The following is a 57,671-nucleotide window of genomic DNA, read 5'->3' as shown; positions in this document are numbered from 1 at the left end:
AAACTGAGCTAGCAGCAATGAGCGTAGACAATTTTCGAAATACCATAATTGCAGCTAATAATAACAATACTAGCTATACAATTTCTGTATTACAAGGATTTGATAATGCAAAAAACCTTCAGATAGCTTATAATTGGTGGTTATCAATCAGTTGTTATAATGAGATTGCAGGACTTAATAATGCAAATTTAAATAACGCATTCTTCGATTTGAAAGATGATCAAAATAGGTCTATTGAAGTATTACGAGTTGTAAAAGCTGATGAACCGGATTATACCTATCTAGGTGTTTATCATGGCATGATAGGTTCCAATCACTTTAACCTTTATTTGGCTGGAAGTAATGATCTTCAGAATTGGACATATATAAAAACATTAGGAGACCGGGCTCACCAAGGGGATATTGAAAAGTGGGGTAATGGATACCTTTTAGTTAATGAACAAGATGTGATTGAGGGAGCCAATTATATTCAAGTCAGGTATTATACAAGTTATCAAAATTTGAAAAACAATATTCCATTATCAAATGTAACTTTGCCACATTTGTTTGCACCAAGTGCTGAGGGAACACCAGATATACGTCAAATTACAGGGTCAACTCCTGACAATTCTCGAATTTATCTAGGATTTCATTTTTATGATAATAACAATGTAGACTTACAAGCATTTGGTGTTTTAGATAATTTCGATGACTTTAGAGGATGGAAAGATGAAATAGCAAACTACAATGTAACTGCTATGGGATTTGCAGGTAATATTGGTGCTAGATCTAGTTTTTACTCAGGAGAAAATCAATATGTAATTCTAGAAGCTCAAACACAAAAATATACTTGGGAAGGATGGCGTTTATTATTAGGAGATGGAGGATTTTATACTCAATTAAATCTGCAAACGCCTAAAGGTTCTACATCTTTTGCAAACCCAGGTATTGCTGATTTTGGAAACGGAAACTTTGGTGTAACAAGTTATTTACCAACTGAAGGTAATCAGATAGGGGAAATTGGGCAAATGCTTTATACAGTAAACTTTAACTGATGTGAATCAATGCAAAGATTGCTAGAATTATGGCGCATGTGTTGTTGTCGTAAAGCATATTAAGATTTATTTGGAAATTAGTTTGAAATATCAATTAATTTCCAAATAAAGAAATTCTCGGCTCAATAATAGTCAAGCGGGAGTTTTCTATGCATCCAGATCAACTGGAAAGTATACTGATATCATCATCTGTATAGGTCAATTTATGAATCCTTTAGTTTTTCCACTGGGAATTGCATATCTGTGTTTATTTTCTTATTCGTAATGCAAGGAAAGGTTTGTTTGCGTTGTTTTGAAATTGGTGTGGCCAAGCATTTTACTAGACTTCTCAATAGGTACTCCCTTAGATTGTGTTACCATTGTCGCAAATGGAGACTTTAATAAGTCGGAAAATCTCCATTTATTTGAACGCATTTAGACAAGATGAAGTTGAACCATATATAAAACATTAGCTATCATGGTAGAGCGTTTATACCCAGGTAAAAAAGAATATGATTACAACAAACTATATGGAATTTTGTATGCTTGTCCTACTAATAACCGTATAGAGAACTGCCCCTTAAGTGAGGTGAGCCACCTTTCGTTTAAAGAGAAATTGATTTGGTTTGATGGGCTTGATACCGAAAAAAAGGACTGTATCTTAGTCCATCATGTCGAATGTTCCCAAAAAAAAAGGAAATGAATTTAATACATAGAAATTCATTAGTGTCCGGTAAAAATATTTAACCGGACACTAATGAATAGTAATATTAGGTCATCTAATAATTATATATCCTTTTTCTTGCCTTTCTGCTCCTTCACCCATGCAATATACCTATAAAAAGTAGCCCTGCTTACCTTAACAATTTTCAAAACTTCAGGGATTGTTCTGCTTTGATCCTCCCATAACTGGTAACATGCATAAGCTGCTCTTTTGGCTTCGGGCGACAATCCTTTTTTGCGGCCACCAATGTGGCCTCGTTCTCGAGCTGCTTGCAGACCCGCCATGGTACGCTCCCGGATCAGTTCGCGCTCAAATTCGGCAAAGCTGGCGAAGATATTGAAAGTTAACCGACCTGGTACGGTGGTGGTATCGATGCTATCGTTAAGACTGATGAATTCTATCCCCTTTTCCCGGAAACCGGTAACCAGATCGATGAGATGTTTGAGGGACCGGCCAAGTCTGTCGAGGTATCGTAATAGGTGGTAATATGTTTTCGCGACCTGGCAATGGTAAGGCTATCCAATATCTCAAAGAAATCGAAGTCCAGCATGTCCAACAGCTTATCTGTTGTCCTTTGTTCCGCATCGAACTTGGACCAGATATTAAAGGCTTGCTGCGCTTTCTTAAAAACAATGTCAATCCCTTTGCTGGTATCTAGCCTCTCGTCCATCTTGCCGGCAACACCTTCGTAAGCCAATGCCAATTGATTTTTAAGGTCGTTAAAGCGGTTGTTTACGGGCGTTGCCGAGAGCATCAAAACCTTGGTTTCAATTCCTTCCTGTATTACTTTTCTCAATAGTTTCTGGTAGCGGTTTTCTTTACCTACCGACGTATTGTTATTTCTGAAATTGTGCGATTCGTCGATAACGACCAGTCCGTAATTGCCCCAGTTTACGTTCTCGAGCTTTCTGCCGTTGCTCTGCCCCTTTTCCCTTGACAAGTCGGTATGGAAAAGCACATCGTAGCCAAAACGGTCCTTGGCCAGTATGTTGTTTTTATCGTTGTGGCGATAGGTGTTCCAGTTATCCTCCAATTTCTTTGGGCAGAGGACCAATACGTCTTTATTCCTTTTTTCGTAGTATTTTATGACCCCCAAGGCCGAAAAGGTTTTACCCAACCCAACACTGTCCGCAATGATGCACCCATTGTATTTTTCCAGTTTGTTGATGGCGCCGATTACGGCATCCTGCTGAAAATTGTAAAGCTTGTTCCATATAAGCGTGTGCTTGAATCCCGTTTCGTCGTCGGGCAAATTATCTCCCGAAATATCATCGAGGAAGTTATTGAAGATATTGTAAAGGGTGACAAAATAAATAAACTCCGGGCTATTCTCCTTAAAAGCGTTTTCGAAATAGCCCTGAACAAACTTTGTAATATCCTCTAAACTTTCTTTGTTGTCCCAAACCTGGTCGAACCACTCTAAATAAGCTTTGCTTTGGGGGTGCGCATTTTTTTGAATGAGCGTGGGGAATCCTTTTTTGTGGGTAATACCCAAGTCGGAAGTTGTAAAACCGTTTACATTGGTGTAGGCCACACCGGAGCCCTCGGCATTTTCGACGTGTATAATGCTGTTGAGCGGCTGGTTGCTATGTTTGTTCGATTTAAAAACTGCCTTTTCCTGCACCCATGCCGAACACTCTTTGGCGATGGCCCGTTGGTTTAATTCATTTTTAAGGCGCAATTCAAATTCGCCGCCGCACAGGTCTGCCTCTTTATAAATATGGGGGATATAAAACTCGCGCGATTGCTTTTTAAATTTCTCCTCCAAAAAAGTGGGGGAGGTAAAGATAAAACGCAGCTCATCAATTTTTGAAAGCTCTTTTTTTAAGGCTTCAAAAGCATAGATAGAAAAAGATGAAGCAGCAATGGCCAGCTTCCCGTTTTTCTTTATCTCTACCTTTAAATCATCTTTTAAGCGGTTGCTTACGTTGTCAATGAGCTTCATGAATAGGTATGGTTAATGGTTAGTTGATAATTTCCAGCAGCCTTTCGTAGCTGCTTACTTTTTCAAACTTCACTTCGTTTCCGCTTATTTCCTTAAAATGCTCGCCGGCACAATGGATCTTCAGCTTTTCTATTTCGCGCAAATCCATGTCCGAATCGGAGCCCTTGGTCTCGGCCACAAAATAGATGTGGCGTACTTTGTCCTTATCGAATACGATGGCCCAATCGGGGCTGTATCTTGCAACCGGGGTAGTAACATAAAAGCTTTTGGGCAGTTTGGCATAAACTACCACTTCGGTGCTGTTTTCCAAGGCTGTGGCAAAATCCGATTCTATTTGCGAATCGGAAATCAGGAAATCGTAGATATGCTTTTTAAGCATCTCGGCATTGTGCAAAGCCGATTTGTCGTTAGTAAACACCGTTTTTGCATCGTGCCTTTCCTCCGTTTTGTGATAAACGATATTGTTGATGATCAAGCTTGCTTTCACTTCGTTTATCAGCTTGCTGCACTTTGAAATAAACTCTTCGGGATTTTTTCTGAGCAAAGCGAATTTTTCCGGGTTCAGTTTCTTCAACACCCCTACAATGGTTTGCCTCGTAAGGTTGGTATGCACTTCAATCTCCCCAACAATATCGTAAACCGTGTTGGCATACAGGTCGTTCTTTAATTTCAGGTTCTCCCGTTTGGTCTCTTTTATCAAAACCCCATCCTTCATTTGCTCTTTTGAGCCGTCGCGCAGTTCGCCTGTTTTTATTTCGTATATCCTATCGGCGATATGCAGTTGTGCATTAATCAGGTTTTTGCTGTCCTCTATCAGCTTTGCCGTATCGAACCGGACTTCGTAAATGGTTTTCAAATTAATTTTTTCCCAAAGCTCCCGGAACTCTTTCCTGAAAAAGTTTTTATTGGTGCTTACAAGTATTTTATCGCGCTCGTTTTCGGGTTTAAACTCGCTGCCTGTGTAAACGGCCTGCAATAAACTGCATATCGCATTCCGGTAGGGTTCCAGGTTTTCGGGCAGGGGTATCTTTTTAGCTTCAATTATCTCCCTGCCTATTGAGGTAATTTTATCGTCCACGTCTATCACGTCATTCTTATACAGGAGCTTGTTTAGTCTTTTGGCATCTTCCTCCGTAATGCGGCACTCGTCCTGTTTTTCGTTACGAATTAACTTGCCCACAAAATATTCCACCTCTGCTTTCTGCGGCCTGTCCTTTAAGCTTGCCGCAATTTCGTGCTGCAGGCCTTTGGCAAAAGCTTCGTAGCTTTCGGAGGCGATAACCGTCAGGTTGTTTATTTCGTGTACGCGGTCGCCCACCGAATCAAAATCCAGACGGTTGCCGTTTTTGTTCACACAAAGGCGCATGCCCCGGCCCACCTCCTGCCGGCGCCTGGTTTGGCTGCCGCTGTCGGTGTTTTTTAAGGCACATATCTGAAACACGTTGGGGTTGTCCCAACCTTCTTTTAGTGCAGAGTGCGAAAAGATAAAACGCGTAGGCTCATCAAAGCTCAACAGGCGCTCCTTGTCCTTCATAATAAGTTCGTAGGCCGAAATATCGTCCGAGTCTTCCTTTCCCCGCTTTACCTTGGGATCTGTGAGCTTGTTCTTTTTATCAATGGAAAAATAGCCCTGGTGTACCGTTTCGGCCGGGTCGCGCTTTAAATACTCGTCGTATCTGCCGGGCAGGCCCGTCTGCCCATCGGGCAGGTATGCTTTGTGAACCTGGCCCGGGTCGGTGGCATACAAAAATTCGTTGTATTCCTGCTGAAACAAATCCAGGAAATCGCTTCTTACCTTATCGTATTCCTCCTCAAATATCCGGGCATATTCGCCCAGCAGTTCGTCCCCCGATTCATCGTACACCCGGTATTTTTCCACGGCATCTATAAAGAAAAGGGACAGCACCTTTATGCCCATGCCAAAATATTGCTTTTCCTTTTTTAGGTGCGACATAATGGTTTCGCGTATCTGCACCCTGCGGAAGTCATTTTCGTCCTTGTCGTTTAGTATATCGCCGGGGTAGAGCTCTTGCCCTCCGATGGCCACTTTATTGAGGTATGCGTTTATATCTGTTATTACCTGGTTTTTATATGCGGGCATGTTGCCCGATAGCTCGTACAGGTTGGCTCCCTGTGCCAGTTTTTTCCTCACTTTTTTAATGGCGCCGGCCTTGGTCCGCTGCTCAAACTCAAGCACCGCCAGGGGTGGCTTGCTTGCGCTCCTTTCTATGTGCTCCAAATATAAATAACCTGTGGTGCCGGTAGAACCCTTTAGGTTGATCCCCTTTACCTGTATCTTTTTTACCAGGCGCTTGTTGTAGGCGTCCAGGGCATCTAAACGATATATTTTGTTGTAATCGACTTTATGGGTAGCCGAATACCGGAGCGTGAGCAGGGGGTTGAAATCCTGCATGCTCTCCAGGGTTTTTGCCCCCTCAACCGATTGCGGTTCATCGATGATCAAGATAGGGTTGGTTTGTGCGATAATTTCAATGGGCCTGCGGGTGCCAAACTGGTCCAGCTCCTGATAGATTCTTCGGGCATCGGTTCCCCGGGCATTAAAAGCCTGCGTGTTGATAATCATCACGCTAATACGACTGTCCGAAGCATAGTTTTCAATATCCTGTGGCCGGCCCGAATTGTATATAAATGGATTTATTTTATGGCCATACAGCTCCTGAAAATGATCCTGCGTTACCTGAAAGGATTTAAAAACCCCTTCGCGGATGGCGATGCTGGGCACGATGACGATAAACTTGCTCCACCCGTAATGTTTGTGCAGCTCGTACATGGTGCGGATATAGGTATAGGTTTTGCCTGTGCCCGTTTCCATTTCGATGGTTAGGTTGTAGCCCAATTTTGTGCCTTTGGGCCGTTCAATCTGTTGGCTCTCGAACAGGTCGTTGAATTGCTGTACTTCGCGTATATTTTTAAGTATCTGCGCTTCGGTAATCTGGATGCCGCTGTTCCGGTACCCTATATCTTCCAGCACGTCTTGCTCAAATTCGATGGTAGAAGCACCCCGGGCGGCCAACCTGGCCTTTTCTATTAGCCTGCGGCTGCGTTCCAAGGTAAAGCGGTTGGTTTTTAAGGCTTGCCCCTTAAAACAATCCACCGCCGCTTTTACTGCATCTATCTGAAAACCTTGCTCTTTAAACTGAAGCTTCATTATTTGTTGAGTATTTTTAATAATTTCTTGCCCGACTCTGTTATTTTGTATTTCTGATTTCTGTCTCTCGGATTTTCGGGAATAGTGTAAGCCAACCAATCAATATCGAATAAAGGGTCTATATATTTTCTCTTGTTTTTTGTCTGCTTGCTTACTCCTATATGGGATAATAGTTCGCTCATTGATTTAGGTCCTTTTTCTAAAAAAGCTAATATGGATAGGACTTTATCATTAACATTTTGCTCAACAAGTGTTTTTACTTGCTTACTTACTTGGTTACTTACTTGGTTACTTACTTGGTTACCTGCTTGGTCACTTACTTGGTCACAAAAAACTATAACATCGTTTAAAGTATTGAATTTAGGCGCCTTTACATCGTCACTTACTCCGTCACCTGCTCCGTCACTTTCAGTACCTTTAAAACGATCATGAATAGGAATAACAACCATAACATAAGAAGCTTCATCCGTTTCAAAAGTTGGTGTAGGTGAGCCATTATCGGCCAATGCCTTATATATTGTAGGGAAACCGGTGCCCCGTCCTTCGGTAAGATGTAGTTCCTTTAAAAAATCCCCTATTCTACGATTGCGGTATTCTCTTGCAATAATTTGTTTTTGATTCGCCATTACATGAGCATTAACAGGAGGAACCGGGCCTGGATGACTAAGAATGGTTATTCGGTCCGGAAAAATCTGAATTTCTATAGGTGCTCCATGCTCATAGCTTTTATGATACACTGCATTGGCTAAAACTTCTTCTATGGCACCAAAAGGATAATTAAAAAAACGATCGGATTCTGCTTTGTCGGCATGTTTAATGACTTGTTCCGAAACAATATTATTCTTAATAAAATAAAGCGCTTCTCTTAGTTGCTTATGGAGTGGCCCTTTGTAGTATTTTTCTTCAAAGTCTTTTCCTGAATTGCCCTTGTGTATTACCAGCTCTATCCAAGCTCTGTCAAAAAATTGATGTGGCTCTTTCGAAAAGAATAATAAGCCCACATTTACGGGTCTGATATCTTCATTCGGTCCTTTTGCAATATGCATTGTCCTGCATAAATCGGCTAAAGGCAAATGGGCGCTATCTTCAAACAGACCGCTTTTAATTTCTTGTAGATATTCTCTGATTAAGCCTAAATCCAAATCATCAATCGAAGCTTGGTTATTGACTCTATCGTCAAAGGGGATGCGGGCTGCAAGTTCCATGAGCCGATTATATTCTGCAGAGTGCTGCGGAGCAATAACAGTATTAGAATTGAGCCTGATATAATAGTTTCTATGCGCTCCTTTCTCCAATGAAGCCGGAGCAGAAAAAGGGCGAAAATCCCCTGCAGGACACCAAATGACCAATATATGTTTCTGATCTAATATATAAGGTTCAACTATGGGGAAGTAGTTAGGTGTAATACGATGACTTAACTGTAATAGCTCCTTTTGAATACCATCTATTGTACTTTGTTCTATTCCTTCAGGTGGAAGTTTAGCTTGGCCATCAACTTCTTCAACTCCAACAATCAAATAGCCACCACCCCAATTATGAATGTCATTTGCAAAAGCACACATGGTATGCATTACTTTTTTTGCATTCCAACCTTTTTTCAGTTCAATACGAGCCCATTCAACTGTTTCTCCATGGATTAATTCTTCTATGTTTACCGGTAGTGCCATTTGCTTAAATTACTTTCATTTCGGTTTCGGGGCTCAGTTGTTTTAACAGTTGCTGCACGTTTACCTTGGCGGTATCGTTTTTAAAACCATTATCGCGGAATACGATGCGCAAGGGCGTTTCCTTTGCTATCTCCTTGGCAAAGTCCTCGTCTATCCCTTTATCGAAACAGGCATAAAGCGAGTTGCCGGCCACCTTAAACACTTGCTTGCCCACCACGTTTGCTTGCTCAATTTTTAAGGAGAGCGGCAGGCCCCAATCCAACATCACCTGCGCCAACAGATCGTCGGCCGATCGGCCGGGCTTTACGTTATCGGCAAACATATCCATCATGTCCTGTTTGTAATCCTGCGGTTTGTAATACACATCCTGCATATTGCTTTCGTCGAGACGATAGACGCGGAAACCGGTGTCCAGGTTATCAATGTTGAGCTGTAGTTGGTTGAGCTCTTGCAGCAGGTTTTGCGCTTTATCTTCGATTAGTGCATTATCGGGGAAACGCCATTCACCATTTTCTTTTATCAACTTTCCGTTTATCAACTTCTCCAATACGGTTTTTTTATCATTAACAACCGACAATTGATTATTTACAATTTGAGTTCCTGCACGGCGGATGCGTTCTTTGCCTATTTCGCAGATGTTTTTGTAACCTGCTTTGTAAGCTTCACTTTTTGAGTCGGTAGTTTCAGGAATTTGAACCATAATGTATTTACAACTTCTTTCACCTTCAGCGTTTAATTTTATTGCAGCATGAGCTGTTGTTGCCGAACCAGAAAAAAAATCTAAAACTATATCATCATTTCGTGTAGAAACCATTAACATTTGTTTAATCAAAGTAGATGGTTTTGGTGTATCAAATGGAGCCTTAGAGCTAAATAGTGCTTTCAGTTCTTTATTTGCTGCATCATTATGTCCTACTTCTTGGAATGTCCACCATGTATTTGGAACCCTACCTTGTTGTACTTCGTTTAAATATCTTTTTAATTGAGGTGCACCCTTCCCATCTTTTCCGAAAAAGATTCTATTTTCGCTTAACCAAACCCGCATCGTATCAGGGCTGGCACGCCAACAATTCCCTTCTGGTGGCAAATACTTTTTACCAGTATTTGGATTGACGATTGGATAAACACCTGAGTTAGAAAAGGATTTAACTAAAAGATTATCAGAACGCCATAGCCCTTTACCATCATTATCATCATTCTTATATGGTTTATTTTGCTCAACAGTTCGAGGAAGAAGATAGCGCTCAAACGCATTTGACTTTTGATAGACTATTATATGATCATGTAAGTTTGAAAAACCCTTTGCATCATTGGTTGCTGCATATTTTTTTTGCCACACGATATTTGCAAGGAAATTATTTTCTCCATAAATATCATCACATAACTTTCGTAGGTTATGCACCTCATTATCATCTATTGAGATGAAGATAACCCCATCATCGGTCAATAAATTACGGGCTAATTTCAACCTCGGATACATCATACTCAACCAATCCGAATGATAACGCCCTGCGGTTTCGGGGTTAACAGTTAAGCGTTGGTTGTATTCGTCTTTTTGTCCGCTCTCAAAAAGTTCCTGTTGTATATCTTTGCTAAAATTGTCTTTATACACAAAGTCCTTTCCCGTGTTGTATGGGGGGTCAATGTAAATCATCTTCACCTTGCCCAGATAGCTTTCTTGCAATAGCTTGAGCACCTCCAGGTTGTCGCCCTCAATATATAGGTTTTCGGTATTGTCAAAATCAACGGAATCGTTGCGCACGGGGCGCAAGGTTTTTGTTGTTGGCAAGTTGGCCGTAACAATGGCTTCGCGTTTTCCGGGCCACTCCAGGCGGTAACGCTCCTTGTTGCCTTCCACCACGGCATGGCTCAGCTCCTGTTTGAGCAAATCAAAATCAATACTCCGGCTAAGCTCGGTACCGGTGGCTGTTTCTATTTTACTTTCGGTAACACAATTGGGGAAAAGTGCGGCCAGTTTTTCTATGTTCTCACTCACCAGGTCGGGGCTTTTTAAATTTAATTTATCTATGCTCATTGTATTCATTGTGAATGGTTCCCCATTTATTAATCCTTGCTTTAAGGCAAGATATGGGGTGTTTTAACAAACTTCGACTAAAATAGATATTTGATACGATAAACCGATGGGTTGAGCGAGGAATTTTGGAAAAGGTACGATGTAAGATATTGGGAGCGTTGGGTGTAGTCATTTAGGAGGATACAGTTAAAAAGAAGATAGGGGGTAAGATAGGGGAAAAATTAAATGGAAATAAGTGATGACAAGCCGAATAAATTTCAACCCAGATGCCGAAAATAATTTTCAAACAATTTGTCTGGCAAAGGGACACTTTTATTTTATTGCCCCGTTCTTGCAGTTCCTCTGTCCTGTCGGGGGCACTGCCCGACCCTGCGGAGCAAGGCAAGGGGAATCTGTCGGCGAGGAAAGGGCGGCTCAGTTTTTTCCGCGGTACACCATATTGTCCCAAAGAAAAAAAGTTAACGCCCCACAATTTGAGGCAAGCAAAGAAACCGCCTTTACCTTTCGCAGAGGACAATGCAAGCTCCCTTTCCGTTCTTGCATTATCCTCGACAGATGGTATCAAAGGCGGTTTCGCGTGGGTCAAATTTTTTCGGTTACCTTGCAGTATCGGTGCGAAGTATGCCCATTCCAGGGGTATGCTTAAAAAGGAGTATTGGAGGCTACTGCCCTGGTCCGAATAGCGAGAATCACGTGGTAGGAATATTTGGTGAGAATTATAACTCCCAACAACGTTGAGCTAAGGGGGCAGTTTGCTCCGAAATACCAACACTTAAACGTTAGCAACCGATTACCCTCTGAATACGATAGTTGGATTAAATGTGATTATATTTGTCGTAAAACATAAAAATCATGTTAGGGAAAATATATTCGGATACTCTCGAACAAATTAGAAATGAGATACGGACAGCACATATAAAAGTTATTCGTAAAGTTGTTAAAGAGCAAATAGAACATTATCTAAATATTGGTAGAATAATTCTGGAAATACAAGAATCGCAAGAATGGGGGAAATCTGTTGTTGAAAAGTTGTCGACCGATTTACAAGCTGAGTTCCCTAATTCCGAAGGTTATTCCGCTAGAAACCTTTGGGATATGAGGCGGTTTTATTCAAGATATTCTAAAAATGAAAAACTGCGACAGCTTGTCGCAGAAGTTCCCTGGGGGCATAACTTGTTAATTTTATCGAAAATAAAAGATAATTTGGAGGTAGAATATGCACTGCGAATTGCAAATAGACCAATTGGTGTAGCAGAATACCAGTTGACAAAAGACCTTCCATCAGATTTACGGAAATACCTACCAAATGAAGAACAAATAATTGAAAAGTTGAAATAGTACAGTTGCCAATTGTTGGCGACAACGGACTGAATGTTTCCCAATGCCCCAAAAATCCATAAGTACAAATTTGGCACTTACAAAAACCGATTCCTTTTATACCATCTACTGCGGGTGCAATAAAAGTACGTGTTGCTGTTTGGCCGAAAGCATGTTTTGCATCGGTAACATAGTAGGGCAGTGTATTAGGTATCGGTGCGAAATCGTTTGGCAAAAACCCAACTTCATTACTGAACACGGTGTAGCATTTGGAACAGGTCAATCATTCCATTCCGGTGTGGGGGCAAAGGAACACGCTTGCAAAAAGAGAGTTTCCTTGTGGAGTTTATGGAGCAAGGAAGCCTTGTTTGCATGTGTGTTGGCGGGGCGGTGGTGCGCTTGGCATGGAGTAGCGGAAGGGGCTTGGTCGTTTTCCCGTTCCCCTTTCACTATGCAGTGCCATGGGCTATACCGCATGGGGGAATACCGCTGAAGGGCGGGAGGTTGATAATAGGCATGGTTTAAGGACGGGCGGCAAAATAGAAAATTAGGCGTTATAAATGAGGTGATTTGTTTCTTTCAAAAAAATATTTTTACTGGTTACGAACTTATCAGAAAAGAAAACGTACACACCTTACGGCCTAAACTGAAAATTGCGTAATACCCGTTTATCATAGACCGTATCATCAACAAAATAATGAAGTTATCGATGGGGTAGGGAGTTATTACGTAAACGCTTATTGAATAAAACATGAAGCTGCTTATTTTGAAAAAATTTATTTTTCTTTTATCATTTGTTTTCTTGTCCCTATCGCTAGGGGGCAAAAACCTAGTTCCCAAATCATCGGGACAAATTGCAGAACACACATACTACACACTTTGCTATAGCGAACAGCACGAACAGGCCATTTGGGTATATTATAAGCTCACCCCGGAGCTGGTAAACGGCTCTGAGAAACGGACCGACGACTTTCGTCCAGATCCAAAAGTGTCCACGGGTTCGGCTACACTGACTGATTATAAGGGCAGCGGCTACCATAGGGGGCATTTGTGTCCGGCAGGCTCTATGGATATGAACCGCACCTCCATGTCGGAATCCTTTTTTCTTTCTAACATGTCGCCCCAGGCGCCTTCTTTCAATACCGGCCGTTGGAAGATGTTGGAAAGCCAGGTACGTAAATGGACAAATCAATATCAAAATTTGGTGGTGGCCACCGGCCCCGTTTTTAAAGATAACATAGGACATATAGGTACCAACCAAGTAACCGTGCCGGGGTACTACTACAAGGTCGTATATTGTCCGAGCAAGCAGAAAATGATTGCTTTCGTGATGCCCAACAAAAAGCTGTTTCAGCCTATTGCCGCTTACGTAAAAACAGTTGACCAAGTAGAAGCGTTGACGGGAATAGATTTCTTTCAGGGCATGGAGGATTCTTTAGAGGATAAATTGGAAGCTACCTCAGATATCTCGGCATGGGAATTTAGCAGCTCACAACGGAAACCCGCAGCCACCAAAAGCACAACGGCTTCAACCCAATGCAAAGGCATAGCCAAATCAACGGGGAAAAGATGTAAGCAAAAAACAAGGAACAACATCGGATATTGCAGGTATCACCAGAAACAGGCAAAAAAACATTAAAGAGGTTTGCACAAAAAAAGGGCTGTTACACCCCTAATATATCACACGCCCAAGATATACTCGGCAGACTTTTGACCTGACCCGGCAGCGCTAACCAACCATCTGGTGTTTTCCTTAAGTGCGGTTAACCAATGATGGATGTAAGCTGCACTTTCCTGAATAGTTGTTTGAAGGATACCACAGTGACCCGATAGATAAGACGCTGAAAACTCGGCAATTAACTCTTCGTAAGAATAGTCATGTTGGCTCTGGCCGTTTACATCAGCAATGTCTTTCCTGTTTAAGCGTGATGGGTGCCCTACAGAATGGCTTGCTTCATGGAACAGTGTGGAATAAAAATATTCAGGCTTATCGAAATGAGCAGGTTCCGGGATATGAATTTTATCGAGGGAGGGTATATAAAAAGCAGCGTTTCCCCCATAGATAATTTTGGGGCAGTCCTTGTAACCTGTTATTACTTCTTCGGCTTTCTGAATCCGGTCAAAGCAAAGAGGTTCGGTGTCTTCATAAAATTTCACGGGTTCATAATCAATCCCGGTTGTTTGGGTGATATTGAAGACATTGTAGTACCTGAACATGAATTTTTTTTCGGTCTTTGGATTCCCATTTTTGTCGATACTTTCCTTGCTAATGGGTTTCCAAAAGACAACTGGTAGGCTTTTCTCACCCTTTATAATTTGACCCCCGAGCGATTGTATTTGTTTCCAAGTAAGATAATAGGGTTGTTCATACAGGTTTAACAGAAGAACAAAGTTAATACCCTTATAAGGGATCCTCGAAACAAAATTTTGTGGTGGGACAAAGTTTCCATCATTATCGAAGCTCTTCCATGGTTTGTGCCAGGGAATCGTTCCCTTTTCGAGTTGAGAGAAAATCTTCTCGTTGATAATGTCATAAACAGTTTTTGAAGTTTTCATTCGAATCACCCCTGCCCTGGGGATTTATTTTGGCATCTGGCCCGCCATTGGTTTATTGCAGGCACTTTGAGCCAAAGGGAACGAGTCAAGGGGTTTATGTCATTCCGTTTTTTTGCGGAATGAACAAATCCGAAGGACGGTTTTTTTCAAAACCGCCCCTTTACTGTTCCCTTTGGCGATCAATAACTTGCAGCAAACCAAGGACGGTACGGTGCATCACCCAACGGCGAGTTGCCTCATTCAGGCGCTCGGGCAAAAAAACACGCTTCCAAATAAAAGGTTTCCTTGTCGTAGTTTACGGAGCAAGGGAGCCTTATTTGCAAGCGTGTTGGCGGGGTGTTCAAAGCTCTTGGCATGGAGTGGCGGAAGGGGCACGGACGTTTTTCAGGTCACCTTCCGCTAAGTAATGCCAAGTGCTGTAACGCAGGGGATACCGCTGGGGGCGGTGGACAGGAAACAGATGCAAGCACATCAAATGCCAGTGGCATTACAGACATTGCCCGGGGCTAAAGAGATCGTGTTCAATCATAAATACTTGTTAGCTTATATTCCCATTACATCTCGTCCTTCATTTTAGGATGCTCAGTGGCGTCATTTGCAAACTCGCTGGGCAATGTTCCAAACTGTTTTTGGAAACATTTTGAGAAATAGGAAGGGCTGTTGAAGCCTACGATATAACAAATTTCATTGATACGGTATTCCCCTTCCATAATGAGCCTGGCTGCTTTTTTTAGTTTGAACACCCTGATATAATCATTGGGCGACATACCGGATATGCCTTTGATCTTTCGTTGCAGGTTTGAGCGGCTCATGGAAAGGGAACTGGCCAATTTTTCGATAGAATATGCGCTGTCGGAAATGTTGCTCTCTATTTCGCCGTTAAGCTTATTTAAAAATTCTTCGTCCTTTTTATTGTTGGCGATACTTCCGTAAGGTATAAAAGGCGAGTTGGCAAACTTCTCCAATAAAAGGTTACGGTTTTTAATCAAACTTTTCACCTGCGCCCGTAGATATTCTAACGAAAAAGGTTTTTCAATGTAGCTGTCGGCTCCATAATCCAAGCCTGTTATTTTTGTTTCTAGATTAGTACGTGCCGAGAGCAGCACTATGGGGATATGGCTATATTGTTCATTTTCCCTTGCCTTTTTTACCAATTCCAGACCATCTATGCCAGGCATCATTACGTCGCTAATAATGATGTCCACCACGTGATTCTCGAGCAAGTCCAATGCTAACTGCCCGTTGGAGGCAGTTAGAACCTCATATTCCAATTTTAAGCTACGATTTAAAAAGGTGCACAAATCTTCGTTGTCCTCTACTATTAAAAGTACTGGTTTTCCTGTGTGCAGGGAAGCATCTACTTCCTTGTATGCAACAGGCTGGTTCCGAACCTGCTCCTCCATTTCGACGGGATGTGTCTCCATATCCTGAAGTTGTGTACTTATCTGCAACACAAATTCGCTGCCTTCTTGCCCATTATCGCGCACAAATAGGGAGCCTGCGTGCCTTTCGGCCAATTGCCTTGAATAGGCTAAACCTATTCCGGCACCTTTATTTTGAGCCGTACGGTCTTCTTCTTCCACTTGGAAAAAAGGTTCAAACACCCTTTCCCTGTATTTTGCCGGAACGCCTGACCCATCGTCTTCAACGGTAATCTCAAAATAATCCGCGCCCGAGGGTTCCGCTATTTTTATTGTGATAATCTTTTTAGCATGCTTTAAGGCATTTGTCATCAGGTTACTGATGATTTTGGTCAAGGCTTCCCTGTCCACATCATACACCATTCCTTCTTGCGGAATGACAATGTTTATGATAATAAATTTTTTTGATGCTGTTGATTTAAAACGGTAAATAATATCCGAAATTAAGCTGCCAATGTTTGTGGGTTCATAATTTGGCACGTAGGATTCTGCTTCAATCTTTCTGAAATCGAGCAGCTGGTTAATAAGGTTCAGCAGCCGATCGGTATTTTTATCAATTACAACCAGATTTTCTTTTGATTCAGGCGAGCCTTCCTTAGCCCTTAGAATACTGTCGAGCGGGGCTTTTATGAGGCTCACGGGGGTTCTGATTTCATGGGCGATATTAGTGAAAAAGTTGATTTTGGAGGCGTACATCTCCTTTTCCTTTTCAACCTTAAAATCTTCTAGTTTTTGTTTTTGTCTCCTTCGTAAATTACGTTGATAAAATTTATAAAGGTAATATATCAAGGTAATGGAGAGCAGTAAATAAAATAGATAGGCATAATCCGTAAGCCATATGGGGGGTAGGATTTTAATTCTTAAAAAATCTCCGTCCTCATTCCATAACCCGTCGTTGTTAGAACCCTTTACCCTGAAAATATAATCACCGGGTTTAAGGTTAATGTAGGATACGTTGGTTTGATTGCCGGCTTCGATCCATTTTTCATTTAAATTTTCCATCATGTACGAAAACTTATTTTTTCCCTGTGCCATAAAGCTAAGGCTTACAAAATCGATTCGGAACGAAGCCTGATCGTGTCTCAGCGTAATACTCCTGTCGGTATTCAAAACCTTGCTGTGCAAAGAGTCGCTTTTAACGCGCCTGTCCGTATCGAGCAGCTTTAAATGGGTAATCAATACCGGAGGTACGCATTTATTTTCAGAGAGGCGATCCGGATAAAAAGCATTGAACCCGTTTATACCCCCAAAATAAAATTTTCCGTTGCTGGTCTTTAAGCTCGATCGATAGTTAAACTGGTTGCTCTGCAGGCCATCCTCGCTTGTAAAAGTTTTTATTTTAAGTGATGAAGGGTCAATGTTGGCTATGCCTTTATTGGTGCTCACCCAAATATGGCCATACTTGTCGTCCAACGCCCCGTATACCACGTTGTTTGGAAGTCCATCGGACACATCTATGCTAGTAAAATCGTTGGTATCGTAGTTGTATTTGCAAATACCACCGCCCTCGCTCGAAAACCAGAGCCGTTGTTTTTCGTCCTGAAAAACATCTACAATCTTATCAAAACAAAGCGAATTGTCCTTGTAATTTTTGTGTCGGTAACTGCTCCACTCTTTGCCTAGAAGATCGTACCGAAATACCCCTTGCCCATAACAAGCCACCCAAAGCTGCCCCAAATGATCTTCGGCCATATCGTAAACAAAACCCCTTACCTCGGGTATCCTTTCAAAATTATTTTGGTGGCGATTGTAGCGGCTCAACCCAAAGGGCGTACCTATAAAAATATCGTTATCTTTTGTCTTGTACAAAGCAAAAACACAATTGTCGTCAATGGTATTGGTATCGTTAAGGTTATATTGATAATTGGTAAATTGGCCAGTTCTTAAATCCATAACGTCCAGTCCCCTGGAGAAGGTCCCTATCCATAATTTATTTTGATCCAGCAAAAGAGAGTGGAGATTGGTATAACTAATACTGGGCTTATCTTCGTGAGGAAGATGGGAGGTAAATTCTTTTGTTTTCGTGTTAAAATAGTTTAGTCCGCCATCTTCGGTGGCAATCCATAAGTTACCCTTGGGATCTTCCAAAAACTGACTCACCGCTTTTCCCGACATGGAACTTTCTTTGTAATTTGGATAATAATGTTCGATGACACTGCTATTGGGCGATAGATAATTTACACCGCCAAAATAAGTACCTATCCATATGCCTCCTTCTTTATCGCCATAGATAGCGTATATATTTTGATCGCTCAGGCTATTTTGGTCGCGCGAATCATCGATACGTTGGATCTGTAAAGTTTTTTTATTAAAAAGGTACAAGCCATCGTCGGAACCGATAAGCAGCTTGCCTTTTTCGTACTCGAAAAAAGCCCTTATATGACTAATATAAACGTCATCTTGTTCGTTAAAATAGGAAGTAAAAGTATCTGTGGTTTTGTTGTAACGGCTCAGTCCGCCCGACCAGGTCCCTAGCCAAATGTCGCCATCCGAATCCTCAAAAACAGAAAGAATTTCGGGATCGTCGAGAACACTCTTTTCTTCGCGCGAACCATAAGTGATAAACGATTTGCTCTCCTTGTTAAATCGGCTCAGTCCGCCCCTTGTTCCAATCCAAACTGTTCCGGAATAATCTTTATATATGCGCCACACCAAATTATCAGGGATGGACTTAGAGCCGTCTTCTGATTTGTATTGGGTAAGTTTCCCCGTAATGGTATTGTAGCTAAAAGCGCCTTGGGTCATAGTGCCTATCCAGATGGAATGTTGACTATCAGCTTCAATGGATGTTACAGCCGATGTTATAGCAATCCCCTTGTCGGTTTTCTCGATAAACTGCTGAAAATATTCTGTTTCCGGGTCGAAAATAAATATCCGTTGGTCGGTTCCTACCCAAATTTTATTATCTGTGTGCTGATACAACGACCGAATAAAATTGTTACCCAAAGAATGTAGATTATTTGGGTCATTTTTGAATATCTTATAATTGCTGCCATCAAAACGGTTTAATCCATCCTGCGTGCCAAACCACATAAAGCCTCGGTCATCCTGTAAGATACAATGTACCGTATTTCCCGAGAGTCCCTGGTTTACCTGGTGCTTTCTGAACGAAAAATTGTAGGCCGAAGCGATTGTGGCCAGACCAATAAATACAATGGCTAATATTCCTGTTTTAAAACGGGGTGTCATAAAGTTCCTTTCTCCTTGTTTCTAATTACAAGAAACGATTTCTTATTTTGTATACAATATTACAATTTAGGCAATACATAGCACAATTTGGGCAATAGGACTTTTAGTCGGCAGTGCAATACATTAATAACCGTCAATTTTTATAATTTGCACTTCATATCCTTCTCAAAATACTAAACTGCATAAATTTACAAGCTATGAAACTATTATTTTTTTCCTTCTTTCTAATTGCGGCCGTATTCTCTGCATGTGCCTGTAGCAACAATGAAGAAACCAAACCGGAACCCGACGAACCTAAAAAGGATGAATACACCAACCCTGTTGTCGACTACAGCTTGCCCGATCCCACTGTCATCAAAGCACAGGATGGCTATTTTTATCTATATGCCACCGAAGATATCCGCAATACACCCATCCATAGGTCGACCGACTTGGTGGATTGGGAATTTATGGCCACTGCATTTACCGATAATACACGGCCTACTTTTGAACCCAATGGAGGTTTGTGGGCACCCGATATCAATTATTTTAACGGCCAATACGTATTATACTATTCCATGTCGGTATGGGGTGGCGAGTGGACTTGTGGCATTGGGGTGGCCACCGCTTCCAAGCCCCAGGGCCCCTTCACCGATCATGGCAAGCTATTTCGCAGCAACGAAATAGATGTCAAAAACTCCATCGACCCTTTTTATATGGAGGAGGAGGGAACCAAATACCTTTTCTGGGGTAGTTTTAGGGGTATATATGCCATTGCGCTTAGCGACGACGGACTAACAATAAAACCCGGTGCCGAAAAACAGCAGGTTGCCGGCACGGCCTATGAGGCCACCTACATTTATAAAAAGGACGGTTTTTATTATCTTTTTGCGTCCATAGGATCCTGCTGCAATGGGATCAACAGTACCTACACCACCGTAGTAGGCCGTTCGGAAAACCTCATGGGGCCTTATCGTGACAAATCGGGGCAGGGCATGATAGACAACCATCACGAGCTGCTTATCAAGGGAAATTCTCGCTTCGTGGGCACCGGGCACAATGCCGAAATTGTGACCGACGACAACAACGACGATTGGATATTGTACCATGCCGTGGACAAATCCAAGCCCGAGGGCCGCGTGCTGATGCTAGATAAACTGCAATGGGACAATGGCTGGCCAAGCGTTGCAACCAATTCACCTGCATTGGGCAGTGTGCCCAGACCTAAGTTTTAAAGCAAATTCCATGTTCAATACTTATCCAAAAATTGTTACACATCGGATGAGTATTGAACTTTGCATTTTTTAATCAATAAGTAAAATACCCCGACCTTACCTTTAACCGTCCTTCCGTAAATAATACCCCCGTACATATTCCTGAAAGCATATTATATACGGTATTATCTGTAATATTGTATTGCCCTCCCCATTTAAACTGACTTTAAACCCCATTTCTATTTAAATATTTCTTAGAATGACTAACCTGTGTTGTTTTTTGACTAAAAATTTGTATCCGTTTGTTAATAAATGTTGTCTCTTTGTAAGACCGTCACGGTAAATAGATTAATGAAAATATCCTGATACATCCTGAATGGTATTTTTTTACTGGTTTACCGTTGGCCTTATTTTTAAATTATTAACGAACAAAAAATCTTGGTTATGAAGAAAATCTTGTTTTTAATGTTTTTCCTGATTCCGATAGGACTATTGGCGCAAACGGTAAACGTAACAGGAAAAGTCGTAGATACATCGGGAAAACCCATACCCGGCGTCAACATTTTAATCAAAGGAACACAAGGTGGGACAATATCCGACATTGACGGTCAGTTTTCGTTGGGGGCAAACGTAGGACAAACACTCGTTTTTTCCTTTATCGGTATGGATACCCGTGAGATTCTTTTTGAAGGACAGCCTGCACTCAATGTAGTAATGCAAGAAACCCTGTCATCATTGGATGAAGTAGTGGTCATTGGCTACCAGACGGTTAAAAAGGCAGACCTTACCGGGGCGGTTTCAGTATTTAAGCCCGAGGAGCTTAAAAGTGCCGTGGTTACCGGAAACGTAGGTGAGGTTTTGGGTACCGTTCCCGGCGTTTACACACGTACAGAAGGAAAGCCGGGTGCCGAAGGTTGGATAGAGATAAGGGGCACAAAATCGTTCGGCTCCAGCCAACCCCTGTATGTAATCGACGGAATAGCTGTTGAAGGTGGCGCCAACCGCGACTTTAACTTCAACGATATTGAATCCATCCAGGTTTTAAAGGATGCTTCGGCAGCCGCCATCTACGGTTCGAGGGCTGCCAATGGCGTTATTATTATTACAACCAAAAAAGGAACTGAAGGCCCAATGAGGATCGACGCCTCGGCAAAAACCAGTTTTCAATGGCTACCGCGCTACAATTTGACCAATCGCGAGAATTGGATCGAATTGAACGACATGGCCTTCGCCAATAAGGGCATCCCGTCGGCCAACCATTCCGATGCCGACACGGACTGGCAAGATGAGATATTTAAAACAGGTACCATACAGGATTATAACGTGTCCTTTTCAGGAGGTGGCAGTAGCAGTAATTATTTTATCTCTTCCAATTACCAAACCAATTCGGGTGCAACTATAGGCACAAAAAGTGAACGAATAACGTTTCGGGCAAATACTTCGGCCACCCGTGATTTTGGCAGTGCTGTAACTTTTAAGATAGGAGAAAATATTGTTGTCAGCAATTACGATATTGACGAACTGAATACCAATCCCATCATCGACGCATGGAGGCTGTTACCCACCATCCCCGTGTTTAACCCTGACAACCCGGGAGGATATGGATATGGTGACGGATCAAGAGATGTGGTTTTTGCCACCAACTCCATCGCGAAAGAAGACCTTACCGTTACCAACAACTCCAACTTTAGGTTAAGGGGCAATGCTTTTACCGAGCTGGGTTTTTGGGGTAAATTAAAGTATAAGTTCAACCTAGGTTTCGAAACCAGCATGGACGAGCATATGTACCTGCGAAAGGAAGGTAACTGGACATTCAATCAACCCTACGATCCTTCCTCGTTAAACAAAAATAAAGCACGTTTTACTTCTTTGGTTTACGATAACACCATAGAGTTTAACAATAACTTTGGCCAACATGGTATAAATGCGGTAGTTGGCACAAGCTTTATGGATATTCAGTACGAGCAGCTTTGGGGTACGAAAAACGACCTTTTACGCCTCAGCGACGGCACCTATTTTGAGCAATTGAACGCTGCACAAAAGGATCCTAAAACCGGTGGCTATAGCGATCTTCAGAAACTTTTCTCCGTATTTGGACGTGTCAATTATAATTTCGACGACAAGTATCTGATAAGTGCCACCGTTAGGCGCGATGCCTCCTCAAAGTTCGGTCCCAGCTATCGCGACGGGGTTTTCCCATCAATTGCCGGAGCCTGGCGCATCAGCAATGAGGATTTCTTTGATGTTTCGTGGGTTGATGGCTTAAAACTGCGCGCAAACTACGGTGTGCTGGGTAGTTCCAACATTGGGGTGTGGGATTGGATTCCCTTTATCAATTCATTTCCCCAGGTTATATTCGGGGACAATCAGCATATTGAAAACGGACAAACCCAGGTCAAATTGGTCAATACGGATTTAAAATGGGAAGAAATGCACGAGTTCAACATAGGTGCTGACGTCACTTTACTTCAAAACCGGTTGGATGTTTCGGCTGAATATTACAAATCGGAAACCCGCGATGTGCTGACCGGAATGCAGATACTCATGTCAACCGGTAACAACGGGGGAAATCCCAATGTAAATGCTGCATCCCTTCAGAACACAGGTGTCGAGCTCTCGATGACCTGGCGTGAGAAAAAAGGTGAATTGAGCTATAGTGTCAATGCCAACGTGTCGACCGTTAAAAATAAAATATTAAAACTGGGCTACGGCCGAGAGTATTTTACGCAATGGAACACGCGCTCGTATGTAGGCAAGCCAATCGGGGAATGGTACCTTATCAAAACCGACGGACTGTTCCGTTCCATGGACGAAGTAATGGCTCATGTCACCGAAGATGATGCCCTGATACAGCCCAATGCCAAACCCGGGGATATACGTTTTGTTGACTTTAACGAAGACGGACAAATTACCGACTCTGACCGGCAGTATATAGGAAGCCCTTGGCCTACGGTTCAATTAGGGCTTAATTCGTCGTTAGAATGGAGAGGTATAGATTTGCAACTGCAAATGACAGGCGCTTTTGGTCACAAAGTGTTCAATGGCCCCCGCAGTGGTTTTGATAGGTTCGACGACAATTCAAATTACCGCGCCGATTACGATGCTTGGTCGCCAGACAATAAAAACGCCAAGGATCCCCGCCCAATTTATCAGGATGGACGAAATACAAGAGGCGATCAGGACAGGTGGATTGAAGATGGATCCTATGTGCGGGTAAAGCAACTTGCCATTGGATATTCCCTTCCAAAAACAATTTTTGGTGAAAACGTGGATCAGTTCAGGATATTTGTAAATGCCCAAAATCTGATCACTTTTACAGGTTACACCGGTTTGGATCCTGAATTCAGGAACTCGAATATATGGGAAAGAGGTTACGATTATGGAGCCTTTCCGAACCCAAAAACGGTTACGGTGGGTGCTCAAATCACTTTTTAATCAACAAAAAAATATTCTATCATGAAAAAAATATTGTTTCTTATATTTTCCATCAGCTTATTTTTCACGTCGTGCGAAGTTGATGTCACCAATCCAAATGATTTGGAAGTAAGGGTGTTTTGGAAAAGTGAGGCAGACGCCCAAAGTGGCGTAAATGCCATATATAATATGTTTTATAAACCCGGTACTTATAGCCGGTGGATATGGTTCCGTTTGGATCTGACATCTGACGAGGGCTTCAGCTCGAGCCCCTGGATCGAACTTGCCGACTGGACCCGCTTTATCTATAACAACTATAACTTTTGGGAAGGCAATGCCTGGACCTATCGCGATTGCTACGAAGCTATATTCAGAGCCAACCAGGCTTTGTTCCATATTCCCGATATCGAGTTTGCCGATCAGGCGGCCAAGGATCGTTTGCTGGGACAGGCCTACTTTTTGCGGGCCTTGTACTATTACAATTTAGCCATACTTTGGGGAAGCGAAAATAACAGTTTGCCCATTGTTTTGGAGCCTTCTAAACCTGGCGACACGCCGGTAGGCCATCCCGTTTCGGACATTTGGGCCCAGGCCGAAAGCGATCTACAGGAGGCCATTAATAAGTTGCCTGCCACTTGGGATGCTAACAATAAAGGCCGTGCAACCAAAGGTGCCGCCTATGCGCTACGTGCCAAATGCCGCATGCAACAGCTTAACTGGCAAGGCGCACAACAGGATTTGGAATGGATGGTAAAAGGAGAAGGAGCCCAATATTACGATCTCGTGCCCAACTTCAAAGACAATTTCACCCATTTTAACGAGAACAACATGGAGTCTGTTTTTGAACTTCAATATTCTGATGTACACAAAGCACCGGCCGGCGACAGTGATTTCTCCATCGACCCCAATCTGGGACTTAACCGTGGACAGTTTTTTGCCCCTCCCGGAATTGGTTGGACGGACGGTGAGGTACGTCCCTGGCTTGTAGATGAATTTAAAAAGGAAATGGACACGAACGGGGCCTATGATATCCGTTTGAGAGAAAGCGTTTTTTATGCCGACATGGCCAATGATTTTCCGGGAAACGATAAGATATACCGGTTTGGAATGGAAGTTTGGAACCAGGACAACTACCGTAACAGGATATTCTTCAGAAAATACGGAACAGATTATTACAGGAACTTCGATGATTACCATAGCCCCGTAAATGTGCGCTTAATAAGGTATGCTGATGTGTTATTGATGTATGCCGAGTGTTTGGCCAATATGCCCTCAGGGGATCTGACTGAAGCTGTGGCTATTGTAAATCGGGTAAGAGACAGGGTTGACATGCCCGCTTTATCGGTTAACCATGCCGCTGCCACCCAGAGCAAGGAGGCGTTTTTGAAACGCTTACAAATGGAGAGGTCACTGGAGCTTTGCCTCGAAGGTCATCGATGGGCCGACATTAAACGCTGGGGTTTGGTGGATAACCAGGCAGGTTTGGATGAACTGAAACAGCGCGATCCGGATTTTAACAATTTCAAAATCGGAAAACACAGCCGTCTGCCAATTCCGTCGAGTGAGGTAAATAATAACGAAGGATTGGACCAAAATCCCGATTTTTAATGGATTGGGTATGGCACAATGGAATAATTAACCAGTATAATTAACAATTGGGATATGGATAAACTGCTGCTCCATATCCCAATTTAATATTTTTATATGATGAAGATAGGATACTCCTTTATTTTGACATCGTTTTGCTTGATAATCAATATTAGCGCCTGCAATACTTCCAATGAAGACCAAGAAGAGCCGATCGAGGCAATGGCCAAGGTTCCTCTTGGCGATCCCTTTATCATGCTTTACGATGATACATATTACGCCTATGGAACACTTTCAGAAGATGGAATAGCCGTTATGGTGTCCGACGACATGCTCACATGGAAAACTCCAAAATCACTGTCCGACGGTTTGGCCCTTCATAAACGCGACGTATGGGGCGACCGTTGGTTCTGGGCTCCCGAGGTATATCACGTCAACGGCAAATTCTATATGTATTTTTCGGCCGATGAGCACATTTGCGTGGCCACAGCCGACAACCCACTAGGGCCATTCGTACAAGAAGTTAAAAAGCCGATGATAGCCGATGAAAAATGCATCGACAATAGTCTTTATATCGACGACGACAGTAAGCCCTATCTTTACTTCGACCGCTTTAACGACGGTCTGAACATTTGGGTGGCCGAACTGACCGACGATTTATTGGAGATATTGCCCGAAACGATGAAAAAGTGTATCCATGTTTCGCAGGAATGGGAAACCGTGTGGCCACGTGTAAACGAAGGCGCATTTGTGATAAAGCACAACGGCACCTATTACATGACTTATTCGGCCAACAGCTACGAAAGTCAGTTTTATGGTGTAGGGTTCGCTACTTCTGACCGTGTTGACGGAACTTGGACAAAATATGAGAAAAACCCGATATTACAGAAACCCGGTAACCTAGTAGGTGTGGGGCACAGTGCCATGTTTAGGGATAAAGACGGCAACTTGCAAATTGTTTTCCATGCGCACAACAGTGCCACAAAAATTCATCCCCGCCACATGTACATCAGCAAGGTGACTTTTGAAGTACGCGATGGGAAAGAAGTTATGGTAATCGATCCAGCATATTTGACGCCGGTAATAAGCCATTGATTTATTAGTGATATTTGTTATTTGTCCTTCATTAAAATTAAATGATATGATATGCCAGAAAAATAAATACCTATTTATAATCACGTTCGTTTTAGGCCTGGTCCTTTCGTCCGGCAACGCTACGGCGCAACAGCCCGATCCCCCCGGCCAGGCCATAACCTCCGGCGAAGCGGTTAACCAAGCATATTTGTTTGCGCACATGACCCATCAGGATTATGGGCGATTGTACTATTCGGTGAGCCTTGACGGTTTACATTGGCACGCGCTGAACAAGCGTAAAAGGGTTTTTGAAGAGTACAAAGGACACCCGGATATCTGTAAAGGGCACGATGGCCGATATTATATCGCAGGCAACCAAAGTGATGCATCGCCTGATATTAACATCTGGGTTTCAAAAGATTTGATTTCGTGGCAAAAACACAGCACTTTTACACCGGATCTTAAAAGCACGCCGGATTACTCGTACTGTTTGCAGCGCATTGGGGCGCCTAAAATATTCTACGACAAAGATTCAGGAAAGTACCTGTTAACCTGGCACACACCACATAAAGAAGGCGGAGAAACATACTGGGCTAGTCAGCGGACTTTATATGTTCTGTCCGATGATTTAAAAACCTTTTCGGAATACCCTACGCGTTTGTTCGACTGGGATATAGGCACCATAGATGTAATCATCCGCAAGGTAGGCAATCAATACTTCGCTATTTTAAAGGACGAGACCTATCCTACCCTATATTGGGTAACCGGCAAAACCATTCGCACAGCAAAGGCACCTTCGTTACTGGGGCCCTACTCGCTGCCTTCCGATCCCATAAGCCCTAATTTTAGGGAAGCGCCCATGCTGATACCTTCGCCCGACGATGAGATTTGGTATCTTTATTACGAACAGTATCCAGGCGTTTCCTATGGCCTGTCCATTGCCGACAACATGAACGGCCCCTGGTACCAGGCCTCGGGCTATACATTTTTTAGCGACTGGGATAAATACAGCCTGCCCGATTCCGTGCGCCATGGATGCATGATCACCATCTCAAAAAATGAATACAACGATTTGGTAGAACATTTTGGCATAGAAAAAAAAGAAAATGACAATTAATAAACTATTTAAATATTTATCAAAATGAAAAAGTTTTTTTTACTGATCTTTTTGGCGGGATTGTTCTTGTCGGTTGGTGCACAAAGCTGGAAGCCGGCAGGCGATAAGATCAAAACCCCATGGACCGAAAAAATAAACCCTGACAAACCATTGGCCGAATACCCTCGCCCACAGATGGTACGCGATAATTGGAAAAACCTGAACGGACTATGGGATTATGCCATCGTGCCAAAAGGCAGCAGCATACCCCAAAAATTTGATGGTAAAATATTGGTTCCGTTCGCGGTAGAATCGAGCCTCTCGGGCGTACAGAAACGCGTTGGGAAAGATCAGGAATTATGGTATCACCAAAGCTTTATCGTGCCGCCCAACTGGAAAAACCAAAGGGTGCTGTTGCACTTTGGGGCCGTGGACTGGGAAACGGACGTATGGATCAACGATGTCAAAGTGGGCAGCCATCGTGGCGGATATACGCCTTTCAGCTTCGACCTTACCCCTTTCCTCACAAGGGGCGGCAATCAAAAGCTCGAAGTCAGGGTATGGGACCCGTCGGACAAAGGTTTTCAGCCGCGAGGCAAGCAAGTGGAAGACCCAAAGGGCATTTGGTACACCCCGGTTACGGGAATATGGCAAACCGTATGGCTCGAGCCTGTTGCCCCTGCTCATCTATCACAACTTAAAACCGTTCCAAACATCGATGGGGGCAATGTTTCCGTATTGGCTTCGGCACAAGGTACAGCTGCTTACGATTTAGTGGAGATTAAAGTGATGGACAATGGACAAATGATAAGCACCGGCAAAGGCGTTGTAGGTCAGGAAGTCTTGATGAGCGTGCCCAACGCCAAGCTTTGGAGCCCGGGCTCCCCTTTCCTTTATGATATGGAAGTATCCTTGGTGCGAGATGGTAAGGTACTTGATAAAGTAAAGAGCTATTTTGGTATGCGCAAAATATCCACTGCGCGCGACGGGAACGGTGTGATGCGCATGCAACTCAACAACAAAAACTTGTTTCATTACGGAACCCTTGACCAAGGCTGGTGGCCCGACGGACTTTATACGGCACCTACCGACGAGGCTTTGCTGTTCGACATCAAAAAAACCAAGGATTACGGTTTTAATATGATACGCAAACACGTTAAAGTTGAGCCCGCCCGCTGGTACTATCATTGCGATCGCGAAGGTATCCTGGTGTGGCAGGACATGCCCAACGGCGACCATTCGCCGCAGTGGCAAATGCGCAACTACTTTAACGGCAAGGAGGCGCAACGCAGCGCAGAATCCGAAGCCAATTTCCGCCAAGAATGGAAAGACATCATGGATCTTGCCTATTCGAACCCCAGCGTGGTGGTGTGGGTTCCATTTAACGAGGCTTGGGGTCAGTTTAAAACACCCGAGATAGTGGAGTGGACCAAAGGCTACGATCCATCGCGCCTGGTGAACCCGGCAAGTGGCGGCAACCATTATCCCGTGGGCGACATGATTGATATGCACAATTATCCCGGGCCGGTGATGGGACTCTTCGACCCGCAACGGGTGAACGTGCTGGGCGAATATGGCGGCATAGGATTGGTATATCCCGAACACGTATGGGAGCAAGGGCGTAACTGGGGTTATGTGCAATACAAAACAGCCAAAGAAGCCACCGATGCCTACATAGAGATGGCCGAACAGCTAAAAAAGATGATTCCCTTTGGCTATGCTGCTGCCGTTTACACCCAAACCACCGACGTGGAGGTGGAAGTGAACGGCCTGATGACCTACGACAGAGAAGTGATGAAGCTGGACGAAGAACGGCTGCGGAAAGTAAATCAAGAGGTGATTGAAACACTAAAATAAAAAAAATGAAAAAACATATTTTTTTAAGCATCATACTCGGCTTGTTCCTACTTGTAGGTTGCAACAGCAGCCCCAAATCGAGCAAAAACAACGAAAAGGCACTTGAAGCCGGCACTAAGGGGCGTTGGACAGTAGAACAGGCCAAAGTCTGGGGTGAAGAAAAAGGCTGGCTGCGGGGTGCCAATTTTAACCCCAGCACTGCCATAAACCAATTGGAAACCTGGCAAGCCGAAACGTTCGACCCCGAAACCATCGACAGGGAACTTGGATGGGCCGAAGACATTGGGTTGAACTGCATGAGGGTTTACCTACATCATGTGGCATGGCAGGTGGATAAAGAGGGTTTTAAAGATCGCATGCGTGAATATCTGGATATTGCGGATAGTCATGGTATCAAAACCATCTTCGTTTTTTTTGACGATTGCTGGAATGCCACGTATCAGGCCGGCCCTCAACCCGAACCTAAGCCCGGTGTGCATAATTCGGGCTGGGTGCGCGATCCGGGCGACCTGTTGCATGAACAGCCTACGCTTATCAACGATCTCGAAGTCTATGTAAAAGACATCCTAAATACTTTTGATGGTGACGGACGTATCGTGATGTGGGATTTGTATAACGAGCCGGGCAATTCGGGCTATGGCAACAAATCGATGCCACTGCTTAAGGACGTTTTTGGGTGGGGACGGGAAGTGCGCCCTTCGCAGCCATTATCCGTGGGCGTTTGGAGCCTAAGCCTATCCGACCTTAACAAGTTTCAGGTTGAAAACTCTGACATTATCACCTACCACAACTACGAAGGTCCCGAAAAACATCAGGCAGCCATCGACAGTTTGAAGCGATATGGTCGTCCGATGATATGTACCGAATATATGGCACGACGTAACAACAGCTATTTTCAAAATATCATGCCCATCTTAAAGCGCGAAAACATTGGTGCAATCAATTGGGGTCTGGTGGATGGTAAATCTAACACCAAATATGCTTGGGACGAGCCCATTGCCGATGGCTCGGAACCACAGCTTTGGTTTCATGAGATATTTAGGTTGGACGGAACGCCTTACAGACAGGAGGAAGTAGAGTTAATCATGAGCCTGACCGGTGCTGAATAAGACGTTTCAACTAAAATAAAGAATTCAATAAAATCAGCTATGTATTTAAAACATGTATTTATTGCTATCGGAATTTTGTTATTGGTTTCGTGCCAACAAAAAGCACCGGTATCTTTTGAACCGCAAAACCCCTTGCCGGTAAAGCTGGCCGATCCATACATTCTTAAAGCTTCGGATGGCCTATATTATATGGTGGGAACGGGCGAGGTCAAGGATGGCTTCAAAATGTATTCGTCCACCGATTTAAATGAATGGAAAGACGAAGGTCGCATTTATCAAGGCAATACCGGCAGCTCCTGGAACGTGGCCAGTTTTTGGGCCCCCGAACTGTACGAACGCAACGGAAAATTTTATCTGTTTTATAGTGCCGATTGGCGCGAAAACCCAAACAATGATCTGGAAACGTTCCGTATTGGTGTAGCGGTATCCGATTCGCCCACCGGTCCTTACGCTGATATGTTCAACCGCCCGGTATTTGACCCAGGTTATCCCATTATCGATGCCAATCTCCTTTTCGAAGACGGTAAGGTATATCTTTATTATTCCCGCGCATGTTATAAACACCCTGTGGAGAGTGAAGTGGCGGTATGGGCACGCGAAAAGGGCATGTATGATGAGATAGAAGAAAGCTGGATTTACGGCGTGGAGATGAAGCCCGACTTTTCGGGTGTTATCGGGGAGCCCCAAGTGTTGCTCCGTCCGCCGCTCACCATGGACGACCAACAGGCTGAATGGGAAAGCCGGTCTGTAACCTCGGGGGAGGTGAACAGGCGTTGGACCGAAGGTTCCTACATATTTAAGCATAACGACATCTTTTACATGATGTATTCGGCCAATTTTTATGGCGGAAAAAACTATGCCGTGGGATACGCCACCTCCAAATCGCCTTTAGGCCTGTTTACTAAAGCGGACAATAACCCTGTGCTGGAAAAGAACGTGGAGAAAGGTGGGATCGTCACCGGTACCGGTCACAATTCGGTTACCGTTGCACCCGACGGGAAACAGATGCTGTGCGTTTATCACGGGCGTACCTCAAAAACGGGCGACCAGCGGGTGGTGTTTATCGACCTTATGGAAATACGGGAAGATGGTATCTTGGTGGTACATGGCCCAACCACGCGCGACTAGAAATAAAATTTTAATAACATCATCAAATCATCAATATTTTTTCCAACTTTATAATGTGATTGCTCGGGTACAATTTTCACCCAAACCATGTAAAGAAACACTACAAATACATGTACAGACGGACAAAATGTGCGTCTGTGTCTCTAACACTTAAGAACAAACCAGATGAAAAATATTTTATTTCTTATGCTAACCGCCACCACCCTACTACTGGCAGGATGTAATCCAACAGCAAAGACAGATAGCGACAAAAAAACATGTTCCGATTTAAAAAGGGATGATTTTAAAACAGAGTTAAACGGGGTCGAAACCAACCTTTATTTTCTTCGCAACGGTGATATTTCGGCCGCCATCACCAATTATGGTGGACGTATCGTTAGCCTGTGTGCACCAGGGCGTGACGGTAAGTTGGCCGACGTGGTATTGGGATTCAACAGCATCGACGAATATGTGGGTGCAAAGGAAGTGTACCACGGCGCCTTGATTGGCCGAGTGGGCAACCGCATTGCCAAAGGAAAATTTACACTGGACGGGATGGAATATACCTTGCCTATTAACAATGACCCCAATCATTTGCACGGTGGCCCTGGTGGTTTTCATAACGTGGTGTGGAGCGTAAAATCAGCCAACGACACCTCTTTGATATTGACACATTTGTCTAAGGACGGCGAAATGGGCTATCCCGGCAACCTATATGTAGCGGTAACCTACACGCTCACAGTTAAAAATGAATTGACCATCGATTACAAAGCCACCACTGACAAGGCCACCCCCGTAAACCTGACCAACCATGCTTTTTTTAACTTGGCAGGCGAAGGCAGCGGCGCCAGCATTAACGAGCACTTGCTGACCATCAACGCCGATCTTTTTACGGCGGTTGATAGCACATTAATTCCCCTGGGCGAAAATGTGCCCGTTGAAAGAACGCCTTTCGACTTTAGACAAGCCAAAGCTATCGGGACCGATTTGCCGCAGCAAGACAACGATGAACAACTGAATAATGGTTTGGGCTACGATCACAACTTCGCAATCAATAAAAACGAAGCTGGTGGCATGACATGGGCAGCTACCGTGGTAGAACCTACAAGCGGACGAAAAATGACCGTTTATACCGAAGAACCCGGGCTACAGTTTTACGGCGGCAACTTCATGGACGGATCCGACATAGGTAAAAGCGGAGTCCCCTATGGGTACCGTCAATCATTTGCTCTTGAAACGCAGCATTTCCCCGACTCGCCAAACCAACCCAATTTTCCATCCATAATCCTAAATCCGGGAGAGGTATATGAAACCGCCACCATTTATAGGTTTAGTGTGGATAAATAAAGTCCCTTTATTTATTATTAATTAACTCATCGGATGCATTTTTACGGTTGTAAAATTCATCCGATGAGTTTTTTGTTTATTCCCTTGAGACACATAATATTTCTAGTGATTAGGGTATCAATGTTCCCCGTGCATCGGACAACTTGCAACAGACCAAAGATGGCACGGTGCGTCACTCAACGGCGTGTTGTACCATTTGGGTGCGTAAGCAAAAAAACACGCTTGTAAATAAAAGGTTTCCTTGGCGGAGTTTACGTAGCAAGGAAGCGTTATTTGCAAGGGTGTTGTCGGGGCGTTAAAAGCTCTTGGCATGGAATAGCGGAATGGAGTGACCGTTTTTCAGGTCACCTTCCGCTAAGTAATGCCAAGTACTGTAACGCGAGGGGTGCCGGAGGGGGAAAGAATAGATGATGGGGAAGGGTTAAAATTTAAGCTGAAAATATTTAAACAATTTATAATTGTATTATCATCTTCAGCTTAAAACCACCGTTAATAAATACGGTTTGAAGAAAAACAAGGCTAATCAGCCTTGTTTTTTATGTTCACGTAGCAAGTGTGTGTCTTGCCGAACTCGTCGGGCTGCTTCATTCTGGCAACCTCGAAGCTAAGGTACTTTTTGCCTTTGTACGCATGTGAATACTCTAGTGCGCTGTCCAATTCTACGGTTACTTTTACAATGTCAAGATCTTGCACCTGTGTCCCCTTACCAATGTAGTTTCTGGTAAACCCGTTTTTTTCGTTTTTCTTAGCCATAACTTATTTTTTTAATTAATAATTACATGCAAGATGTAAGGGAAAGCGGATATGGCATCGCAACAAGCAACTGGAATACCGGAGCAAAGCGAGGATATGCCGGGAAAATTGTTGGATGTGCGGAGTATCCCGGAGACCATTGCCGCAACCCTATCTTAGCTTGGAATTTTAATTGAAGAGTTGTGACGCTAAAGAAAGTGAACAAAGGGTTGGAAGATAACATCTAAAGGGGGGACAGGTAGATTCTTGTTCATTTAAAAATTTTACCCCTACAAAACTTTTAATAAGCTTTCGATTAGTTCGGCAAAAAACGGGTGAAGCAAAGTATCAAGGAAGCTCATTTTATTATTTATGGCAATATTGAAATAAAGGAATAAAGCCTGAAAGATATTCTTAGTTTAAGGCTTACTTACTTTTCTTTAAAATGATAAAAATAAACCTAACGGTGGGACCCTCCAAAATTATATCAGACCATCTTATTGAACTTACTTGGGGTCTCTCCAAAAAGCTCCTTGTACGAACGGTAAAAATAGGTGCGATTATTAAATCCTGTCATAAAAATTATGTCCGATATGGAATGTTTACCTTCAGAAATCAATTGTCTCGCTTGTTTTAATCTGTAGTCTTTAATCAAGCCATGGGGTGTAAATCCAGTCAAAGCTTTTACTTTTCTGTATAGTTGAGCTTTGCTCATAGCTAAATCCGAAGCCATTTTATCTGCATCAATATTTTCATCGGCATAGTTGGCCTCAACAAAAGCAACACATTTTTTTAGCAGCTCTTTATCCCTGGAAGAATAATCCTGTTTGAGATCATAAGTAGGTGTACCAAAATTTGTTCTGAAATATTCTAAAACCTGCTCTCTTGATTTCAGAAGTCGTTCAACTCTTACAAAAAGGTGCTTTGGATGAAATGGTTTGGGGATATAAGCGTCAGCCCCCATTTCCAATCCCTCGATTTCATCCTCTATTTGGGAACGGACAGTAAGCAGAATAACAGGGATATGGCTGGTCAGAACGTCTGCTTTAATAGTTTTGCACAAGGTTAAGCCATCCATTTCGGGCATCATAACATCACTAACGATCACATCCACTCTTTTTTCGTTTATCACTTCAAGGGCTTGCTTCCCGTTCTGCACAAGATAAACATCGTACTGCTCAGAGAGCATTTTATAAAGCAAGTTGGAAAGTTCAGGATCGTCTTCGGCAACAAGCACCTTATATTTTTTAGGCGTTGTCCACAAGTCCGCCTTTAACGAGGACAAAGATTCATCCCCCTCTGAATATTCCGTAAGTTTTTCAGATATATTACTCAAAAGTTGATTCCTCCCTATTAGGCTTGACGATTGCGCAGCTATGCTCATATCTGGCTCCACAGCTTGAAACGGTATGGCAACAGTAAATGTACTCCCCTGTTCCAACTTACTTTTAACAGATATATTTCCCCCATGAAGTTCCACAAGACTTTTTGTGTATGCAAGGCCAATCCCAATCCCCCTAAATGTTTTTGTAGACCTTTTTAAATCAGGTGCTTGTTGGTAATAGCTGTCGAATATATTTGCCGCTATGTTGGGAGCAATACCTACTCCGGTATCCTCTACCTCTATAAAGATAGTTTCACCGATCAGTTTCAACCTGAGCGCCACACTTCCACCTTCAGGTGTATTTTTAATTGAGTTACTTAGTAGGTTTAGCATTATTTTATCCAGTTTTTGCGAATCAAGGAGACAATGAAGTTCATCCAACTCAGGCTCAAAACTAAGCTCTATTCCATTCTCACGCGCAAAATGACTAAAAACATCCACGATATTATTCATCACACCTATGATTTCAACCGGTCTTGGTTCAAGCTTCTCCCGCCCTGTATCAACCTTCCTGAACTCCAGTAATTCCTGAACGAGCCTTTGCATACGCCTGGAATTTTGGTAAATGGTTTTTGTTAACGCTGAGGCTTCCTTCGGTTTTTTATTGGGGTTTAACAAACTTGCGGCAGATGCAAAAATTAAAGTAAGCGGTGTGCCAAACTCATGGGCAAGGTTTGTGAAAAACTTCAACTTGTATTGGTTTAATTCTATTTCTTTCTGATGCTGAAGCTTTTCGAATGCGATTTGATGTTTTACTTTTATTCTTTTGTTCTGGTATTTAAAAACAATATATACCAAAATTACAATGAGGAAAGTATAGATCGAATAGGCTGGCCAAGTCATCCAAAAGGGTGGCTTTACAATTATGGAGATGAATCTGGCTTCCTTTGACCAAACTCCATCTTCATTTGTCGCTCTTACAAATAACTTGTATTCTCCCGGAGGAACGTTTGTGAAATTAGCTTCACGTTGATTCTCAACAGAAACCCAATCAGGGTTAAAATTCTCCAGCTTATATTCAAATAAACTCTTGTCAGGGTTTATATAATTTAGCGTAGTAAATTCGACCGTAAAAAAGTTCTGATCATATTTGAGAACAATCTCGTCAAGTTCATCAATGTTTTTATTTAGTATGGCAGTCGAGTCACTAGGTAAAACCTTTTTATTGTAAAGTATAAAATTTGTAAAGATTAGTTCTGGTGCTTTCTCTGAGATTTGGATGTTCTCCGGGTAAAACCAATCTAAGCCATTTATTCCCCCGAAATAAAACTTACCAGTTTTCTGCCCTATACGGGCAGCTCCATCACTAAACTCATTGCTTTGCAATCCATCTGCACTATTAAAATTGAGGAATTTCTCTTCGCTCACAAAAAACTTACTCAATCCATTATTGGTACTTATCCATAGATTGCCTTTTTTATCTTGCAATATACCATGTACACTATTATTGGGCAATCCGTCCTTAATGGTGTAGTATTCGAAACTATATGGCAAATAATTAATATCCACCTTATTCAGCCCACCGCTGCTACCCACCCATAAATTATTGTTTCTTCCAATATGCAGACTGAGAATGTCATTGTCGCTAAGGCCTGGTTTTTCTATTGTGTCAAGTGTATAGTTTTCCATTTGGCCAGTGATTGTATTTAACCTATAAATCCCGGCTCCCCGAGTACCTAACCATAGAATGTTTGGTTTCTCTTCTACAATAGCATAAACAACATTGCTTTGAAGCGGATCGTCCATACTTCCCCCTTTAATATGCATATGGTTAATAAGTACGAACTCCCCTTCTTCCTTTTTGATGTTTAGCCCCAAGATGCCATAACCGCTCGTTCCCAGCCATATTTGATCAAAAGCATCGATACAAATTGCATATACCGAACCAAATTCCAGATCCTCACCCCCTTTAAGCTCGGAAGGGAAATGAAAGAATTCCCCTGTCTCCATGTCTAAAACATCTATCCCAAAACCATCGTGCCCGATCCATAAATTACCAAACCCATCCTCTTGGAGCGATAAAACCGCATTGTTCGTCAGGCCATTGGATGTATTGAAATACTTCGTTTCCCCATCCTTATACGGAATAAGGTTCAAGCCGTTACCTCTTGTTCCTACCCATAAACCTCCTTTCTTATCTTCATAAATAGATCGTACGATTTGGTGGTTTAACTGACGAGTTTTTGCTTCCCCTCTCCCGATCTGATAAAAAGGCTTGGGCATTAAGTGGCTTCTAAATACCCCCTCGCCATCTGTCCCGATCCAAAGCAAATCATCGGCTGTTTCCAGGATCGACCAAATCTTAACTTTCTTATCTGCAAGTTCCGGAATTTGATTTATGACCGATTGGGTAGTAAAATGATCGTTAGGGCGTACCTTGAAAATATTCCCGTCATCTGTGCCCACCCACAAGAAATCTTTATCTCCTGATGTTTCAATTGTGGTTACAACAAACGCTGGATCCTGGGGGTGGATGGATGTTACTTCCCAATTGCTGAGGTTGATAAAGAACAGTCCGCCTTTCCTTTGGCTAAGAGCCAAATAGGGAATCTCTTCAAACTCAAAAAGCCAACGCTCCTCAGCAGTCGATAAATTTAGATTTGGGTAATGTGTAAGTAAATGGATTCTGTTCAAAACTTGTAATGAATGGGAATCCATCACGATCAAGGAGTCTTGACTTAAGATAAATAGGTTATCCTGTAGAGGTAAAAAAAGATCGATGCTTCTTACTGTTTGTTCGCCCAGCGTGGGGAACTCTATAGGTATAAAATTATCTTGGTCGGTGGAGAATTTAAAAATTCCTACGCCAAACGCATTTACCCAAATATTTCCATCGTAAGCAATTCGCGCTTTCAAACTTTGCTCTTTTACGCGATGCGCTGCAAGTTCAGTAAACCAGCAAGTAAAATTGTCAAAATCGTACGAATACCGATTAAGCCCTTGCTCGGTAACGATCCAAAGATTGTTGTGCTTGTCTTCAATTATTCGTCTAATAATATTATTGCTAATGGCGTTCTTGTCAAATATATCGGGTACATATGTTTTAATACTCTTGCTATCGTAACGGTTAAGGCCATCCCAAGTACCAAACCACATAAATCCGCGAGAATCTTGGTAAATATTATTTACGGCACTGTTTGAGAGACCCATCTCATTGGTGATCCTTAACGATTGCCATATCAACCCACTACCTAAAAGACTCATCTTTGAGAAGGAAAAAAATACAATCAAAGAAACTATTAGAACAGAATGACTTGATATGCGGCGCATTGTATTAAAACGGAAAATTGAAAATAAATAACACATAATCGTAAAGTTAGTCGATAAAACGCAATACTCTCCCTAAACTTTTCAGAAGCAAGTTAACTTAAATTTTTATTGTACTATTCCTCTAAAAATCATTGATCCCATTTTGATAATAGAGTGTATAGTATTGCAAATAGAGTTTACAAAATTCTTTATAAATGGGTGTATCTTTATTGAAAAATAACTTATGAGATATGTAAACAGAATCATACCCCATTGGCTAATAATTATATTTTCAATTTCGGCCAGTCAACTATCGGGGCAACAAATAGATATTCCCAGGATTAGCTTAATGCCCAACTTCCCCCAACCATACGAAATGCGGGATTGGAAAAAAGTTGCCGGCGGTTATGATTCCATCGTTTTTAATCAAAATCTTGTTGGTGAGCACCTACCTCTGGTCTTTTCCCGGAATAATTCGCTTAACTACCCGGGACTTCCAAGCTTCGGCTTGCACACTGCGGTTGGAACAAACGCGCCAAGCTCCGGTGAGGCCATCAACGTAATTCCTGCCGTTGTTGGTGCAAGCTTGGTGGGTATAGATAAAACCAATCAGTTTGGCAACAACTGGGTGTCCATGGTAAGAGAGTTTTTTAACAAACGCCCACAGGAGAATATATATCTGAATCATCCTCAAACGAGTTCGGGCAACGACTGGTGGTACGAAACCATGCCCAATGTTTTTTTTATGCAACTAAAAGATTTGTACCCTGAAATTCAAATCTTTGATGATCAACTACCGGTCATGGCCAACCAATGGATGCGAGCGCTACGAAAAATGGGCGCATCCGATACCCCTTGGGCATCGCCCTATATGAACTACCGCGCATGGAGCATGTCAACAATGGATCCGCTGGATGAAGGCGTTAAACAACCCGAAGCCGCAGGAGCAATAGCGTGGATCCTCTATAATACTTATGTGGAGACAGGACAAAAGGAATATTTAAAGGGCGCTGAGTGGGCGATGGAATTTTTAAATGAGTGGGCCGACAATCCTTCCTATGAGTTGCAATTGCCTTACGGCGTTTATACTGCTGCAAGAATGAACGCAGAGATGGCTACTCGATACGATATTGAAAAAATGGTAAACTGGTGCTTCGATAGAGGCGATCTTAGAGGGTGGGGAGCGATAGTTGGTAGATGGGGAGATTTGGATTGCTCCGGGCTTATTGGCGAAGCGAACGATAATGGAAATGATTATGCCTTTTTGATGAACGGTTTTCAACAAGCGGGGGCACTTGTACCGATGCTCCGGTATGATGAACGGTTTTCAAAAAGCATCGCCAAGTGGGTCTTGAATATGGCCAACGCATCACGACTCCTTTACCCTGCTTACCTCCCTCCTAATATGCAGGACAATGCAACTTGGTCCGAAACTTACGATCCAAACTCCTACATAGCATACGAAGCACTGCGAGAGGTCAAGAACAACGAAGAACCCTACGCAACCGGGGATGCTATTGCTGGCGGATGGGCGCAAACCAATTTAATGCTGTACGGTTCGTCCCACGTTGGCACATTGGCTGCCATTATCGACACAACCAATATAGAAGGAATCCTTCAGCTGGATTTGCTCAAAACAGATTACTTTGGTCAAGAAGCCTTCCCCTCTTATCTTTATTATAACCCATTTGAACAAGCCCATTCAGTTAATTTCTATTTACCCGAAGGCACTTTTAAATTATACGATGCCATTTCTAATCAGTTTATCGGCCATGGGCAATCAGGTGTTTCCAGTATTGAATTATCTGCGGGCAGCGCTGTCATGATTGTGATAGTGCCACAGGAGGCAGAGATAGAATATACAAACAATAAAACAATTGCCAACGGTGTAATTATTGACTTTAATAATGGATTGCCCACGGAAAATTTACCTCCCCGAATAAAAGCATTGGCAAGTGCCGACAGCACCTTAGAAATAAATAAATCAACGACTATTTACTGTACGGCATACGATGCCAACAACGAGGAGCTTACATATTCTTGGTTTATAGGGAACTCCGTATCCATGGCTACTAGTGAGATAAAGTACGATGCGCCAAAAGATGTCGGTAAATATACAATTGCTTGCAAAGTTGAAAACAAAAGTGGTTTAACAGACTCCTTATCAATACAAATAGATGTAGTAGAACGAATCCCGCACCCTCCCAAAATACTTTCTATCACAGCCACTCCCAGAAAATGCAAACCTGGAGAGAAAATCGCGCTGTTATGTAATGCGCAGGATTATTACAACGACCCTTTGCAATACGCATGGGAAACAAAGTTAAGTGGTGCTATCGCAGGCGATGGTGAGTCTGTTACCTTAACCGCTCCCGAGGAAGAGGGGAATTACTACATCTTATGCAAAGTGAGCAATCCGGATAATCTGTTTGCCAAAGATAGTGTGCAAATTATTGTTCGGGACTTTCAGGATAATCCCGCGGGGGACAGAGTCGCATTTTATAAATTAAGAGGGAATGCCGATGACGATAGCGGAAATAATCTTCATGGGATTGTTGGTGGAGGGATAACCTGGACCGACGATATGAACGGGAACAATAATCATGCGGCACGCTTTGACGGTTCCTCGGCCAATATTTTAATGCCTTCATCCGAAAAATTAAACTTTTCCGAGGAAATCTCAATTTCTATCTTTTTAAAGATAGATGAGCTTTCCACCAAAGAGCAGCATCCCATTTCGCATGGAAGCTGGGAAAACAGATTTAAGATATCTATTACCGACAACAAGTTGCGATTTACGGTCAATTCTAGCGAAAGCATAAGAGATCTTGATTCCGAGTCTAGCCTAACAGCAGGCGAATGGTACCATGTGGTAGCATTGTATGACGGGGTAAATATGGAGATTTGGTTGAACGGAGAACTGGATTCCTTCGCAAATCATTCAGGGACAATTAACCAATCCCCTGTAAATATGGTTTTGGGCCAAAATTTACCCGGAAATAATGAGTATAACTTTATGGGCGATATGGCTATGGTTAGCATCTTCAACTTTGCCCTTACGCCTGCTCAAATTAATAAGGTACAACTTTTGGAAGATGTAGGAATCACACATCCATCCACCAATAAAGATTTAGTTATATACCCAAATCCAGTTAACAATTTAGTTGTTAATTTACTTTTTGATACCAGTGATGTGGAGTATGTTCAGTATCAAATTTTTGATATTAAAGGAAGTCTGGCCTTTTATGAGAGCCACAGTTTATCTGATGATGGACAAACACCATTGACTATTAACTTACCTTCTAGCTTTTTGTCGGGATTGTATTTTTTGAGAATTTTAACAAATAACAAGACTCTATCTACGCGCTTTATGATTTCCGAATAATCTGGACTCTCACTTTTTAGCAACTAAAAAAACGCTAAAAGCCTTGAACTATAACGATTAAGTCGATTTTGATAATAGGATGTACTAATTTGAAAACCCGGTACACACGATTCACATTAATTCATCTTAATTTTGAAAACAATACAAACAGGTGAATTTAAAACAGATAAGATGGATATTGCTAAACGATTTAAAAATAATCCGATTCTTAGGCCCAAGGATATAAAACCAAGCTCAAAGGAGATGTATATCGAATGCCTCCTTAATCCGGGCGTTTTTCAGTTCGATGGGAAAACTTGGATGCTGTGCCGGGTTGCCGAAAGAACCAAACAGATAGAGGGGAGTATCAAAGTCCCCGTTTTAGATGCGAATGGTAAAGCCGAGATCCTAACCTTCGATCAGAACGACCCCAAGCTTGATGATTCCGATCCAAGAGTAATAACATACGATGGTAAAAATTACCTTACCACTTTATCCCATTTACGTTTGGTCAACAGTAAGGATGGAAAAGTTTTTACAGAACCGGACTCCTATAAGTCAATTAATGGTAAAGGGGAATATGAGTCGTTTGGAATAGAGGATTGCAGGGTTTCCCAAATAGGCGAAGAATATCACCTTACCTACACCATGGTTTCAGAAATTGCGGTAGGTGTAGGGTATATGTCAACAAAAGATTGGAAGAGCTTTAAAAGGCAGGGCATGATTTTCCCTCCCCACAATAAGGACTGTGCAATCTTCGACACAAAAATCAACAATAAATATTATGCACTTCACCGGCCAAGCAGTCCTGAACTGGGGGGTAATTATATCTGGATAGCCGAGTCCCCTGATATGCTTCATTGGGGCAAACACCAATGCATTGCAGTAACACGATCAGGAATGTGGGACAGCGCAAGGGTAGGGGCAGGAGCTGCACCAATTGCAACATCCGAAGGATGGTTGGAGATATACCATGGCGCAGATGAGAACAACCGATACTGCCTGGGCGCACTCCTTCTTGATAGGGATAATCCGGCCAAGGTTATTTCAAGAAGTATGAAACCCATCATGGAGCCCATTATGGAATACGAAAAAGAAGGGTTTTTTGGAAATGTGATTTTTACCAATGGCCATATTGTAAACGGCGATACAATTACACTCTATTACGGAGCTAGCGATGAAGTAATCTGCGGAGCAGAACTTTCCATTCAAGAAATCCTGGATTCATTGAAGTAAAACATATTATCTGTGAGAAATAAGATCCCCCGTTTAAGATTTATTCTGTGGGAGTTAAAAGTTACCATATCTAAAAATAATGAAAAAGAAACTTTTCTCTGAATATCAGTTTTTCCTTACCATGCCGCGCGATATGCGCCTGGTGCTTATCACCAACATGATATATGCGTTTGTTTTGCCCATCATCGATATTTTCGTTGGCGCTTACATTATGCGTAGTTCCAACGACCCCTCGATGGTTGCAGTATATCAACTGTGCGTATATACCGGTATTCCTTTCACATTCTTAATAAACGGTTTTTTGCTGAAGAAAATTAACATTTCGCATTTATACAGTTTCGGAATGCTGTTAAGCGGTATTTCAATGATCTTTATGATGACGCTCAGCAAAATAGATATGGGCGGCGTTTCCATCGCTGGCTTAATTATGGGTGCATCTTTCGGCTTTTTTTGGGCCAATAGGGATTTTTTAACCTTAGACACTACAAACGATAGCAACAGAAATTATTATTACGGAGTTGAAACGTTTTTTTATACCCTTACGTTTATTATTGTACCGGCTGTTGTTGGATGGTTTATTGTCCAAAGCGGAAAAAATGAATGGTTCGACGGAAAAATTACAGGAGCCTATCAGGTGGTCACAGGGGTAGTAATTCTTCTTACCATACTTGCAAGCATGGTAATTCACAAAGAAAAATTTAGAAACCCCGACAAGAAGAAGTTTCTCTATTTCCGATTTGACTTGCTTTGGAAAAAGATGCTTGCTCTTGCATCTTTAAAGGGTATGATCCAAGGATATTTGGTTACGGCACCGGCCATTCTAATTATGACTTTAGTTGGCGACGAAGGAACACTTGGAACCGTTCAAAGTGTGGGCGGTATTCTAACTGCATTTATCTTGTACATCTTGGGCAGGACAACCAAACCCAAGCACAGGCTAATTATTTTTACCACCGGGATGGTTATATTTCTTATCGGGGCACTTGCCAATCAGATACTTTTCTCTGCGGTTGGGGTCATAATTTTTGTTCTTTGTAAAGTCCTGTTTATGCCCTTGCACGATATCGCTTACTTTCCAATTCAGATGAGAGTAATCGATATTCTCTCGGTAAAAGAAAACAGAAGCGAGTACGCCTATATCTTTAATCACGAATTTGGCCTCTATATTGGCCGCTTCTTCGGGCTTGTATTATTCATAGTGCTCGCTCTTTATGTTTCTAAAGATTTTGCGCTTCGTTATGCACTCGTTATTGTGGCTCTTATCCAGATGATCTCTATTCCTGTTGCAAAAAATATTATCAACCATGTAAACAAAACTGTGGGTGAGGTAAAAAAAGACAATCCTAATCTTGTTGCCACTAAACTTGACCATTAAACTATCAACAATGCTAAAAATAATTGTTATGAAACGAAACATATCCTATATCTCAACATTTCTTGTTTTACTTCTTTTGCTGGTTTCTTGCGATCAAAAGCAACCGATCGAACAATTGCAGATTGACAGGGTAGAAACTATGCCCTTTCTTCCGCAACCATACAAAATGCTTGACTGGAAAGAGGTTGCCGTCAATTTTGATCGGTATGTGTTCGATTATAATATTAAAGGCGACTATTTGCCTTTTATATGGCTCGACGATAGCCAGCGCAATTTTCCTCAGCAAACCTTTGGTCTTTACACGGCAATAGGCGATGTGAGGCAGGGCAGCGATGCTAATGGAGGAGAGTTTCACGAAGCTGTTGGTGCTCTTGGCGCACTAATGAGCGCCGGCTTGGTTGGAATTGACAAAACCGACCAGCAAGGGTATAATTATGTAAAAATGAGCCAAAATTATTTCAACCTAGATAATGAGTGGAATATATTCATGAACAACACTTCCGAAAAAGTCGGAAATCTGGGAGGGGGATATTCGAGAGATTGGTGGTACGATGTGTTTCCGAATATGTTGTATTACGCCGTTGCAGATCTTTTCCCCGGAGTGGATCGGTCCGACAGCCTAATGCAAATTGTTGCCGACCAGTTTTACAGCGCCGATTCAACTTTAAATGGAGATTACAGCTACTCCTTCTTCGATTATTCAACAATGGAAGGAAAAAAGAGCCACATCCCTTTTCAAGAAGATGCAGCGGCAGGCCATGCCTGGGTACTTATGGCAGCTTATCAAAAATTTGGGGACGAAAAGTATCTACAAGGCGCCAAATCTGCAACAGAGGCACTCCTTGCACAAAAAGAGAGCAGGTTCTACGAAGTACTCATGCCCTTTGGCGCATTAACTGCCGCCCGGCTAAATGCACAACATGGAACAAGTTATAATTTCCACCCCATCCTAGACTGGACTTTTGATGGCACTCATGCAAGCGATGGACGATATGGCTGGGGAATAATCAATGAGCGCTGGGGCAGTTACGATGTACATGGGATTCAAGGCAGCTGGGACGACGGTGGAGGCTTCGGCTTTCTGATGAATAGTTTCGACATGGCTTGGCCGTTGGTCCCCATGGTTAGGTATGCCCCAGAATATGCCGAAACCATCGGGAAATGGATGCTTAATGTAGCCAATGCCACTCGCTTATTCTATCCCAACGAAATTCCCGATAATAACCAGACTCTTCCTAATAAAAAGAATTTAACCCGAAATGTGATCGCCTATGAAGGACTTAGAAAAAATGACAAGTTTGACAACACATTATTGGTTGACGCATCACCAGTAGCTTTAGGAGACGGTCCCCTTTGGGCCGAAAACAATCCCGATGTATCTCAATTTAGTATTTATGGTTCGGCACATGTAGGTATTTTTGGTGCAATCGTTCAAAAAACCAATGTCGATTTTATTTTAAAACTGGACTGCCTGGCAACTGATTTCCATAGAGACAGCGCTTACCCTACTTATCTAATCTTTAATCCTTACGATAAAGCGATGGAAGTTGATTATTTCTATCAGGGGGAGCCGATCTATCTTTTCGATGTTGTTTCTCATCGTGTATTGGCAAAAAATATAACAGGGAAAACTCCATTAAGTATTCCTGCTCAAAGCGCAAGACTTATTGTTGAAATTCCGGAAGGGTTAAAACTTGAAAAGCAGAATGGAGCTTATAAAGCAGGCGATGTAGTTGTTTCTTATAAATAGGTTTAGCACACAGACTGTCACAAAAAAATAGTTTTTGAAAGCAAATCATGAAAATAAAAAAATCTAAACAAATGGAAACTATAAAAATAAAAAGCCTTTGGATTTTAATAATAGCACTGCTAATACCTTTAGCCAGCAGTAGTCAAGACCAGGCGATAAAGGTAAGTGGCACGGTAAAAGATAACGAAGGTATTGGGTTGCCGGGTGTTTCTATAGTTATTGAAGGAACTACATATGGAACATCGAGTTTTTTAAATGGTGAATATGAGATAGAAATCCCCCGGGAGGTTGAAAACCCAACCCTTGTGTTCAGCTATATTAGTTTTAAAACCCAATCTCATATTGTAGGACAGAACAGGCGCATTGATGTTATCCTGGAGGAAGATACGCAAGTACTGGATGAATTTGTAGTTATTGGGTATGGGGTTCAGCGCAAAATAGATTTAACAGGCTCAGTTTCAAATGTAGATGCAGACCAAATCAGATCGCTTCCGGTAGCCGGCATCGATCAATCTTTACAAGGGCGCGCCGCGGGTGTAAATATTACCTCCAACACAGGAATGCCGGGCGAAGGGGTAAATGTTAGAATTAGAGGGGTTGGATCCATCAACAGCAGTAACGATCCCCTATATATCGTTGATGGTGTGCCAACGGTTGACGCACTTAGCGTTTTATCAACCAGCGACATTGAGTCTATCAGCATACTTAAAGATGCCGCATCTGCCGCAATATACGGTGCGAGGGCCAATAATGGCGTTATTATTATAACAACCCGCAAGGGAACCGAGGGTAAAACAAAAATAGAAATCAACTCCCAAGTTGGCTTTCAAGAGCATGGGAAGCTAACTCCCATGACCAATCGCGACCAGTACATTAGTATGTACAACGAGGCGGCCAACAACGACAACGCCTTTGTTGATAACCCAATATTCCTGCGGAATTTAATTGACGGTGACCTTGCAGCCACTTTACCGGACGTGGATCATCTCGATGCAATTTTTCGCAAAGGATTTATTCAAAATCAAACCGTATCAATTAATGGAGGTAACGACAAACTTACCTATCTTATATCTACAAACTTATTTGAGCAGCAAGGAATAATAATAGGATCGCACTATAAGAAACACTCGGGACGGGTAAGCTTAAATAGCCAAGTGAATGATTACATCCGAATAGGTACAAATATAAATATTTCCAAAAGCGATAACGATATTATAGGAAGTAGCGGGGACGGATACGGTGGAAATGGAGGTAGTGTAGTTCGTTACGCATTGTTTCGTACACCGGCAATCCCTGTTCATGACCAAGACGGGCAGTTTGTGGATCGACCCGCCAATCAAAATTTCTTTGGCGATGGGTACAATCCTGTAGGGTTGGCCGAGAAGATGAACAACAATCGCGGACAGGACCAGCTGTTTGGAGATGTTAATGCGCATATCCAACTATTCCCTTATTTGCACTTCACTTCCACATTAGGTATGGACAAAACCGATTTTAACCAAAGAAGGTTCAATGAAACCTGGGGCACAAATCAAAGAATCAACAATCCTAATTCACTGCAAATTTCAAATGGGTATTTCCAGTCTTTCACTGCCAGCAATGTGTTTTCGTACAATAAAGTTTTTGCAGATGTGCACAGCGTCTCGGCAATGATTGGAACAGAAACTATCAGAAACAAAGGATATACCCATGCAACAACCGAAAGGGACTTCCCCGATCAAGCTGACCATTTGGTGGTTTTAGGAAACGGAGTAGGAAGCGTGGTGGCATCAGAAAATAAATGGGCCAATTCCCTCCTATCATTTTTTGGAAGGGCAAATTATACCTACAACAGAAAATATTTGCTGTCACTGACCCTACGAAGAGACGGCTCTTCGCGCTTTAGCGATGGTAACCAATGGGGAAACTTCTACAGCGTGTCTGGCGCCTGGCGCATCGACCAAGAGAGCTTTATGGAAAATAACGACCTCATTTCTATGCTAAAGCTTAGGGTTGGCTACGGTGCGATTGGAAACCAGGAAGTAGGGAACTACCCCTATTCAGATCAACTTGCCCCTAATATTAACTATCCTTTCGGTGGGGTTATGTCACCGGGGTACGCGATTTCAAATTTAGGGAATCGCGATTTAAAATGGGAAACAAGTACACAAATTGATGTGGGATTAGATATGGCAATATGGCAAAACAAACTCTCGCTCACTATGGATTATTATAGGAAAATAACAGCAGATATGCTTGTACGAGAACCCATCCCCCCCTCAGCTGGATATGCAGAGCCTTCTTGGGTTAACAATGGCGAGATCCTTAACACGGGTATTGAGTTAGACTTAAGCTATAGGAATCAGCTTGGAGATGTTGGCTTAGATGTAAGCGGAAATTTTGCCTATTTGCGAAACGAAGTATTGGATCTGGGAGGCCCAATCGTAGGCGGAAGGATTGACAATGGGGTTTATGCGACCCGAACAGAAGTTGGGCAGCCTATTGGCTCATTTTATTTATACAAGATGGAGGGCATCTTTCAAAACGATTTAGAAATAACTACCAATGCACATCAAGGAAACAATATTTACCCAGGCGATGTGCGATATGCAGATAGTTATACCGACGGATATATAGATGAGCGCGACCGAATGCATGTAGGTAGTGCCATACCAAAGTTTTCAACTGGTTTGCAAATTGCTGCCAACTATAAAAACATAGACGCATCTATGTTTTGGCAAGGCGATTTTGGCCATAAAATATACTATCAAGTGGCAACTGATATCGAAGGCTTTTACCGACCGTTTAACGTAACTAAGCGGTACTACGATGAACGCTGGACAGGAGAAGGCACAAGTAACACGCAGCCCAGAGCATCGTGGAGCGGAAAATCAAATAATACAAGACCTTCCACCCGATTTTTGGAGAACGGATCCTACCTGCGCCTAAAAAATGTACAAATAGGCTATACGCTACCACAAAAATGGATAAGTAAACTGGCAATGACCAATGCAAGAATCTATTTGCTCGCACACAATATGCTGACCTTTACGAAATATCCGGGCTTGGATCCGGAAATGACGACCAGCGACAATTCAAAAGCAGAAGGTGATGCTGCTGCCGGTATCGACTGGGGGACTTACCCTCTGGCAAGGTCTTACAATATTGGCATACAAATTAAGTTTTAGCCGTAATGATTAGTTCTGTAAAAAATAAAATCTATATAGCCATGATAAAATTATTCCGTATATTAATCGTAGCTGTCCTTTTGTTGACGGGATGCACCGACTTCCTGAAGGAGGAAATGGAAGGCATATATACAAGTGCAACCTTTTTTCAAACCGATGAGCATGCCATGCTTGCCCTCACCGCGGCCTATCAGCCGGCAAGCTTTACCAGCATTGAGAACCCTTTGTGGGTCTATGGCGATGTTGCTTCCGACGACGCCATTAAAGGTGGCGTTCCTGGAGACCAAAGTGAAATTGAATTTATCGGACAGTTTACTTATACAAGGGACAATGGATTTCTCGAAAGCATCTGGCAAAGATATTACGAAGGGATATCAAGGTCGAACGATGTAATTTATCGCCTAAGTGCCAATGTTAGTCCAGAAGTAAAAGAGACAACTACGGCCGAGGCCAAATTCCTGAGGGCATACTATTATTTCCATTTAGTAAATATATTTGGCGAAATACCCCTTAAAGTTGAACCGGCCGTTACCGAAAAAGACTTGCACGTACCCATATCATCGGTCGCTAAAATTTACGAAAAAATTGAAACCGACTTGATTGAATCTGCCGAAGCTTTGTCTGCCACCGGCGTGCAACAGGGTAGGGCAACAAAAGGCGCAGCATTGGGTCTTTTGGCAAAAGTTTATTTATTTCAGAAAAAATATGAACTTTGTTTAAATGCTATTGACGACATCGAGCTTCTTGGGCTCTATTCCCTTATGCCCATTTACAGTCACAATTTTAAATTCGGAACCCAAAACAACGCCGAGTCCCTATTTGAGATACAGCACTTAAGCGACCAAGATCCGTTTCAAGGAAATATTTTAAACCAATGGTTTGCGCCACAGGCCGAAAACGGCTACTTTTTTAATGTCCCCACCAAAGATTTTGTAAGCGCTTTTGAAAAAAATGCGGATGGAGCTTCTGACCCTCGTTTAGATTACACATTAGGCAGAGAAGGTTCAGAATGGATTAACGGCGAGGCGTTTGATCCCACTTGGTCACCCACCGGATATATTCAAAAAAAACATCTCCAGCCTTTATCAGAGATACCCGCCGGCCTAAAGGGCAACGGCAATCTTAACTATATATTTATGCGATATGCGGAAATCCTATTGATAAAAGCAGAAGCGCTCAATGAACTTTCCAGGAGCACCTTGGCACTATCACCTTTAAACGAGGTCAGAAAAAGAGCAAGGGAGAGCTTCCTTTATGATGAGTCGATCCAAGGATTTGGAGCTATCCCGCCAAATCTCCTTAAAGATGTTGTCACAACGGATCAAGGTATCTTACGAGAAATAATCCGTAACGAAAGAAGGGTAGAGCTGGGTTTTGAGTTCCATAGATTTTATGATCTGATGCGCTATGGAAAAACATATTCCGAAGAAAAACTTTCAGAAACCAACTTTCAATATGATGAACATAGATTTTTTCCGATACCCCAAAACGAAGTAGATATTAACAATCAGATAAGCAATTAGCCGTAATTAAATTAGTTTTTATTTATTAATCAAAATTCAATCACATGAAAAATTTTAAATGGATGAACATGTTTGTAATCGTATTGCTTACAGGAAGTTTTATTTCCTTTAACTCCTGTAGCGACGACGATGATGATCCGGTTTCAGTTGATAAAACTGAATTGGCGGCCAAAATTAAAGTGGCCGAAGATCTTATTGCAGGTACAGAAGAAGGAACTGCCGAGGGGCAGTACATCCCTGGTTCCAAAGTAGCTCTTCAAGCTGTAATTGACAATGCAAAACTTGTCAATAGCGCTCCCGATGCTCTTCAGACGGCGGTTGATAACACCTTAATTGCGCTGAACGAAGCGATAGGTGTTTACAACTCTAAAGTGGTAGAGGCCATAGCCCCAACAGCTCTTATAGGTCATTGGACCTTTGACGATGGTTCAGGAACCACCCTTACCGATCACTCCGGCAATGACTTTCACGGAACCCTCACAAGCGGTGCCGACACTTGGGGCGGTGGATTGCCCGTATGGGCAGAAGACCGCTATGGAAATCAAGGCAAAGCACTTTCATTCGATATGGGGGCGTATGTAAAAATACCGAACAACCCGGCATTTAGCCCGCAAACTATTTCAATAGCTGTTTGGGTAAATGCTGCGGAAATACTTGAGAACAATCGTTTTATCGGATTGCACTCATGGAATGGGTACAAGTTTCAGCTCCAATCGGTAAACAAAGCTTTCTTCACTGTTGCAACTACCGACGGTATTTTTGACAAAGACACCGAGCCCGAACTTGATATTCAAACGTGGTATCACCTAGCAGTAACAGTAGGGGATGGGAAAACAACTTTCTATGTAAACGGAACAAAAGCGCAGGTGTGGGAAGATACCCCGGGAACACTTGTTTCTTCACCCAACGATCTTGTTTTTGGTAGGGATACTGATGTGTATGCAGCCGATGACTCTAACTACGATAACGACAAAATTATTCCTCTTGCCTGGGGAGGATACTTCCATGGTATGATGGATGAAGTTAGAATTTATAAAACTGTTTTAAGCGATGCGCAGGTTCAGTCAATCTATAATTTAGAAAAACCATTAGAATAAGCTTTATAGGGTAGAATTCTTGTAAAAAGGGAAGGCCCGGGTTTTTCATCGACAAAAGATGGTGCCTGGGCTTTTTTATCATAAGCAACATCTAAAGACATAAAAAAAACGGACACACTTTTATAAAAACACTAATATCCAAAGCGTTTATTGTTACATATGCTCTTTTTTCACGAGTCACTTGTACAGTGGTTCGTCAAGTATAAGCACAATCACTCTTCACGCCAACCATACCTTTAACCCACTTTAAAATAAGGTAAGGCCCCATTTTCATGAGAACTTCCTTATTAAATTTCAGACAGCTTGATGCTCAGCCTTGCCTAACCTGCCTCACGAAACCTCAATTTGAGAACTAAATACTTGATAATGCATCGCAAAAATTATTCATAAAGTTTAAACCACTAATAGACAAGATAATAGAAATAGTCGGAAGGAATAACGAGGCACACACAAGCGGTCATAAGTAATGCGGGGGTAAGTGCTAAATTTGGGCAAACAAGGGGAAAAGGTATACTTTGTCACCAAAAAAAAGTCCTATCCTTTTCCCTATAAATTGGTTTCGTGAGACTATTTCTTTAATTAAGTTCAAAATGATAGGTAATAGAACCTCGTTGAAAAGCTGCTGCATTAGAATCAGAATTAAATCTAGTCTGAGATGCTGCTTTTAAAGCTGCAGATATCAATTGTCTGTTTTGAGTAGTTGAACCTTTCAACTCAAATTCGGCATTAACCACATTTCCTTTTTTATTTACAGTTATTGCAATAACAACTATACCTTCTTCCTGAACGCTATAATTAGGAGCTGGCAATGGTCCTAATAATGAGCGTCCTTTTAATGAAAGACCAGGAGCCATATTTGTTATGTAAGGCTTTCTTTCTGTTTCGCTCTTTTGTTTGTGTGGTATATATGGTTGTTCTTCAGTTTGGTTAAAGAATCTAGTAGTCACGGACATAAAATCGGTTTCCAAGTCTCCTTTGTTTGAGGCGGTGTAGATGCCCTCATATATCGCGTTCGAGAGGCATTCTTCACATTTAACCACATACCGTACCGTGTTGATATTGCTTTTTTCCAGTTTACGGATATCAGCAGAGGTCAGGTAATAGGCTGTTATCGCCACATCATCCATGTTGTCCTTTATGCCTTTGTCGTCACAGGCAATGACAGAGCCGTCATCAAGGTACACGATAAGCTTTCCGCTTATCCTTACCGTGCTCACCAGTTTCGAGCTGATTATCAATAGCTCCTTCTCCCCATCCTTCGCGAATACAAGTTTTAGGTCGGCGATAAAATCATTATCCGAGTTCGATTTTAGGATGAAGGTTTCCGTGCAAGGAAAACTTTTCTCGCCTATAAACGCAAGGTTCTGCCCTATCGCGCATATCGAGAAGCTTACAGCCAGAACAGTAAAAATTAAAAATCTTTTCATATCCCGTGTTTTTTCACCTTGTTAAAGGTAAATATTTTTCCATGATTAATCCTAGCGTAAATGGCCCGGTGACCAACATAGCTGTGATTTAGGCCAACTATTATTTGCTGAACCCATGAAGTGGCTAATGGGCAACATATTAGTCACGGGTCAGATTATATGCAAAAAGCAAACTCGATTTGTTATTTTTACACAACACACTAAGTGTATCCTCTTAATATACTGATAGATGTAAAATTGTTTGCGTTTTCGCAGCTATGTAGTCATTAGGCCTAATTATAATCTGAATTGATAAAAAAAGGGCTATAAAGCCCCTTCATTTGCAAAACTGTAGTACTCATCAAAAGCATTGACAATTATATGGTCTAGTAACGCGATATCCAGCATCTTTGCCGCAGCTTTAATTTTATTTGTGATGGCCATGTCTTGTTGTGATGGTTCAAGATTGCCTGATGGATGGTTGTGCGTTATAATACATCCCGAAGCTTGGCTAAGTAGCGCCGCTTGAAAAATAGTACGAACATCGACGACTGTTCCGGATATTCCACCTTCCGAAGCTTTATAATATCCCGAAATATGATTTGAACGGTTTAAGAAGATAACAAAGAAAAACTCTCTGTGTGATATAGTATCTCCATCATAAAGAGATCGTGCATATCGGCAAATATCACTAGGTCCATTTATTTTATAAATGGGTTTACTGTCTAATACATACTTTAATTCAACTTGTGGGAAATTGTATTCATTCATAATTTAATACCCATGCCTTTGGGATTTTTTAATGGTATCAAGCACACCTGTTTTAATTAAATTTTGTGCTTAAAGACCGGATGATGAAAAATAAGTCAAGGGGTTTATGTCATTCCGTTTTTTACGGAATGAACAAATCCGACGGAAAAAAGCCTTGCTTTTTCCCCTTTACTATTTTGAGGCATGTAGGTATTTTGCAGGAAATTTGAATAAATAAGAACTTCCGCTCTCCCCACAGTGGGCAATGAAGAAATTAACCTATATGAAGTTGTAGTATATTACAACTATATGTATATTGTATTCTAACAAAACACAAACATGTTATGAAACGAGCCCCCGAATGGTCGGGGCAGGCTATAAGAGTAGCCTCTCACATAACTTGTCCCGCTTTTGCGGGAGGGGAAAACATTATCGGCGAGTTCTCCCGATGCATCGGGACCACATAAATCAATAATTATAATGAGATGAAAAAAAACACACTTTATCCTATGGAAAAAGAGTTTTTGGGGAATAAAGACGACGAACCAAAAGTAATTTACGGTAGTCTATATAATGTGCAGCTTGGCTCTAAAATAAAACAGTTAAGGGAAGAAAGAAAATTAACACAGACACAATTTGGAGCATTAATAAACAAGCCTGAAGGGAACATTTCAAAGCTGGAGAACGGAAAATTTAACCCAAGCGTTGAATATCTTTTAAAAGTTGCCAAAGCACTCGAAATGAGATTAGAAATCCGTTTTGAATAAGAGCCATTTGAAGCAAGCTTTAAATCTGTTGCTGCGTTCATAAAAAAGGTGTTAGCCCCCTATTCTGTTGCTTTTGGCAATCAATAACTTGCAGCAAACCAAAAACGGCACGGTGCGTCACTCAACGGTGGGTTGTACCATTTGGGCGCGTAAGCAAAAAACACGCTTGTAAATAAAAAGTTTCCTTATCGGAGTTTACGGAGCAAGGAAACCTTGTTTGCAAGGGTATTGGCGGGGCGTTAAAAGCTCTTGGCATGCTATAGCGGAATAGTGTGACCGTTTTTCAGGTCACCTTCCGCTAAGTAATGCCAAGTGCTGTAACGCGAGGGGTACCGCTGGGGGATAATATAGATGATGGGGGAGGAGCTAAGATTTAAGCTGAAAAGTATTAAAACACCTCACAAAGCTACAGCTATAAAAACAGCAGCGTCTAATTTATAGATAATCATATATTTTGATTATGCTGAATTTCCAAAGTACTAACTTTTAATTTATCCAGTTAATTATTTTTTTTTCAGACATGTATATTTTAAGTTCCCCTCCATCTTTAAAATCATCATAACTAAATGTTTGAGATTCTAATTTTTTTCCATTGAGTTCAACTTTTTGCACGTATTTATTGTGCAGAGAGTTATTTATTACGCTAATGGTAAAAAAACCATCCCCAATGGCCAAACGTGCTTTGTCTATAATGGGTCGGCCAATTCTAAATTCATCCCTACCGGGAGTAACTTGATAGATGCCAAGTGCATTTAAAACATACCACGCCGACATTTGACCACAATCCTCATTGCCAATTATCCCTTCGGGGGTAGGCTTATAGAAATGATATAATATAGAATCCAATACTTCCTGAGTTCGCCACGGGCGATCAGAAAACTGATACATATAGGGTACGTGATGACTGGGTTCATTACCATGTGCATACTGACCTATTAAGCCAGTAATATCTGCCGAAGCATTGTCTCCCTCTATAACAGAGGAGGTTGTAAATAAACTATCGAGCCAAATACCTAAATTTTCCTTTCCACCCATTAACTGCCCTAATTCATTAATGGCATGTGGAACAAAAGGAGTCCATTGCCAGGCATTTCCTTCTACAAATTCACTTTTTAGATGATCTGAGAAACGCGGATTAAAATTTTCATCCCAACTTCCGTCAGCTTTCTTGCCCCGCATAAATTGCGTTTGAGAATCAAAATAATATTCATAGGCCTTGCCTTTTTCGTAATATTGACCGGATAGCTCAGCGTCGCCAACTAATTCGGCCATTACAGCAATGCACCAATCATAATAAGCCATTTCCAGTCCGTACGATACTGACTCTGTACATTTATCCACGGGCACATAGCCCATTTTTTCTTTATAGTAAATGTGCTCAGGCATCACATTTTCTGCACGTGTGCCTTTATGTTTTTCTTTAAACACAGGGTTCCACTGCGAGCTTTTCACGGCTGCGGCCAATAATTTATCAGGAATCGAATCAAGTAATCCTTTTTGCATAGCATCCGCCAAAATGGCAACGGCGGGATAGCCTACCATAGTACCTGTATAATTTCCGTTCAGCGGCCACTTTGGTAACAGGCCACCCTTTTCCTGATGGTCCAAAAGATCATAGCCCCAATCCCGCGCTCGCTCCGGTTCTATTATCGTCATTAACGGATACCAACTTCTGAAAACATCCCATAAAGAATAAACCGTATAATGCTCCTTTCCGTCAGATTGATGAATTTCCTGATCCATGCCCCTATAACGACCATCGAGGTCGCTGTAAAGCATGGGAGCAATTTTTGAATGATACATGGCAGTATAAAAATTAATGAGTACTGCCTGATTGTCGGTTTCGATAGTTACTTTTTCGAGTTCGCTTCTCCATTCCTTTTGCGCCGCTTGCACAACCTGATCAATCGAAGTATAAGTCGACAGCTCCGAAAGGTTTTGTTCGGCTCCTGCCACATCTACAGCTGAAATACCAACCGATGCATTCAAGGCCTTATCTAACCTTCCAAATGATAGGTAAAGCTTTAAATCCTTACCCTCAGCTTCCTTACCATTAAATACTTCGTTATTTACACGTATTTGATGGTTCAAAATTGGCTTGTCAAATACACACCTGAACCAAACCGGATCATTAGCTGCCCACCCACTTGTTAAGCGGTAGCCAATTACCGTATGTTCATCCAAAAGGGCAATTTCGCTCTCCACCAGATGATGCCCCCAATCGGACTGAAGGATATGCGAGAGATCTATCATCACACAAGCTTCATCCTGTTGCGGGAATGTGTATTTATGCCATCCCGTACGTTTTGTTGCAGATAATTCTGCATTTATATTCCAAGGCTGCACCTTAACCTGATAATAACCTGGTTGTGCCGATTCGTTTTCGTGAGAAAAATGTCCAGTGGGTTTTTTATCGGGAAACGAACCAGTAAATGGCAGAAACAGAAAATCGCCCATGTCGCCGATGCCTGTGCCACTTAAATGGGTATGGCTAAAGCCATACAATGTAGTATCATCGTAATGATAGCCACTACTTGCTTCCCAACCAAACAGATGCGTGTCGGGGCTCAGTTGAACACGACCATGAGGAACAACAGCTCCCGGGAATGTATGACCATGAAAACCTGTCCCTATAAATGGATCTACATATTGCAACAGGTTTTTATTATTATCCTTATTAAAGTTATTATCGCTGTCTACCATGGAGCAAGCCGCTGATAAAAACAAACCGACTCCGAGGATATACCGACCAATATTTTTTATAACCATAATCTATTTTGTTTTTTGCATGTTAAAATCTGAATCAATAATTCTGAATTCTGAATCGTCATAATCCCAATTAAGGATATTGGATAAAGTAGGAATAATATGTGCCGCCATCTTTAGCTGCCCCCGGTAGGAGGGATGCCAGTCGGATCCGAAATCATTTTGCGTATTTAATAAATAAGTTGGGATGCCAATAAAATACAGTTTTTGATCATTGTATATTAAACGGGATGATTCCGTCACTTCTTTTATATTTGTGTAGGCTGGTTCATCTCTTAATGGCCC

At 42.2% G+C, this 57,671-nt stretch carries 33 protein-coding genes and 2 pseudogenes (1 of these 35 running past the window's edge); 21 read left to right on the top strand and 14 right to left on the bottom strand.

Translation table 11 applies throughout. The annotated features are described in order from the left end of the window. A protein-coding gene (locus tag FN809_RS16330; RefSeq protein ID WP_142534605.1) for a hypothetical protein crosses the window boundary here: on the top strand, window positions 1-1,034 show its 3' portion. 358 nt of this gene lie to the left of the window's left edge; the window shows 1,034 of its 1,392 coding nt (coding positions 359-1,392); its start codon lies off the left edge, out of view; its stop codon occupies window positions 1,032-1,034. 765 nt (window positions 1,035-1,799) lie between these two features. Here FN809_RS16330 and FN809_RS18150 read toward each other — a convergent pair. The 6 genes and pseudogenes from FN809_RS18150 to FN809_RS16300 form a co-directional block, all read right to left on the bottom strand. Continuing rightward, complete coding sequence (locus tag FN809_RS18150; RefSeq protein WP_317131258.1) at window positions 1,800-2,021, bottom strand: helix-turn-helix domain-containing protein; 222 nt, start codon at window positions 2,019-2,021, stop codon at window positions 1,800-1,802. 24 nt (window positions 2,022-2,045) lie between these two features. Next, a pseudogene (locus tag FN809_RS18145) lies at window positions 2,046-2,165 on the bottom strand (recombinase family protein); the annotation flags it as partial. Then, window positions 2,135-3,682, bottom strand: a complete 1,548-nt coding sequence (locus tag FN809_RS16315; RefSeq protein ID WP_142534604.1) for an SNF2-related protein — start codon at window positions 3,680-3,682, stop codon at window positions 2,135-2,137. The pseudogene FN809_RS18145 and the gene FN809_RS16315, both read right to left, overlap by 31 nt. 19 nt (window positions 3,683-3,701) lie before the next feature. Then, complete coding sequence (locus FN809_RS16310) at window positions 3,702-6,851, bottom strand: type III restriction-modification system endonuclease (protein WP_142534603.1); 3,150 nt, start codon at window positions 6,849-6,851, stop codon at window positions 3,702-3,704. Beyond that, window positions 6,851-8,518: an RNA-binding domain-containing protein gene (locus FN809_RS16305; RefSeq protein WP_142534602.1), complete on the bottom strand. Its 1,668-nt coding sequence runs from the start codon at window positions 8,516-8,518 to the stop codon at window positions 6,851-6,853. Before FN809_RS16305 ends, FN809_RS16310 begins: the two co-directional genes overlap by 1 nt. Window positions 8,519-8,522: 4 nt before the next feature. Further along, window positions 8,523-10,553: a site-specific DNA-methyltransferase gene (locus tag FN809_RS16300; RefSeq protein ID WP_142534601.1), complete on the bottom strand. Its 2,031-nt coding sequence runs from the start codon at window positions 10,551-10,553 to the stop codon at window positions 8,523-8,525. An 852-nt stretch (window positions 10,554-11,405) separates the two neighbouring features. On the opposite strand from FN809_RS16300, the gene FN809_RS16295 reads away from it, so the two are divergent. Further along, window positions 11,406-11,891: a DUF1016 N-terminal domain-containing protein gene (locus FN809_RS16295; protein ID WP_142534600.1), complete on the top strand. Its 486-nt coding sequence runs from the start codon at window positions 11,406-11,408 to the stop codon at window positions 11,889-11,891. A gap of 730 nt (window positions 11,892-12,621) precedes the next feature. Further along, on the top strand, window positions 12,622-13,509 hold the full coding sequence (locus FN809_RS16290; protein ID WP_142534599.1) for a DNA/RNA non-specific endonuclease: 888 nt from the start codon (window positions 12,622-12,624) through the stop codon (window positions 13,507-13,509). Between the two features lie 41 nt (window positions 13,510-13,550). Here the strand turns inward: FN809_RS16290 and FN809_RS16285 are convergent, their stop codons facing one another. Continuing rightward, window positions 13,551-14,426, bottom strand: coding sequence for an ArdC family protein (locus FN809_RS16285; protein WP_142534598.1), 876 nt, complete (start codon window positions 14,424-14,426; stop codon window positions 13,551-13,553). 354 nt (window positions 14,427-14,780) lie between these two features. Between FN809_RS16285 and FN809_RS17800 the strand changes: the two genes are divergently transcribed. Then, the gene (locus FN809_RS17800; RefSeq protein ID WP_185957592.1) at window positions 14,781-14,936 is read left to right on the top strand and encodes a hypothetical protein; all 156 of its coding nucleotides are present in this window, start codon (window positions 14,781-14,783) and stop codon (window positions 14,934-14,936) included. A 44-nt stretch (window positions 14,937-14,980) separates the two neighbouring features. Here the strand turns inward: FN809_RS17800 and FN809_RS16280 are convergent, their stop codons facing one another. Beyond that, complete coding sequence (locus FN809_RS16280) at window positions 14,981-19,036, bottom strand: hybrid sensor histidine kinase/response regulator transcription factor (protein WP_142534597.1); 4,056 nt, start codon at window positions 19,034-19,036, stop codon at window positions 14,981-14,983. A 197-nt stretch (window positions 19,037-19,233) separates the two neighbouring features. Between FN809_RS16280 and FN809_RS16275 the strand changes: the two genes are divergently transcribed. The 9 genes from FN809_RS16275 (at window position 19,234) to FN809_RS16235 (ending at window position 32,820) form a co-directional block, all read left to right on the top strand. Next, on the top strand, window positions 19,234-20,250 hold the full coding sequence (locus tag FN809_RS16275) for a family 43 glycosylhydrolase (protein WP_142534596.1): 1,017 nt from the start codon (window positions 19,234-19,236) through the stop codon (window positions 20,248-20,250). A 423-nt stretch (window positions 20,251-20,673) separates the two neighbouring features. Then, window positions 20,674-23,664, top strand: a complete 2,991-nt coding sequence (locus FN809_RS16270; RefSeq protein WP_142534595.1) for a SusC/RagA family TonB-linked outer membrane protein — start codon at window positions 20,674-20,676, stop codon at window positions 23,662-23,664. A 21-nt stretch (window positions 23,665-23,685) separates the two neighbouring features. Continuing rightward, window positions 23,686-25,251, top strand: coding sequence for a RagB/SusD family nutrient uptake outer membrane protein (locus FN809_RS16265; protein WP_142534594.1), 1,566 nt, complete (start codon window positions 23,686-23,688; stop codon window positions 25,249-25,251). 96 nt (window positions 25,252-25,347) lie between these two features. Continuing rightward, complete coding sequence (locus FN809_RS16260) at window positions 25,348-26,325, top strand: glycoside hydrolase family 43 protein (RefSeq protein WP_142534593.1); 978 nt, start codon at window positions 25,348-25,350, stop codon at window positions 26,323-26,325. Between the two features lie 46 nt (window positions 26,326-26,371). Continuing rightward, window positions 26,372-27,421 carry a glycoside hydrolase family 43 protein gene (locus tag FN809_RS16255; protein ID WP_221929459.1) on the top strand — a complete coding sequence of 350 codons (1,050 nt, stop codon included), beginning with the start codon at window positions 26,372-26,374 and terminating at the stop codon, window positions 27,419-27,421. Between the two features lie 24 nt (window positions 27,422-27,445). Then, on the top strand, window positions 27,446-29,257 hold the full coding sequence (locus FN809_RS16250) for a glycoside hydrolase family 2 protein (protein ID WP_142534592.1): 1,812 nt from the start codon (window positions 27,446-27,448) through the stop codon (window positions 29,255-29,257). A gap of 5 nt (window positions 29,258-29,262) precedes the next feature. Continuing rightward, a complete protein-coding gene (locus FN809_RS16245) occupies window positions 29,263-30,366 on the top strand; it encodes a cellulase family glycosylhydrolase (RefSeq protein WP_142534591.1) in 1,104 nt (367 codons plus the stop codon). A gap of 39 nt (window positions 30,367-30,405) precedes the next feature. Continuing rightward, window positions 30,406-31,494: a glycoside hydrolase family 43 protein gene (locus tag FN809_RS16240; RefSeq protein ID WP_142534590.1), complete on the top strand. Its 1,089-nt coding sequence runs from the start codon at window positions 30,406-30,408 to the stop codon at window positions 31,492-31,494. A gap of 165 nt (window positions 31,495-31,659) precedes the next feature. Continuing rightward, entirely contained in the window at window positions 31,660-32,820 is a 1,161-nt protein-coding gene (locus FN809_RS16235; RefSeq protein ID WP_142534589.1) for an aldose epimerase family protein, read from the top strand. A 519-nt stretch (window positions 32,821-33,339) separates the two neighbouring features. On the opposite strand, the gene FN809_RS16230 is transcribed toward FN809_RS16235, so the two are convergent. Together FN809_RS16230 and FN809_RS16225 are read right to left on the bottom strand one after the other, a co-directional pair. Continuing rightward, window positions 33,340-33,573, bottom strand: coding sequence for a hypothetical protein (locus FN809_RS16230; RefSeq protein WP_142534588.1), 234 nt, complete (start codon window positions 33,571-33,573; stop codon window positions 33,340-33,342). A 466-nt stretch (window positions 33,574-34,039) separates the two neighbouring features. Next, window positions 34,040-38,140, bottom strand: coding sequence for a hybrid sensor histidine kinase/response regulator transcription factor (locus FN809_RS16225; RefSeq protein ID WP_185957591.1), 4,101 nt, complete (start codon window positions 38,138-38,140; stop codon window positions 34,040-34,042). Window positions 38,141-38,429: 289 nt separating this feature from the next. Here FN809_RS16225 and FN809_RS16220 point away from each other — a divergent pair, with 289 nt between their 5' ends. From FN809_RS16220 to FN809_RS16190, 7 genes are all read left to right on the top strand, one after another. Next, the gene (locus tag FN809_RS16220) at window positions 38,430-41,570 is read left to right on the top strand and encodes a LamG-like jellyroll fold domain-containing protein (protein ID WP_142534586.1); all 3,141 of its coding nucleotides are present in this window, start codon (window positions 38,430-38,432) and stop codon (window positions 41,568-41,570) included. A gap of 132 nt (window positions 41,571-41,702) precedes the next feature. Next, on the top strand, window positions 41,703-42,785 hold the full coding sequence (locus FN809_RS16215; protein WP_221929458.1) for a glycoside hydrolase family 130 protein: 1,083 nt from the start codon (window positions 41,703-41,705) through the stop codon (window positions 42,783-42,785). Window positions 42,786-42,864: 79 nt separating this feature from the next. After that, window positions 42,865-44,160, top strand: coding sequence for an MFS transporter (locus FN809_RS16210; protein WP_142534585.1), 1,296 nt, complete (start codon window positions 42,865-42,867; stop codon window positions 44,158-44,160). 28 nt (window positions 44,161-44,188) lie between these two features. Further along, on the top strand, window positions 44,189-45,910 hold the full coding sequence (locus tag FN809_RS16205) for a hypothetical protein (protein WP_142534584.1): 1,722 nt from the start codon (window positions 44,189-44,191) through the stop codon (window positions 45,908-45,910). 71 nt (window positions 45,911-45,981) lie between these two features. Next, window positions 45,982-49,077: a SusC/RagA family TonB-linked outer membrane protein gene (locus FN809_RS16200; RefSeq protein WP_142534583.1), complete on the top strand. Its 3,096-nt coding sequence runs from the start codon at window positions 45,982-45,984 to the stop codon at window positions 49,075-49,077. Window positions 49,078-49,118: 41 nt separating this feature from the next. After that, window positions 49,119-50,600 (top strand): RagB/SusD family nutrient uptake outer membrane protein, encoded by a 1,482-nt coding sequence (locus FN809_RS16195; RefSeq protein WP_142534582.1) that lies wholly within the window; start codon window positions 49,119-49,121, stop codon window positions 50,598-50,600. A 44-nt stretch (window positions 50,601-50,644) separates the two neighbouring features. Then, window positions 50,645-51,697, top strand: coding sequence for a LamG domain-containing protein (locus tag FN809_RS16190; protein WP_142534581.1), 1,053 nt, complete (start codon window positions 50,645-50,647; stop codon window positions 51,695-51,697). A gap of 575 nt (window positions 51,698-52,272) precedes the next feature. Here FN809_RS16190 and FN809_RS16185 read toward each other — a convergent pair. Together FN809_RS16185 and FN809_RS16180 are read right to left on the bottom strand one after the other, a co-directional pair. After that, window positions 52,273-53,124, bottom strand: a complete 852-nt coding sequence (locus FN809_RS16185; RefSeq protein WP_142534580.1) for an energy transducer TonB family protein — start codon at window positions 53,122-53,124, stop codon at window positions 52,273-52,275. A 303-nt stretch (window positions 53,125-53,427) separates the two neighbouring features. Further along, window positions 53,428-53,874, bottom strand: coding sequence for a JAB domain-containing protein (locus tag FN809_RS16180; protein ID WP_142534579.1), 447 nt, complete (start codon window positions 53,872-53,874; stop codon window positions 53,428-53,430). Window positions 53,875-54,338: 464 nt separating this feature from the next. On the opposite strand from FN809_RS16180, the gene FN809_RS16175 reads away from it, so the two are divergent. Further along, window positions 54,339-54,620 (top strand): helix-turn-helix domain-containing protein, encoded by a 282-nt coding sequence (locus FN809_RS16175; protein WP_142534578.1) that lies wholly within the window; start codon window positions 54,339-54,341, stop codon window positions 54,618-54,620. 486 nt (window positions 54,621-55,106) lie between these two features. Here FN809_RS16175 and FN809_RS16170 read toward each other — a convergent pair whose 3' ends face one another. Both FN809_RS16170 and FN809_RS16165 read right to left on the bottom strand, forming a co-directional pair. After that, window positions 55,107-57,389, bottom strand: coding sequence for a GH92 family glycosyl hydrolase (locus FN809_RS16170; RefSeq protein WP_142534577.1), 2,283 nt, complete (start codon window positions 57,387-57,389; stop codon window positions 55,107-55,109). A 3-nt stretch (window positions 57,390-57,392) separates the two neighbouring features. Continuing rightward, window positions 57,393-57,671, bottom strand: a pseudogene (locus FN809_RS16165) (hypothetical protein); the annotation flags it as partial.

This window comes from Saccharicrinis carchari (assembly GCF_900182605.1).
Lineage (GTDB): Bacteria > Bacteroidota > Bacteroidia > Bacteroidales > Marinilabiliaceae > Saccharicrinis > Saccharicrinis carchari.
This window is presented reverse-complemented; position numbering and strand designations above follow the sequence as displayed.

Bases quoted from the DNA above. Each gene is read 5' to 3' on its own strand.
- FN809_RS18150 (WP_317131258.1), bottom strand. From the start codon at position 2,021: ATGGCGGGTCTGCAAGCAGCTCGAGAACGAGGCCACATTGGTGGCCGC.
- FN809_RS17800 (WP_185957592.1), top strand. From the start codon at position 14,781: ATGGAGTGGCGGAAGGGGCACGGACGTTTTTCAGGTCACCTTCCGCTA.
- FN809_RS16270 (WP_142534595.1), top strand. From the start codon at position 20,674: ATGAAGAAAATCTTGTTTTTAATGTTTTTCCTGATTCCGATAGGACTA.
- FN809_RS16225 (WP_185957591.1), bottom strand. From the start codon at position 38,140: ATGAGTCTTTTAGGTAGTGGGTTGATATGGCAATCGTTAAGGATCACC.
- FN809_RS16310 (WP_142534603.1), bottom strand. From the start codon at position 6,851: ATGAAGCTTCAGTTTAAAGAGCAAGGTTTTCAGATAGATGCAGTAAAA.
- FN809_RS16275 (WP_142534596.1), top strand. From the start codon at position 19,234: ATGAAACTATTATTTTTTTCCTTCTTTCTAATTGCGGCCGTATTCTCT.
- FN809_RS16220 (WP_142534586.1), top strand. From the start codon at position 38,430: ATGAGATATGTAAACAGAATCATACCCCATTGGCTAATAATTATATTT.
- FN809_RS16180 (WP_142534579.1), bottom strand. From the start codon at position 53,874: ATGAATGAATACAATTTCCCACAAGTTGAATTAAAGTATGTATTAGAC.
- FN809_RS16195 (WP_142534582.1), top strand. From the start codon at position 49,119: ATGATAAAATTATTCCGTATATTAATCGTAGCTGTCCTTTTGTTGACG.
- FN809_RS16305 (WP_142534602.1), bottom strand. From the start codon at position 8,518: ATGGCACTACCGGTAAACATAGAAGAATTAATCCATGGAGAAACAGTT.
- FN809_RS16280 (WP_142534597.1), bottom strand. From the start codon at position 19,036: ATGACACCCCGTTTTAAAACAGGAATATTAGCCATTGTATTTATTGGT.
- FN809_RS16295 (WP_142534600.1), top strand. From the start codon at position 11,406: ATGTTAGGGAAAATATATTCGGATACTCTCGAACAAATTAGAAATGAG.
- FN809_RS16255 (WP_221929459.1), top strand. From the start codon at position 26,372: ATGATATGCCAGAAAAATAAATACCTATTTATAATCACGTTCGTTTTA.
- FN809_RS16170 (WP_142534577.1), bottom strand. From the start codon at position 57,389: ATGGTTATAAAAAATATTGGTCGGTATATCCTCGGAGTCGGTTTGTTT.
- FN809_RS16200 (WP_142534583.1), top strand. From the start codon at position 45,982: ATGGAAACTATAAAAATAAAAAGCCTTTGGATTTTAATAATAGCACTG.
- FN809_RS16210 (WP_142534585.1), top strand. From the start codon at position 42,865: ATGAAAAAGAAACTTTTCTCTGAATATCAGTTTTTCCTTACCATGCCG.
- FN809_RS16235 (WP_142534589.1), top strand. From the start codon at position 31,660: ATGAAAAATATTTTATTTCTTATGCTAACCGCCACCACCCTACTACTG.
- FN809_RS16190 (WP_142534581.1), top strand. From the start codon at position 50,645: ATGAAAAATTTTAAATGGATGAACATGTTTGTAATCGTATTGCTTACA.
- FN809_RS16240 (WP_142534590.1), top strand. From the start codon at position 30,406: ATGTATTTAAAACATGTATTTATTGCTATCGGAATTTTGTTATTGGTT.
- FN809_RS16260 (WP_142534593.1), top strand. From the start codon at position 25,348: ATGATGAAGATAGGATACTCCTTTATTTTGACATCGTTTTGCTTGATA.
- FN809_RS16300 (WP_142534601.1), bottom strand. From the start codon at position 10,553: ATGAGCATAGATAAATTAAATTTAAAAAGCCCCGACCTGGTGAGTGAG.
- FN809_RS16290 (WP_142534599.1), top strand. From the start codon at position 12,622: ATGAAGCTGCTTATTTTGAAAAAATTTATTTTTCTTTTATCATTTGTT.
- FN809_RS16245 (WP_142534591.1), top strand. From the start codon at position 29,263: ATGAAAAAACATATTTTTTTAAGCATCATACTCGGCTTGTTCCTACTT.
- FN809_RS16185 (WP_142534580.1), bottom strand. From the start codon at position 53,124: ATGAAAAGATTTTTAATTTTTACTGTTCTGGCTGTAAGCTTCTCGATA.
- FN809_RS16230 (WP_142534588.1), bottom strand. From the start codon at position 33,573: ATGGCTAAGAAAAACGAAAAAAACGGGTTTACCAGAAACTACATTGGT.
- FN809_RS16285 (WP_142534598.1), bottom strand. From the start codon at position 14,426: ATGAAAACTTCAAAAACTGTTTATGACATTATCAACGAGAAGATTTTC.
- FN809_RS16250 (WP_142534592.1), top strand. From the start codon at position 27,446: ATGAAAAAGTTTTTTTTACTGATCTTTTTGGCGGGATTGTTCTTGTCG.
- FN809_RS16315 (WP_142534604.1), bottom strand. From the start codon at position 3,682: ATGAAGCTCATTGACAACGTAAGCAACCGCTTAAAAGATGATTTAAAG.
- FN809_RS16175 (WP_142534578.1), top strand. From the start codon at position 54,339: ATGAAAAAAAACACACTTTATCCTATGGAAAAAGAGTTTTTGGGGAAT.
- FN809_RS16205 (WP_142534584.1), top strand. From the start codon at position 44,189: ATGAAACGAAACATATCCTATATCTCAACATTTCTTGTTTTACTTCTT.
- FN809_RS16265 (WP_142534594.1), top strand. From the start codon at position 23,686: ATGAAAAAAATATTGTTTCTTATATTTTCCATCAGCTTATTTTTCACG.